We start from the raw sequence: 55,917 nt of genomic DNA, 5'->3' as shown, positions 1-55,917 counted from the left end.
GCAGCCGTCGCGGTCCTGTACGGCGACGGCGGCACCTTCTGCTCCGGCGCCGACCTGAAGGCGATCGGGACGCCCGCGCAGAACCGCGTCGCCCCGGACGGCGACGGCCCGATGGGCGTCACCCGGCTGGAGCTCTCGAAGCCGGTGATCGCCGCGATCGAGGGGTACGCCGTCGCCGGCGGCCTCGAGCTCGCGATCTGGTGCGACCTGCGGGTGGCCGCCGCGGACGCCGTGCTCGGTGTCTTCTGCCGACGCTGGGGCGTCCCGCTGATCGACGGCGGCACGGTGCGGTTGCCGCGGCTGATCGGCCGCAGCCGCGCCCTCGACCTGATCCTCACGGGTCGCGCCGTCGACGCGGCCGAGGCGCTCTCCTTCGGGCTGGTCAACCGCGTGGTCGAGCCCGGCACGGCCCGCGCCGCCGCGGAGGAGCTCGCCGCGCAGCTCGCCGCACTGCCGCAGACGTGCCTGCGCAACGATCGCCTCTCGCTGCTGCACGGCGAGGCGCTGCCGCTCGAGGACGCGATGGCCTACGAGCTGCAGGTCGGCCTCGACTCGCTGGCCGCGGACGGGATCGGCGGCGCCGGGCGCTTCGCTCAGGGTGCCGGCAGGCACGGCTCGTAGCGCTCCGGGACCCCGCGGTTCGAATCGGCTTGCGATCGCTTGCGAGAATGGTGGGATGCCGAAGGAACAGGGGCGCAAGCTCGTCGCGCAGAACAAGAAGGCGCGGCACGACTACCACATCGAGGACACCTACGAGGCCGGCCTGGTCCTCACGGGCACCGAGGTGAAGTCGCTGCGTCAGGGTCGGGCGTCCCTGGTCGACGGGTTCGTCGACATCGAGAACGGCGAGGCGTGGCTGCACGCGGTGCACATCCCGGAGTACACCCAGGGCACCTGGACCAACCACTCCGCGCGCCGCAAGCGCAAGCTCCTGCTGCACAAGGAGGAGATCGAGAAGATCGACCGCCGCGTGTCGGAGAAGGGCCTCACCGTCATCCCGCTGTCGCTGTACTTCAGCGACGGCCGCGCGAAGGTCGAGATCGCACTCGCCCGAGGCAAGAAGGCGTGGGACAAGCGCCAGTCGATCGCCGAGCGCACGGCTGACCGGGAGAAGGAGCAGGCCGTCGGTCGCTACCTCAAGGGCATCCGCGACTGATACCGACGTGTGGAATGCCGGGCACCCCGGTAGTGTTGACCCGTCGGCCGCTTCGGCGGCCGTTGACAAGTCAAGAGGGGCTGATCGGTTTCGACTTGGGACATTAGTTCCAGGGGAAGCGGGTCGAGAAGCCAGCGCCATCTCGTAAACGTTCGCTGGAAACCTATAACTGCCAACGCTAAGCGCAGTTCCTTCGCTCTCGCCGCCTGAGCGGTGATCGAAGCGTCAGACAGGGCGACCGTCTCCGGCCCTGATCCTGGCGTCATCAAGGAGACTTACCTGCCTGCTCTCGTGAGTGGGGCTCGCAGGGACATCTAGCTCACTGGGCCTGTCGGTGACGTGTCTGCGTCGAGCGCCGGGGCCGAGAAAACGACACCCACAGACTGCACCCGGAGAAGACCTGGATCGATGCTCGAGGACCGGGGTTCGATTCCCCGCAGCTCCACTCTGTGATCTCTCAGGAGATACCGGACAACCCGGACCCCAGTTGGGGTCCGGGTTGTCTGCTTCTGGGCACGGCCCGTCGTCGTGACGACGCGCATGCGCACGGTCCTGTGTCGGTGGCGCCCTCACCGAGCCGGGTTCCGCTCACCGGACGGCGATCGGATTGACAGGCGCGCCGACGGCACCCGTGACGCGGATCGGAGACGCGGTGAGGAAGAAGTCGTAGCGGCCGTCCTCAGCGCACGCTGCGGCAAGCGTGTCGGCGTCCCAGAGTTCGCCGATGAAGAGGCCGAGGTGGGGGATGGCGACCTGGTGGAGGGGCTGGAACGCATGGTCGAACTCGTTCGGCCTGACCTCGAAGCCCCAGGTGTCCGTTGCGATCGCGGCGATCTCGACACGATGCAGCCAGTCGACGGTGCTGAACGAGAGCCCGGGCGCGGAGCCGCCTGCGTACGCACCCCACCCGTCGCCCGCGGTCAGGCCGCGTCGTGCGCGGCTGAGCTGGCCGGTGCGGACCACGACGATGTCGCCGGTCCCGACCGTCGAGGTCGGGCCCTGGGCTTCGATGGTCCGCTCGAGGTGCTCCTCGGTGATCGCGAAGCCGTCGGGCAGCTCGCCGTCGGTCCCGAGAGCGCGACCGACGTCGAGGAGGACGCCGCGCCCGCAGACGATGTCGGCGACGGTCTCGATGCCGGTCGTGTTGTCGCCGAGGCAGGTGACGACCTGGTCGGCGGGGCGTCCGTTCCACGTCTTGCCGTGGTCGAAGATGTGGCCGAGACCGTCCCACTGGGTCGAGCACTGCAGCGGCATGGCGATGACGTCGTCGGCGCCACCGAGACCATGGGGGAAGCCCTGGACGCCGGCGACCGCGTCCGTGCCGGTGTCGAGCATGGTGTGGACCGGGTTGGTGCGGCGTCGCCACCCGTTCTGCGGACCGTCCATGTCGAAGGGCTGCGACAACGAGATCGACTGTCCTGTGCGGATGAGCACGGCGGCATCGCGGCGCTTCTGATCGGTGAGGAAGTTCATCGTGCCGAGGACGTCGTCGGCGCCCCAACGTCCCCAGTTGGACACCCGCGCGACCGCCGCCGCGATGGTGCCCTCGGGGTCGGTGCGGTCGATCTCCTCCGGCTTCACCGGTCGAGCTCGGCGAAGGTGTCCATCACCCAGTCGGCGATGTAGGTGATCACGTGCGGGAAGTGGTCGAGCCCGATGTGTTCGGTCGCACCTTCCTCCGGGCTGAAGACGCGAAGCTCCCGCTTCGGGCTGTTGACGGCCTGGTCGTAGGAGCGGTGGGCGTACTCGAGCGGGATCTGACGGTCGTTCTGGCCGTGGGCGATGAGGAACGGCACGTCGATCTGCTCGACGACGCCGTCGAGGTGCACGGCCTCCGACGTGGAGATGAATGCGTCGAGATCGGTCTCGCCCCACACCCACAGGACGTGGTCCCAGTAGTGCGGGACGGGGTTCTCGCCCTCCCGCTCCAGGCGCCGCTTCTGGACCGCACCCCAGTTGTGGTTCGCGCCCCAGGCGACGACGAGCGCGAGCCGCTTCTCGAACGCGGCGGCCCTGGGCGCGTAGTAGCCGCCCAAGGACCATCCGACCAGACCGATCCGGTCTGCTCGTACGTCCGCGCGCGTCTCGAGGTGGTCGACACAGGCGGCCGCCCATGCCTCCGTGTCGACGCGGGCGGTGAGGCCGCGCAGCCGCAGCGCCTCGCCGCTGCCAGGGCAGTCCACCATCAAGGTCGAGACGCCACGGGCTGCGAGCTCGTGGTGGATGCCGGCGCCGACCATCATCTCCTTCGTCGAGTCCAGACCGTTCCACACGATCATCACCGGGGTCGGCTCTCCGTCGGTCGACGCGTCGTGGAAGTACGCCGGGAGGCTGGTGGTCACACCGTGCTCCGAGTACGGCACCTCGACCCTGGTGGTGCGCGGATCGATGAGCTCGAACGACCGCGTCAGGAGGTCGACGCTGCGCTGGTACTCCACGTTGCGGCCGGTGTCGCGGGCACTCTGCATCCGCTCGGCCTGCGAGACGTAGACGGAGGCGCGGAAGAACTTCTGGCCTGCCGTCCGGAGGTGGCCGGCCTTCTCGGCCTCAGCGGCCTGCTCCTCGAGCTGGTCGGCGACGTTCCTCCAGGCGGCCATGAACTGTGCTGTGCCGACGTCGGACCCCTGCGCGGCCAGCTCACGCAGCGGGCGGCAGGCGCGATCGACCTCGTCGATCAGCCCGCCGCTGTTCAGTGTCGCCACGACCCCCAGGTTCCAGACGTAGTTGCCGGGGAAGTACTCGAACATCGGTTTCCTTCGCTTGATGGGTGGTGGCTCAGGCCGGGAACATCGCAGTGCGGTCGCGATCTCGGCTGGGTGCGCGGAACGCAGGAAGTGCCGGCGGCTCCGGGGCGGTGCCGACGCGGTTGGTCAGCGCCCCGATGCCCTCGACGGTGACGGTGACGACGTCACCGTCGACGAGTGGCGGAGGCGTCCGCTCGCCTCGCAGACCCCACAGCTCGGCCAGGCACCCGCCGTTGCCGGTGGTGCCCGAGCCGAGGACGTCCCCGGGAAGCACCCGGCTGTCGCGCGAGGCGTACGCGATCATCGTCTCGAAGCTCCATCCCATGTTGGACAGCAGGTCATGGCCGACGAGCTCGCCGTTGACCTCGACGCTGCACCGCAGCTGCAGGAATCCGTCGCCGTCCTTGTACGCGTCCATCTCGTCCGCGGTGACGATCCACGGCCCGAGGGTGTTCGCGAAGTCCTTCCCCTTGGCCGGCCCCAGACCCACCTGCATCTCCCGCGACTGCAGGTCGCGGGCCGACCAGTCGTTGAGCACGACGTAGCCGAAGATCGCTGCGCTCGCCTGCTCGGCGTCCAGGGAGCGTCCCTCGCGGCCGACGACCACGGCCACTTCCAGCTCGAAGTCGCGTGCCCTCGAGGCTGACGGGAACTCGACCACGTCGCCGTCGCCGAGGACCGAGTGCGGGTTGGTGAAGTAGAAGGTCGGGGCGTCGTACCAGGCTTCGGGGACGCCCGAGGCACCGTCGACGCTGCGCCGTACCCCTTCGACGTGCTCCTCGAAAGTGACGAAGTCGCGGATGCTCGGGGGCCTGAGCGGCGCGAGGAGCTGCACCGCGGACACGGGTACGCCGTCCGCCTGCCTGGCCTTGGCCGCCAGCTCGCGGGCGTAGTCGAGGCCGCCCCCGACGACGTCGAGCATCGTCAGCCAGGTCGGGAACGGGTGGAGCTGATCACCCTCGACGACGCCGACCGTGTCGACGCCGCCGAGGGTGCGAAAGGTGGCGAGTCTCATGGCCGGTCCTCACGTCCCTCAGACCGGCGGCGCGACGAAGACGCCGCGGTCCGGGTCGTTGAAGGACTGCTTGGCCACGAGCTCGTTCATCGGGTTGGCGGTGCCCCACTGGTCGGTGACCTCTGGGTCGGAGAAGTCGTAGAGGTGCGGGTGCCAGGTGTCCTCGTCGAGCTCCTCGAGCTCGGTCGTGTACTCGATGGTGTTGCCGTGCGGGTCGAGGAAGTAGCTGAAGGTGTTGTTGCCGGCCATGTGCCTGCCAGGTCCCCAGATCTTCTCGACGCCGGCGCGCAGCATCCGACCGGTGCCGCGCATGTACTCGTCGATGCCGCGCATCTCGAACGACGCGTGGTGCAGCGCGACGTGCGGGCCGCGCGCGATCGCCAGGCTGTGGTGTGCCGGGTTGGTCCGCATGAACCACATGACGTCGCCCATGTGCGGCGAGGTCAGCGTGTCCGAGAGTGCGAACTTCATGTGCCTCTCGTAGAAGGCGACGGTGGCCTCGGGGTTCGGCGAGTTGATGACGACGTGGGAGAGCTTGACCGGGATGGACTCGCCCTCCTCGATCTTGCGGTGCTGCCGTACGGCGACGTCGGCCGAGATCTCGATCGTGCGGCCGTCGTTGTCGAAGAAGCGGAACCCGTACCCGCCGCCAGGAGTGTTGAGCTTGTCCGGGTCAGCGATCAGCTGGACGCCGTCAGAGGCGAGGCGCTGCGCCATCGTGTCGACGTCCGCCGCAGTGGCGGCACCGAAGGAGATGAGGTCGAGCCGCTTCTCGTCGGCCTTGCGCAGCCGGACGGAGTACTGCTCCGGGGAGCCCTCAGCCGCGAGGAACGCGATGCCGTCATCGGTGGTCTCGGGCGAGAGCCCCCACATCTCGGTGTAGAAGCGGAACTGCTTGTCGTAGTCCGGCACGGCGAGATCCACGTGGCGGAGGTGGGTGATGAGTCGTTCGCCCCGATCGTTGACGGGTGCGTTGATGGCCTGGTCGGTCACGGGATGTCCTTCGCTTGAGATCTCGTCAGGGACGTTCGCTGAGCAGGTGGGCGATGCGAGCCATCAGCGCGGGGACGTCACCCTGCTCGTGGTCGAGCAGCCACTGGCCGAGCTGGACCGATGCGGCAACGACCTCGCTCGCGCGGGTCTGGCGTCGGTCGGTGAACTCCGACCACAGCCCTTCGGACACCTCATCGTGGGCGAGGAGGAGCTCCGCCAGGACCGTGGCGTCCTCGAGTGCCTGGGCGGCGCCCTGAGCCAGGGTGGGCGGGCACGTGTGCGCGGCGTCGCCGATGACCACCACGCGGCCGCGGTTCCAGGGTCCCTCGAGGACATGGGTCTCGAACCAGGTGTAGTTGACCCGTGCCGGGTCGGTCATCGACTCCCGGATCTCGTCCCATGGCCCGTGGTAAGCCTCCGCCAGGTCGCGCATGACGGCGAGGGACTCGTCCGGTGTCAGCGCGGATCGGTCCTGTGCGTCCTCGACCAGGTAGGCGTAGAGGGTGTCCTCGCCGGTCGGGCAGTAGCCGGCGATGTAGCAGGGGCCGCCGTAGACGAGGTCGGTGCGGGTCACCGACTCTGGGCGCGGGGCGAAGATCCGCCAGATGCCCATGCCGGTGCTGTGGGTCTCCAGGTCGATCCCGACCTCGGTGCGGGTCCAGGACCGGACACCGTCGGCGCCGACGACGACGTCGTACCGACCCGACGATCCGTCCGCGAAGGTGACGTCGACGCCCGTCTCGTCCTGGACGAGCGCGGTGCAGCTGGTGCCGAAGCGGACCTTCGCGCCCGCCTCGACGGCGCGGTCGACCAGGATGCGGGCCAGGTCGGGCCGGTACATGCCCATGGTGGCCGGCAGGTCCTGGCCACCCGTGCGGACATCGGTGAGCTCGACCAGGAGGGTGCCGTTCGGATCCGGTGCGCGTAGCCCGAGGGTGTCGAAGGCGTACCCGCGGCTGGAGGCGGCGTCCCACACCCCCAGGTCCCGCAGCCCGCGCAGTGCGTTGCCCTGCAGCGTGATGCCCGAGCCGAGCGCACTCACGTCCGGCTTGATGTCGATGAGGTCGACCGAGACTCCCTGCTCTGCGAGGAGGATCGCGGTGGCGGTGCCGGCGGCCCCCGCTCCGACGACCAGGACTGATTGAACGGCGGTCATGTGTTGCTCCTTGGAGGAAGGTGCGGCGTCACGCCAGCACGAGCGTCTTGGTGTCGCGGCCACCGCCGGGCACGGGCATGTACGAGATCCGCAGGCGAACGGAGGCCGTGACCTCGTGCGGCCCGGACGTCAGGGGGCGATCCAGCGTGAAGCCGATCTCGGCGGGTTCACCCATCTCCCAGCGGTCGTCGAGCACGCCCGGCAGATCGGTCATGTCGTACGTCCTGCCGTGGACCGTGAAGGTGGTCGCGGTCGGGGGGACGGGAGTGCCGTCGACGACCAGATCCACGCCCTCCACCATCGAGAGCCCGAGGCCGCGGTAGTACGGCATCCGGACGTCGACAGCGAGGTTCCGGTGCTCGGGGTCTGAGGCCCGCAGGCTGTCCTCGACCACGATGTACTTGTCGAACATGGGAGCTCCTCAAGCCGTCCGGGTGTGGTCGTCGGTCTCGCCGAGCAGTGCGGAGAACATCGCGTGCTGGCGTCGCACCTGCTCGCGGCTGTCGACAGGGAAGGCATCCTGGATGTGCCGGTTCCCCTCGTACTCGCTGGAGAGGAAGCCGTTGAAGCCGCCCTTCTCCAGGACGGGGACGATGCGGTCGTACGGGATGCTGTACTCGCTGGAGTCGTCGACCATCTCGTAGAACTTGGCCTGGATGTGCCCGATCAGCGGCATGTGCGGCAACAGCTCCTCGGGGTCGCGGTAGATGAAGTGGGTGGCCTGCCGCGCCAGTCCCATCTCGACGGGCCCGCCGCCGCGGTAGTGGACGATGTCCATCAGCGCGTGGGTGTCGCCGTGGTCGTCGTAGAGCTTGACGATGTAGTCCACGAGGTCCTTGCGGGCGCCGTCACGGATCGCCCGGTCGGAGACGACCCGCGGGAACCGCTCGACGAAGGTGCCCATGTCGGGCATCAGACCGAGCGCGACGCCACCCTCGGCGTGCATCACCTCGAGGTGCTCGAGGATCCAGGGGTGCTCGTAGTGGAACGGCGCGTGCACCTCGAGCAGCAGCCGTACGCCGGCGTCGCGGGCGTACGGCGCCGCGTCACGCATGACCTCGGGCGGCGTGTTGATGATCGCGCGGATGACCGGCGCGCCGAGCCGGACGGCGAGGTCGATGTCGGCACGGAAGGAGGCGACCTGCTCGTCGTGGGTCAGCCACCGGCCGGCGACACGCTTGGTGTCCAGGAACAGGTCCGTGGCACTGGTCGTGGTGCCGTAGCGCGACATCCATCCGTGCCACTGCTCGACCTGCGCGTCGGTGATGTCGGGGTAGCCCACCAGTGACTGCTCGGGGATCACCTCGACCCCGGTAGCGCCGATCGAGGAGACGTGCGCGATGCAGTCCTCCAACGACATCGTGCGCAGGAAGAACTCCTCCTGGTACGAGTAGAGGCTGACGCCTCGCCGGATCGCGCCGAGCACTTCCGACTGTGCCGAGCTCATGCTGACCGTTCCTCTTCCGCCAGTGGCGCAGCGCCGGACGACGCTGCGAGATGCCTCAGGATGTGGCGCTCGACACAGGCCGGGGAACCCCGAACTGGCGATGTGCCGCATCGGCTACTTCGATGCCGATGTGGCGCTGCATGCCCGCGATCGCCGGTAAAGTCGTGAGCGACGTCGGGGTCGGTCGCCGCTGCGCCACCCGTCGGGCCTGGCAACGCCAGGCTTCGCGCACATCGCCGCGTCATCACCGGAAGGTGAGGAACGGTCGTGCTCGATCGCTCTCTCGCGCCCGCACGAACAACGGCGCACTCGGGCCTCCTGCCCGCGCTGCTCGTCGTCACCCTGCTGACGGCGATGGATCAGACGATCGTGGCGACGGCGTTGCCGGCGATCGTCGGGGACGTCGGCGGCCGAGCGTCGGTCGGCTGGGTGTTCGCCGGCTACACGCTCGCCATGACCGTCGCGATGCCGCTGTTCGGGCGGTTGGGGGATCTGCGGGGGCGCCGCACGATCTACTTGTCCAGCATCGCGGCGTTCGTGTTGGCCTCGGGCGCCTGTGGTGTGGCGTCCGACATGCACATGCTCATCGCCCTGCGGATCCTGCAGGGCGTAGCAGGCGGCGGCGTCCTGGTCATGTCGCAGGCGGTGGTCGCCGACGCGGTGCCCGCCCGGGAGCGCGCCAGGTTCATGGCGCCGGTCGGGCTGGTCTTCGCGGTCTCCAGCGTGATCTCGCCCCTGCTCGGCGGGACGCTGACCGACACGGTCGGCTGGCGCTGGATCTTCTGGGTCAACCTCCCGCTCGGAACTCTCGCCTGGGTGCTGTCCTACCGCGCCGTTCCCCGCGCGCGCTCGGCCGGTCGCGGCGGGGGTCTCGACGTGCCCGGCTTCGTCCTCTACGCCGTGGCGATCACCGGGTTGGTCGTCCTTGCGACCGGACAGGTGGCGGACGCCGGCTGGTTGTCGGCGCGCTTCCTGGGATGGGTGGGTGTGACCGCGGTCTGTGGTGCCGGGTTCGCCGTCCGGATGCTGACGCACGCCGATCCGCTGATTCCGATCGGAGTCCTGCGCAACAGGACGGTGGCCGTAGCCAGCTGCCTGGGTTTCGTCAACGGCGCCGCCGTGTTCGGGCTCGTCGGGTATCTGCCGACCGTCGTCCAGTCCGTCCTCGGACTGCGACCGACGATGTCAGGCGCGATCCTGCTCGCCCTCGTGCTCGGCATGATGGTCTCCACCGTGACGACAGGACGATGGACGTCGAGAACGGGCCACTACCGACGCCTGCCTCTGATCGGGTGCCTGCTCGGCGCCGGCGCGATGAGCTGGCTGGCGACTCTCGACCAGTCCTGGGGCATCGGCCGTGCGGCTGCGGCGATCGCTCTCCTCGGCCTCGGAGCCGGCTTCTTCATGCAGGTGATCACGATCGCAGCACAGGACGCCGCACCTCCCGAGCACGTCGGGTCCTCCACGTCCACCGTCTCGCTGGTGCGCGAGCTGGGGGTGACGATCGGCGCGGCGAGTCTGGGCGCGGCATTCGCGGCCCACGGAACGGCGAACGACCTCGGCGCCGGAGTGGAGACCGCGGTCCCCGCGGTCTTCACGGCGTTGATGCTGGTGCTGCTCGGTGGCGCCGCCGTGTCGCTTGCCCTGCCCGACCGGCGTCTGTCCGCGCACGTTGGCTGACGGCATGCGGGCACCGCACGGGAACGCGCTCCTAGACCCGCCCGGACGTCATACGAGCGGGCTGCCAGGGCAACCAGCTCGTATGACGTTGCGCTCGGTCGGGGAGAGCTGTCACTACCGGGGGTTGGTTGGAGCCGGCTCGAGTGCCGTCGGGGGTAGCAGGTCCGCATCTCGCGCAGCGAGGACGGCAGTGACCCGGTCGCGGGCTCCGAGCTTGCGGTAGACGTGCTCCAGGTGCCGGTGGACTGTGCGCTCGGAGATCGCGAGTCGGGCTGCGATTCCGGCGGCTGTCCGGCCCTCGGCGAGTAGTCGGAGCACGGCCAGTTCGCGTCCGGTCAGGTCCGTCGAGGCGTTTGGCGCCCAGGCGCGGTATGCCGAGATCTGCCGATCGAGGAGAACCAGCAGGGGCTGCACCATCGTGGCCGTCTTGAGGTCGCTGTCGGTGAAGTCCTGACGGCCGCGGGACAAGATGAAGGCCCGCACCGTCGCGCCTGACATCTCATACAGGATGACCACCTGGTGCTCGACCCCCAGCGGGACGAAGAACTCCTGCCGGGTGTCACGGGCGACCTGGTCGACCATGGCGGCCGGGACGCGACCGATCGACATCGGAGCGTGATCGCCGGTGACGTTGAACCAGCGCAGCACGGGATGGTGAGGGACGGCCGCGTTGATGACCTTGCGTACCTCCGGGGTGGGGAACCCCGGGATCGGCGTGTGGAGCTCGAAGCCGCAACGGTCAGGCGAGTCGAACCAGCTCCACCCGACCTGACTCCCGAACGTGTCGTGGAGGCGCGCGGTCAGCAGCGCGTGGGGGAAGGCCGCAACCGGCCGTGCGAGAAGGTCGCCGATGAGGTCGACCCACTCGCTCGTCCGACGCTCCGTTGCTGCCACGCCGCGCCCTCCCGAGCCGCTTGCCTCAGGTTAGCGAGCAGTGGAACGCGTGGGTAGTTCCTGCCATCTTGGTAGCGCGACGACGACGCCGCGGCCGCGTGCCGTCAGCATCGGGATCGGGTGTCCGCAGGAGGGAGCGATCATGGCGAGCACATCCATCATCGCTGCGCCGGCGAACCCGGTGCGAGCCTTGGCTCGCTGGGCGGCGCAACACTGTCCCGACGAGGGGCTGGTCCTCGACGTGGGTGCGGGAGAGCACGCGTCGGGCGACCTCCGGCCCCTGCTGCGTTGCCATCCGTTCATCGTCGGGACCGACCCGGACCACGCCATCGAGCGCAACGCTGGGATCGCCGAGAGGCACCGGCTGACGGCAGAAGAGCTCGCCCTCGAGCATCCCGGCCGATACGACGTGATCCTGTCGGTCTACGTGCTCGAACACGTCGAAGACCCTCGCGCCTTCGCCTCAGCCTGCGCAGCGATGCTCCGCCCGGGCGGATCCTGGTTCGCCTTGACCCTCAACGTTCGGCACTACTTCGGCGCGACGGCGTGGGCGACCAACAGGCTCGGGATTCAGCCTGCGGTCCTGCACCGTCTCAAAGGACCCTCAGCCGGGCACGACCACAGGTTTCCGACCCACTACCGCTTCAACTCGAGGCGAACCGTCACCCGTGTGTGCCGCAACACCGGGTTCGACACGATCGAGCTGCGCATGTACGACGCGCCTGACCGGTACGCGTGGTACCTACCGCAGGCGCTGGCGCACGCGCCGTCCGCCTACTCCGCCGTGGCCTACCGCATCGGCCTGCCCGACCTCATGGGACACCTGAGCTTCAGGGCGCAGCGCCCATGAGCACGCGATCCGCCGGACCCACTCCCGTCCGGCTCGCCGTCAGTCGGCACAGCCCCTCCGGCGCGTCCGGCCGCACGAGCGTTGCGAAGATCGTCGTGCGAAGGGTGGGAACCATGGCGGGTCGGTGCCGGGACGTCGGGAGAGGTTGAGCAACGAGATGTTCCCCGCGAACTGGTTGGCCGCACTGGTGGTTTGCGCAGGCGTCGCTGCGCTCAGCCCGAACAGCCAGCACATGGATGCGCCCGACCACGCCAGGAACCACGCCACCGACCTCCAGCGCCAGCCCGTGACGCCGGTGCTCACGCCAGAGGCGACGCCTGCATGGCCTGTCACGTCGATCCGCCTCGATCTCTCGGCAACGGGTCGCAACAGCTCAGGTGCGCCAGTCCCGGTCGAACGGTCGGAACGTGCGGCATCTCCTGGGCGGGATGCGGATGCAGTGATCGCGGGAGCTCGGACGCCGTACACCTGGGTGCGAGGACATGGCCGTGCCCTGCTGGTCTACAGCAAGATGCCGCGGAGGTGGTGGCCGAGCGTCGACCTCGGCCCCTTTGCGGTCTCCCTGGTCGACCGCGACGGAAGTGTGCTCCGGCGCTGGACCCAACCGCTCGACTGGGGCGAGCTTGATTGGGCGCCCGTTGGTCGGGGCTTCATCGGGCTCGAGCCGTACGCCGCCCGGGGGGATGCCGTCTACGTCAGCGCGCGGGGCATCACCGTTCTGACCCGGGTGCGCGCGCGGCGGGCGTACCGAGTTGGCGATGTCGCATTCGGACGCGGGCTCCTGCTCGATCGGACCAGTAGGACTGTGAGCACCGAGCGCCTCCCGAAGCTGTGTCGTGGCTCAGCGACGGTGGACCTGCGTGGGCGCCTGTGGTGCCTGGACGGCCCCAGGCGAGTGTTGTCGTGGACCGACGACCACGTCTCCTGGACCCGGCACAGGCTCTCGACCGGCTACCGATGGGAGTGCGACGGCGGTTCTCTCGGCAGCGAGCCGGCGATTCTCGCCGACAACGTCGTGATCGGGCTGTGGCGCGCTGACTTCACCACAGACGGCGGCCGCAGCTGGCACGACGTCGCTCTGCCCTTCGACATGGTCGGCGCCACCGACGGGATCGGCACCCCGTACGACGCCAACTGCACCCAGGTCGACGTGTTGCGTGACGGGCGCCTGCATCTGTCGTACTTCACCCACGCCGTCGCCACCAGCGTGGAGAACACCGCGTTCGCGCCGGTCACCGGCCCCCGAGGAGCAGCGGATCAGATCGAATGGAACGCCCCGGAGGGGATCCTGGCCGCTCCGCTGCGCCATCGATACGGACACCGGGTCGTCTCCTACGACGGCGGAGTGCACTGGCGCCCGCTGCGCGTGCGTCGCCTGGTCCGCGCCATGTTCGACCGCTGACGAGGCGGCGAACAGCCGCACCCCTTGTCCGCAGGTCCTGTACCTACGGGGTGCGGAGCAGACACCTGTTTCGAACAGGAGCATCGATGGCACACGCCTCGACTCAGCCCTTCAGGCCGCCGCTGAAGCCTTGGATGAAGCGCCGCTGCGCGACGATGTAGAAGGCGAGGATCGGCAGCATCGAGAGCAGGACGATCGCGAACACGAGGTTCCACTGCGAGACCAGGGAGCCGACGTAGTTGTACATCACCACCGGCAGGGTCTGGACGTCGGAGCCGTTGAGGAAGATCAACGAGGTGAAGAAGTCGTTCCACACGATGAGTCCGGCCAGGATGGCGACGGTTCCGGTGGCTGGCCCCATGAGCGGGAAGACCACCCGGAGGAAGGTCTGGAACTTCGAGGCTCCGTCGATCCGCGCCGCCTCCTCGTACTCGGGGTCGAGTGTCTTGAAGAAGCCGGCGTAGAGGAACACGGCCAGCGGCAGGAGCACGCCCGTGTAGACCACGATCATGCCGATGCGGGATCCGACCAGTCCGAGGTTGCGGGCCTCGACGTACAGCGGAAGCACGCCCAGCTGAGTGGGCAGGATGATGGCGATGAGGAACAGGAAGTAGGACCGGTTCGTCCAGCGGCTCTTGGTGCGCACGAGGGCGTACGCCGTGATGGATCCGAAGGCGATGAGCCCGATGACGCTGCCCGCCGTGATGATGAGGCTGTTCTCGAGGCCCTTCAGGATGGTGCTGGAGGCGCCGTTGCTGGACTCCAGGAGCGACTTGAAGTTGTCGAGTGTCGGGTGCTTCGGCGGCTGGAAGGCCGGAGTCTGCAAGACGTCCTCGCCGGGCTTGAACGACGTCATGATGAGCAGCCAGAACGGCGACAGCATCGCGAGGGTCACCAGGATCATGACGATCTCGAGCACCAGGGTGCGGCTTCGGTAGCGGAACATGTCATGCCCCCGTGGCGGAACGCTCACGCATGATGAGCTGCTGGAAGATGGAGAAGACGAGGATCAGGGCGCTCAGGAGCAGGGCGAGGGCGGCGCCGAAGCCGAACTTCCCGAAGACCAGCGTCTGCTGGTAGATCTCGGTCGCCAAGGTCTGGGTGGCGCCGGAAGGGCCGCCGCCGGTGAGAGCCATGATCTGGTCGAAGACTCGGAGACCCTGGACGAGCATCAGCGTGGTGGCGATCGCGACGGCCGGTCGGATGGACGGCAGGACGACGTGCCAGAACCTGCTCCAGCGGCCGGCGCCGTCGATCGCGGCCGCCTCCTCGATCTCGATGGGCACGGTGGCCAGTCCGGCCAGGTAGATGACCATCACCAGACCGACGTTCTGCCACACCATGACCGTCAGCACACAGAGCTTCGCCAGCGTCGGGTCGGCCAGCCAGTCCTTCTGCCAGGAGTCCAGGCCGAGGCCGCGCAGCGCCTGGTTGAGCGGCCCGTCGAACGCGAAGATGAAGCTCCAGATGTAGGAGACGGCGATCGGTGCCAGCACGACGGGCATGAAGAGAAGGGTGCGCAGGAGGTAGCGGGTCTTGAGACCCCGGTTGAGCGCGAGAGCGAACAGGAGACCGCCGAGGTTGGTCAGCACGACGAACGCGACCGCCAGCACGATGGTGTTCTTGAGCGCACCGACCAGCTCGTCGGTCTGGAAGATCTTGACGAAGTTGTCGAGGCCGACGAAGCTCCAGCCCCCGATCCCGCTCCAGTCGGTGAAGGCGTAGAACCCGCCGAGCACCGTGGGGATGTAGATGAGCGCAAGGACCAGCAGGATCCCGGGGAACGCCCACCAGGCGGGGACCGCCGCGGACATGCGCCGAGTACGCCGGCGGGATCGTGCCTCGCGACCGGACGGAGCCGATCCGGTTCCGTCGGGCGGCTTCGGCTGGTCGGCGAGCGTCGCGGATGTCGTCGCGCTCATGTTCTGTACCTCTCTTTGGTAGTGCACAAGATGTCCGGCGGTGAGGGCCGCCCGTTGTCAGCCCTCACCGCCGGAGTGGGTCAGTTGCCCCAGGCGTCGTCCATCGACTTCAGCACGTCGTCGACGCTCTTCTGGCCGGTCAGCAGGCCGGTGACGCCCGTGCCCAGGGCGTTGTAGACCTCGCCGTTGGGCCAGCTGAGGTAGCCGTAGGCGGCGGTCTTGTCCTGCGCGAGGAGGTCGGCCACGCCGGCGTACTGGGGGAGCAGGGCGGAGGTGTCGACCTTGCCGACCGGGACCTCACCGGACGCGTCCGCCGCCGCCTTGGACTGCGCGGGCTGGGTCATCCAGTTGAGGAAGTCCTCGACGAGCTTCGGGCTCTTGGTCTTGGCGTTGCCGGCGACGGCGTCGGGGGTGCCCGCCATCAGGTAGGTCTGGTAGCCGGAGGGCGCCGGCATCGGCAGGACGGTCAGCGTGACGGCACCGTGCGTGGAGTCCATGATGTCCTTCGCTCCACCGCCAGGGGCGCTGAAGGAGACCATCTTGCCCTGGCCCATCCCGTTGGTCAGGGCGTCGAAGCCCGCACCGGCGGCACCGTCCTGGAAGCACTTGCTGTCGTAGAGGTCCTTCATCGCCTGCAGCGCGGCCTTCCAGCCGTCGCTGGTGGCGAACTTGACCTCACCCTTGGCGCGCTTCTGGTTCCAGTCGGGCTCAGGGCCGTAGACGGTGTCGGCGGCCAGGGCCGAGGTGAAGATGGCCGTGTTGGGCGACATGGCGCCGGCGAGGCCGAAGATCGCCTTGCCCTTGTCCTGAGCGGCCTTGCACTGCGCGATCACGTCGTCGAGCGTCGAGGTCGCGTCAACCGTGACGCCCGCGTCCTTGGCGGCGGCGGGGCTGTAGATGAGGCCCGTCGGTGCCAGGTAGGGCGGGATCGCGACGAGCTTGTCCTTGGAGTAGAAGAGGTCCTTCGCGTTGTCGGGAACGACGTCGGCGTTGACCTTGCCGGTCAGGTCGAGCAGCTTGCCGGCCTGGGCGAGCTCGGTCACCGACCCGGCCTGACCGCTGCCGGCGTTCACGAAGAACACGTCCGGACCGTTGCCGGCCTGAAGCTGGGTGGTCAGCGTGCTCCCGTAGGTGTTGAGCGCGATCGGGTTGGTCTTGATGGTGACGCCCGGGTGCGCCTTCTCGTACTGCTGGGACAGCGTCGCGAAGACGCTCTTCGCGTTCGGGTTGGCGATCTGGTACGAGAAGGTGATCGTCTGCGGCTCGGAGCCGCTCTTGTTGGAGCTGTCGCTGGAGCCACAGCCGGCGAGCAGGCCGGCACCCAGGACGGGCAGGACGGCCATCGCCGACAGGCGGAGCCTCGTGCTTCTGGTCATAGCGATTCTTTCTGGCTCGTCGTCACCGCCCCGAAGCGGACTGACTGTGGTGTGAACTCCGCCACTGTCGCAAAGGGCCAGAGACCGGGGAATCGGCGTCTTTCTATCCGCGTCATCACCGCTGTCGATGTGTGTGAGCGCCGCCACGTCGGCTCGACCCGGCAAATGGCAGCAGCGGCTCCCGCACCGTGCGAACAGTGCGGAAACCGCTGCAGCGAGCCCAGATCGAGGGCGTCGTCAGACCCTGGCGACGCCACCTTCGCCGAGGAATCGGCTGCACATCGCGTGGTGCTTGGCCACCATGTCGAATGCGCTCTCCTCGTCGGCGTCCAGGTAGGCGTGACCCTCCCATTCGCTCGACATGGAGACCGTCCGGTCGAGCTCGGAGAACACCTTCATGATCGACTCGTAGTCGATCGAGGGCGAGGTGAGGTCATCGTCGACGTCGTAGAACTTGCCGTGGATGTGCACCACCTGGGGCAGCACGTCGCGCCAGTCCTCGAGGTTCTCGCGGCCGAACATCGTGAACACCAGTCGCGCGAACCCGACCGGGAGCTCGGGCTCGCCGAGCTCGCCGCACTCGGCGGCGAACCGTCCGTACCGCTGGAACGGTGCGCCGGGTGCTTCCCAGGCTCGCTTGAGCGACTCGATGCCGGCCTCGGACAGCCCGTCACGGCGCAGCTTGTCGAGCATCCCGACGGGGATCGCCCGCATGCAGCTGCTGAAGTCCGGCACGAAGCCGAGGTACTCCGACCCGATCCGGTCGTACGCCTCGCGGGTGGCGATCACCTTCGGCGTGTTCGGGCCTTCCGGTGCGTGCACCTCCATGCCGAGCTTGACGCCGGCCTTGGCCGCGATCGGCTCGACCTTCTCCAGGACCTCGGGGGTGAGCCCGATCTGGGTGCGGACGACCGGGAAGCCCAGCCGCTCGGCGAGCTCGATCTGCGGGCGCATGTACTCGACACTGCGGTCGGCGTCCATCCACTGGTCCGCACGCAACGCGATGTCTGCGTTCGATGCGAGCGACGTCGGCACGAGACCGTTGCGATCGATCGCGTCCCGCAGCGTCTTGATCTCCTCGTCGGAGACTCGGTTCGGGAAGCCGCGCAGGCTCTGGAACCCGATGATCTCGATGCCGGGGCCGAGTCCGCGCTTGCCGACCTCGTCGATCAGGCTGCCGAGGTCGTACTGGCCGGCGAGCCACTCGTTGGTCATCGAGTAGAGCGTGTTGCCCAACATGATGCTCACTGCACGACCACCTTCTTGACCACGTGGGTCCGCTGCACCAGCGCCGTCTCCGGGCCGATGATGATGTACGGGATGCGGGTGGCGAGGGTGACGTCGACGTCGACCTCGGCGCCCTGGGGCCGAGGCTCCTCAGCCGCGACACGGACGGTCAGAGCGTCCTGGACGAACCACCACTCGTCGTCCAGGTCGGGCAGGTCGTCGAGGCTGAGATCCTTCCCGTCGACGTTGACACTGAGAGCAGAGCGGGAGATCGAGACGTCGTCGATCGAGAGGTCGATGCCCTCGAGGCAGGACAAGGGCAGGGAGCGGTACCAGGCGAGGTGGAGGTCCACCTCGTACCCGCCGTCCGCCGCCCGGACGGCCTTGTCGCCGAGCACCTGTGCTTCGAGTGTCACGCTGTCTTTCCTTCCGTGATGTTGAGTGGGTCGAGCTCGGAGTCAGGGTCGACCTCAGCCCAGGTCGCTGACTGGACGGACTCGCGGATCGCTGCCGCGAGTCGGGCGGCGCGGACGAGATCTGCGAGGGTGGGCAAGCCGTCGGGCGCCCTGCCATCGGCCGCGGAGTGTGCGTCGGCGACGAACGACGTCCAGCAGTCCCGGTAGCCCTGCGGGTATCCGGCGGGCTGCGTCGAGTAGCGCGAGACATCGGCACCGACGCCGCGCTGGAACCGCTGGGTGGCGCGCAGTCCCATGACGTCGAGCACCTCCGGCCGCCCTTCGTGGAAGACGATCGACTCCTCGACGCCGTCGAGGGCGAGAAGGAGCGTGCCCCCTTCGACCGGTCGGGTCTGGCTGACGGCGAGGGTGCCGGCGGCGCCTCGGTCGGTCTCGAACAGCATGCCGAGAGCGCCCGGGGTGTCGGCGCGGCCGTCAGCGGAGTGCACGGAGGTCGCCGCCACCGTGGTGGTCACGAGGCGCTGCACCCGGTGGCTCGTGATGAACTCGAGCAGGTCGCACCACGCGGACACGGCGTCCGGCGTCGCCCAACCGTGGAGCATGTGGAGCGGTCCGGGTGTGGCGCTGCGGACACGGCGGCGCGCGAGACGCACCATCGGGTAGTAGCGGTGGACGAAGGGGACGGCGACCACGGTGCCCGCTGCCTCGGCCTGGGCCGCGAGGTCGTCGAGGTCGGCGACCTCGAGGCTGGTCGGCAGCTGGTGCATGACCACGACGCGCGCCGTCCCGAGGGCGTCCGCGAGGGCATCGGCGGTCTCGGACTCGTGGACGGTGAGGTGGACGATCTCCGCCTCACGGAAGTCGTGCGCGATCGTCTCGCCGGACTCCTGGACGAGCGCAAGCACGTTCGGATGTTGCGGACCGAGGATGGCGACCCTGCGCTGGGCGACCCCCTTGCGGGCAGGTGTCTCGTGTCGTGACAACTTGCTTCCTCCGCGCCTCTCCGACGACACTTCGTGTGCCTTGCATCACTTTCTCCGACCCGCCACGATTGGGGGAAGCCGAGAGCACCGATGCCCCGCATCGGTAGGGCCGATGTGCACATGAAGGGAAGTAGCGCCGGTGGTTCGCGAGGTCGACCTCAATCTGCTGCGCGCCCTCGACGCCATCCTCGAAGAGCAGAGCGTCACCAAGGCAGCGGCCCGACTCGGGCTGAGTCAGCCGGCGATGAGCGCCTCGCTGGCCAAGCTGCGACGGCACTTCGGCGACGAGCTGCTGACGCGCGTGGGCAACTCGTACGAGGCGACGCCACTGGCCAAGGAGCTTCTCGAGCCGACCCGCACCGCGCTCCGTGCGACCGAGCGCGTCTTCGTGCGCGAGGGCGAGTTCGACCCGATGACGAGTGTTCGGGACTTCTCGATCGTCATGTCCGACTACTGCACGGCCGCCCTGGGTCCCGCGATCGCTCGTCGCGTGCGCGAACGGTCGCCGAAGTCGAAGCTCTACGTCTACGGTCTGACCCCGACCCTGGTCGATGCCGCGCCTGAGTCCATGCGCACGCACGACCTGATCGTCATGCCGCACGGCTTCCTCACCGACCTCAAGCATCGCGACATCTACGAGGACGACTGGGCCTGCGTCGTCAGCGCGGACAACACCAAGGTGACGGATCGTCTCACCGTCGAGGACCTCGCCGAGATGCCCTGGGTGCTCACCTTCAACCAGCGGACCGCCTTCACGACCGCGGTCCAGCAGCTGCGGATGCAGGGCCTGGAGCCTCACACCGAGGTCGTCACGGAGAACTTCCTGACCCTGGGTGCGTTGATCTCCGGCACCGACCGCGTGGCGTTGGTGCAGAAGCGGCTCGGGGAGCTGCTCGCCCGGTCGGGCGGCGTACGCGTGCTGCCCGTGCCGTTCGACGCCGATCCGCTGGTCGAGACCATGTGGTGGCACCCGATGTACGAGGTCGACCCTGCCCACCGGTGGCTGCGCGACATCGTCGTCGAGGCGGGGATCGAGATCACCTGATCAGACGCGGAGGGCGGGGGCCGCTGGTGCGACCCCCGCCCTCCGACGACACCCCTCAGGCGCTGGCAGCGACCTCGCGGATGTGCTTGACGGACTCCGCCGACGAGATCGTCGGGAAGTACTCGAGTCCGAGCGGGCCGGTGTAGCCGGACGCGCGCAGTACGGCGAGCTGTGCCGCCCAGTCGAGGGAGCCGCTGCCCGGCTCGCCGCGCCCGGGGACGTCGGCGATCTGCACGTAGTCGACCAGGCCTGCAGCGTTCGCGAGCTCGACAGCGGGGTCCTCGCCCATCGTGATCGAGTGGTACATGTCGTAGAGGATCCCGAAGGAGTCGGAGTCGACGGCTCGGGCGACGGCGACAGCGTCGATGGTCCGGTCGGTGAGCGCGCCGGGGTGGTCGACCCGGGTGTTGACCGGCTCGAGGATGAGCTTCACGCCCGAGCCCTCGGTCCTCCTGACGGCCTCCGAGAAGATCTCGGCGAGGCGGTCGAGGTTCTGGCTCCGCTTCTGACCCGGGAACCCCACGCCGGAGCCCAGCACGATGCGCGGGCAGCCGAGGCGCTGAGCGTTCGCGACGCCGGAGTCCAGACCCTCGTGGAACGCGTCCATGGTCTCCCAGGGCAACGCGAAGTTGGTCCGCGGCTCCGCCAGCACCGACGTGAGGGAAACGCCTGTCTCCTCCAGAGCCGCCGCGAGTGCGCCGACGTCGACGGCGGAGGTGCCCCACATCTCGACGGCGTCGAACCCGGCGGCTGCAGCGGCTCGCACCCGCTCAGGGTGCTCTCCCGCCTCGGTGAACAGGATGTCGATGTTCGGAGAGAGCTGGTACACGGTCGTGCCTTTCAGTTCGAGTGGGGTTCAGCGAGTCGGTTCACGCGCCGGCCGTAGCCGCGCTGCCGGTGGCGATGGGGTCGAGCTCGCGCTGGACGAGGTAGCCGGCGAGGAGCGCACTCTCGGCGGGGTGGGGGCTCGGATCGCTCTCGACGACGACCCAACCGGCGTAGTCGATGTCGACCAGGGCGCGTACGACGCCTGTCGCGTCCACGAGCCCGCCCTCGGCGCCGGGCTCCGCGAACCAGCGGGGCACCTCCTGGGCACCGCCCTGGACGCGGACCGTCCAGTGCGCGTGGGGCTGGAGGTACTCCTCGGCCACGTCGACCGCGAGCGCGTCCTTGAGCTGGACGTGCTGGACACGGGCGGCGTGGGTCCTGATGAGTCCCACGGGGTCGATGCCCGCCACGGCAAGCTCACCGGTGTCGACCGCGAGACCGACGAGGTCCGGGTCGGTTCGGTCGAGAAGCCTGTCGAGGGCGTCCCCGCGGCGCAGACCGGAGAGGAAGTCGACGTGGAGCGCCGTACGGATGCCGTGCTCCGCCGTCCTTCGCCCGACCGCCTGCCAGCAGGTGGCGAGACGGCCGATCGCGTCGTCGTCGAGCGGGGGCACGTCGCCCGCGTCCGGCGTTGGCCGCACCACGAGCACGGAGCCACCCAGCTCGGCGAGCGCCTCCGCGTACCAGCCCGCCCGCTCGACCATGACGGGGAGGTCGGTCTCCTGCAGTGGGGAGAGCGGGCCGGTCAGGTGCTCCATGGACCGCTCCTGGGAGTTCCAGAACCAGCTGCTGACGCGGTCGATCGCGCAGTCGTCCAGGAAGCTCCGGAAGCCGGCCAGCGAGCCGAAGTTCGCGACGAGCTGCTCCGGGTTGCCCAGGGGCTCCCAGCGGCCGGTCCCGGTGGTGAGCTCGACGCCGCGGAAGCCCGCGATCGACATCGTCTTGAGAGCGCGTTCGTGCTGCTCGCGACGGACGAAGTCGTCGAACTGAGGCTTCCACTGGTTGATGGCGTAGGCCCAGGTGATGCCGCTCATGAGTAGATCCGTTCCAGGACGTTGGCGGCGTACCACCGTGAGATCGCAGTGCTCTCGGAGTAGTCGCCGCCCTCCTTGTTGGCCTTGTCGTGCTCGACGGAGATCCAGCCTTCGTAGGCGTTGTCCCGGACGGCCGTCATCATCGCCTCGAAGTCGACCAGGCCGTGCGACGTCCCCATCTCGTAGAACCACTTGCCCGTGGTGGGCGCCATGATCTCGGAGTCGGGTCGGTGCCGGTGATCGTCCCCGGTCGCGACGTTGCGGGTGTCCTTGAAGTGGAAGCCGCTGACGCGGTGTGCGTGCCGGTTGTACAGCGCCACGGGGTCGAGCCCGGCGATGCAGTGCTGCGCGGTGTCGACGAACAGCGAGACGTACTCCGGATCTGTGAACGAGTAGAACGCGTCGATGTCCTGCTCGCTCTGGATGCCGCAGAAGAACTCGTGGTGGCAGGTCAGTCGCACGCCGTACCCGGCGGTGATCTCTCCGACCTTGTTCCACAGGTCGGCGGTGTGCTTGAGCTTGTCCTCGGTGACCGGCTCCATGTCGTAGTAGAGCGTCGCCGGCATCACGATGATGTTGTCGAGCTCGATCTCCGACCAGCGCCCCATCGTCACCCGGAAGTCCTCGAGGATGTTCTCGTGGGTCTCCGGGAGGTGCGGCGCGTAGGTGCGGGTGTCGTAGTCGGCCGCGTGGAACGTGTTGACGATCCGCTCCAGGCCGTGGTCCTGGACCATCTCCTGGTACTTGGCGGGGCCGCCGTACGTGCCGTACATCTGCCAGATCCGGAAGTCGAAGGTGTCGATCGCGTCGAAGCCGGTCGCCTTGATCTGCTTGAGGAAGGCGGACATCGTCTTGACCGTGTGCCACTGGTCGACCGGTCCCGCCGGTCCGTTGCTGCGCCAGTGGTCCATGTAGCTCCATTTGATCCGCCTCTCGGCGGACTGCAGCTGCGTCATGAGGCGGCCACCTCCGTGCCCGTTGCCACCCGCTGCACGTAGCCGAGCGCGTCGGCGGTCGAGGGGACCGTCGGGTAGCACTCGATGCCGACGGCGCCGGTGTAGCCGACCTGGTCGAGCAGCGCGAAGGAAGCCGGCCAGTCGATGTCGCCGCTGCCGGGTTCGCCGCGCCCGGGGGCGTCGGCGATCTGGACGTGGGCGACCAGGTCGACGACCTGGGGCAGCACGATCTCGGGGTCCTCGCCCTCGACGACCGAGTGGTAGAGGTCGTAGAGCACCCGGACGCGCGGGGAGTCGACGCCGCGGACGACGGCGACCGAGTCCTGGGTCTGACTGGTCAGCACCCCGGGGTGGTCCATCCGCGTGTTGACGGCCTCGATGAGCAGGGTGACGTCCGCGTCGTCGGCGATCTCCGCCGCGCGGGCGACCGCCTCGGTCATGATCCCGATCTGGACCGGTCGCTTCAGGTAGGGCACCGCGGGTCCCGACCCGATGACGACGTGCGGACAGCCGAGCCGTACGGCGTCGTCGACGGTCCGTCGTACGTCCTCCAGGAACCCGTCGTGGGTCTCCTTCAGCACGAGCCGGGTCGTGCGCGGGTCCACGAGCACGGTCCAGAGCCGGACGCCGGTCTCGTCGAGCGCGCCGGCGAGGGCGTCCAGGTCCTTGTCGTGGGTCCAGAAGATCTCTGCCTTGTCGAAGCCGGCTGCGGCAGCCGCCCGCACGCGGGAGGCGAGGTCGTCCCCGGCGTCGGTGAACATGTACTCGAGGTTGACCGACAGGGATCGCGGCGCGCTCATCGGAACGTGTCCTCGAACGTGCCGTACGGCGCCGGCGGCTCGGGGTCGAGCGCCTGGGCCGTGTCGTTGGCGTACGGCATGTACTTCTTCGTGACGATCGGTCCGTCGACGGGCGGAAGGAAGACCGGCTTGCCGTCGTCGCCGAACCAGGCGAGCTGCGAGTCGTGGCTGTGCTGGTTGTCGGCTGCGAAGCTGATCCAGTCCCGGTTGAACGGGGCGCGCGCGACCTCGTAGCAGCGGAAGTGCCAGATCCGCCACTCGCCGCCCTGCTTGATGAAGTCGACGCCGTACTTGCACCAGACCCAGTGGGCCCACACGGGCTTGCCGTCGACCTCGCCGCCGGAGAAGACGTAGTCGGGGGCCTCCTTCGCGATCTCGGGGTCCATCAGACCGGACTCGAGGCCGGCCATGATCCAGATGCCCTTGGCGGTCGTGCCGTCGGCGGACACCTCGACGACGGGCGTCGTCGTGTAGTGGAACAGCAGCTTCCCGATGGGCCGGGGCCGGCCCCGGTGGTACGCCGTCACCGACTCGTACGTCGAGTACTCGCCGACGTTGTTGTAGCGCGACCGGATCCCCTCCGTGCCGGGCTTGGCCCAGAGCTCGGAGATGATCCGCTCGTCCTCGTAGGCGTTGTGGTAGTGCATGTAGCGGTTGAACACGTTCTCGACTGCGCCGCGGTCGCCTGCGCGCGTGGCCGCCAGCTCGGCCGCGCTGACGCGCTCCTCGAGCTCGGCCAGGCGCTGGATCAGGCTGGTGTCGTCGACGGTGGTCATCGGGTGCCTCTTTCTCGTGGGCGGTGTCAGGTCTACGGGTTCGGGCCGGTCTCGGACCGTCAGCCGGAGAGTCGTTCGGCCAGCGCGTCGGCGCCTCGGACGGCGAGAGCCACGCTGGTCAGGGTGGGATTGCAGGAGTTCGCGGTCGGGATCAGCCCGTTGCCGGCGAGCACGAGTCCGGGGACGTCCCAGACCCTCGAGTAGGAGTCGCAGACGCTGGTCCCGTCGTTCTCTGGCCCCATCCGGACCGTGCCCATGTAGTGCAGGGAGCTTCCGGGCGGCATCACGACGGGCATGCCGTCGATGAAGCTCCCGAGCGCGGCCGCGGCCCGGGCCTGGAACGCCCGCGCCTGCTCGAGCTGGGCCTCCTCCCGGTCGGTCACCTCGTAGGCGATGCGGATGCCCGGCAGACCGTTCTCGTCGCGCTCGGCGTCGTCGAAGTGCAGCCGGTCCTCGGGGCGTGGCCACTTCCGGACGCCCCAGCCCATCCCGACGTAGCCGGCCGCGTTGCCGGCGTACGGGCTGTCGGGCGGGAGCGGGATCGGGCACACGGGGCTGTAGAGCATCTGCGCGTGGAACGGGTGACGATCCTCATCGAAGCGGACGCCGACCACGACGCGGACCGGGTCCACCGGGGCGTCGCCGGGGTCGAGAGGCGGGAGGAGACCGTCCTTGACGGCCACCACGCCGAAGATCAGCGGGTGCTCGGTCAGGTAGCGACCGAGGGCGTCGGGGCGGATGCCGGAGGCCCACAGCAGCTGCGGAGTCCGCAGGGCGTCGGCGGCGACGACGACCTCGTCGGCGCGCTCCTCGGTCTCCGTGCCGCTGGCCAGGTCGCGGAGCACGACACCGACGACGCCTCCGTCCTCGACGAGCAACCGTACGGCGAGCGTCTCGGTGCGCAGCTCGAACCGGTCGCTGTGCGCGCCCGGCGACGCCAGGTCCGCGAGCACGACGTCGGTCCCTGACCAGCGCATCGAGCCGTCGACCTGCGGGTCTCCTGCGACCGGCAGCGGTTGGACCAGCAGCCCGTCGTCGGCGAACTCGTCGCGCACGAGGCCGAGCAGGGTGGTCGCCTGCGGGGCGCCGCTGAACGCCTCGTGCGTGGTGTGCAGGAGCCGCTCGGCCTCGTCGAGGAGACCGTCGAGGTCGTCCTCGAGGAAGGGGATCCGCTCACTGCCGACCGGCCGTGGCGTCGCACACGTCCAGTGCGCACCCTGCCCGCCGACGCAGGTCGCCGCGGCGGCGGCCGGCATGCCCCTGCTCCCTTCGGCAGCGCGTCCGACAAGGTGCGTGCCCTGCCGAGCGGTGACCGTCCCGTCCATGACGGCCCCGGTCGGGATGCCACGGACTCCGGCGCGGCCGGACGCGGGGCCCTGCGACGCCTGCTTGGCGGCGGCCTGCTCCGCGGGGTCGGCGATGTTGCGGACGTTCATGCCGAGCGGGTCGGTCAGCGCCGGGCCTGCCTCGACCATGAGCACCGAGACGCCGGTGGTGCGCTCGAGGAGTCGCCGGGCGTACGTCGCACCGGTCGGTCCCGACCCGACGACTACGACCCTGGGCTGCCGGCTGCTCATGCGATCTCCGTCGTGGGCTGCGAGAGCCAGGACCGCATCTCCCGGCGATCACGCAGGAGCACCTGGACGATCTGGCCCAGGAGGTGGCCGAGTGCGGCGAGTCCTGCCTGCGGGCACGCGCCCATGGCCAGCACCGCCATCTGGCGCTCGTCGATCTGGGCCGTCGCGGCCGCGTTGCGGATGGTCAGGAACATCGTCACTCCTGGGTCGAGAAGGCGGCGTCGAACGCGGCCGAGGGGGCATCGAAGGCGAGCCGGCGGACGAACTCCAACGCCTCGGGGGCGCCGACGAGGCGGTCCATCCCGGCGTCCTCCCACTCGACGGAGATCGGGCCGGAGTAGCCGATCGTGTTGAGCATCCGGAAGCACTGCTCCCACGGCACGTCGCCGTGACCGGTGGAGACGAAGTCCCAGCCGCGGCGCGGGTCGGCCCAGGGCAGGTGCGACCCCAGCCGGCCGTTGCGGCCGTTGCCGACCTGGCGCTTCGCGTCCTTGCAGTCGACGTGGTAGATCCGGTCCTTGAAGTCCCACAGGAAGCCGACCGGGTCGAGGTCCTGCCAGACGAAGTGCGAGGGGTCCCAGTTGAGACCGAACGCCGGCCGGTGCCCGATCGCCTCCATCGTCGCGACGGTGGTCCAGTAGTCGTAGGCGATCTCGGAGGGGTGGACCTCGTGCGCGAACCGCACGCCGCACTCGTCGAACACGTCCAGGATCGGGTTCCAGCGGTCGGCGAAGTCGCGGTAGCCGGCCGCGACCATCTCCTCGGTGGCCGGCGGGAACATCGCGACGTACTTCCAGATCGAGGAGCCGGTGAAGCCGATCACGGTGTCGACGCCGAGCCGCTGAGCGGCGCGCGCGGTCATCTTCATCTCCTCGGCGGCCCGCTGCCGTACGCCCTCCGCGTCACCGTCGCCCCAGATCCGTGAGGGCAGGATCGCCTGGTGCCGGCCGTCGATCGGGTCGTCGCAGACGGCCTGGCCCTTGAGGTGGTTGGAGATCGCGTAGACCTTCAGGCCGTACTTCTCGAGGAGGTCGAGCTTGGCCTTCACGTAGGAGTCGTCCTCGGCGGCCTGCCAGGGGTCGAGGTGGTCGCCCCAGCAGGCGATCTCGAGGCCGTCGTACCCCCACTCGGAGGCGAGCCGTGCGACCTCCTCGAACGGGAGGTCGGCCCACTGGCCGGTGAAGAGGGTGATCGGTCGGGTCATGACGTTCCTTTCCACGGGTGTGGCGTGTGCGGTGGATGACTGGAGCGGCGGTCAGTCCGGGACGGACTGCCAGCTGCGGGTCTGGGAGCTGTGCTCGACCGCGTCGAGCACGCGCTGGACCTGGAGGCCGTCCGCGAAGGAAGGTCGTGGCTGCTCACCGGCGCCGATCGCCGTGACCAGGTCGACGACCTGATGGGTGAAGCCGTGCTCGTAGCCGAGGCCGTGGCCGGCGGGCCACCAGGCACCGACATAGGGGTGCTCGGGCTCGGTCACGAGGATCCGCCGGAACCCTGCGGTCTGGGACGGCTCGCCGGCGTCGTAGAACTCCAGGACGTTCATGTCCTCGAAGTCGAAGGCGATGCTGCCGTCGGAGCCGTTGACCTCGATGCGGATGGCGTTCTTGCGGCCGGTCGCGAAGCGGGTCGCCTCGAAGACGCCCATCGCGCCCCCGGCGAAGCCGGCCAGGAAGGAGGCAGCGTCGTCGACGGTGACATGGCGACGCTCACTTCCGGCGGCGCCGCCACCGAGGCCGCCGGAGCCGTCGGCCGCGGCGACAGGGCGCTCCTTGACGAACGTCTCCAGTCGTCCGGAGACCTCCTCGATCCTGCTACCCGTGATGTGCTGGGTGAGGTCGATGATGTGGGCGCCGATGTCGCCCAGCGCGCCGCTGCCCGCCCTGGCCTTGTCGAGCCGCCAGCTGAACGGGGCGTCGGGGTCGGCGATCCAGTCCTGGAGGTACTGCGCTCGTACGTGACGGATCTGCCCGATCCGGCCCTCGTCGACCAGCTTCCGCGCCAGCGCCACGGCAGGCACCCGGCGGTACGTGAACCCGACCATGGCCCGGGCTCCCTGGCCGTAGGCGCTCTCAGCCGCCGCGGTCATCTGCTCGGCCTCGGCGACCGAGTTGGCGAGCGGCTTCTCGCACAGGACGTGCTTGCCCGCCGCGAGGGCGGCGATCGCGATCTCGGCGTGGCTGTCGCCCGGGGTGCAGATGTCGACGATGTCGATGTCGTCGCGGTGGAGGACTGTGCGCCAGTCGTCGGTGCTCTCGCGCCACCCGAGCCGGGCGGCCGCCTCTGCGGCACGCGCAGCGTCACGTCCGGCGACGACCTGCATGACGGGCTCGGCGGGAAGGTCGAAGAAGCGTGCCGCACTGCGCCATGCCTGGGAGTGCGCGGCGCCCATGAAGGCGTGGCCGATCATGGCGATGCCGAGGGTGGGTCGGTCGGTGGTCATGCGAGTGCCTCCTGGATCGCGGTGGTCGACACCGTCTCGGCGATGTGGCGCGCGCCGGCGACCGCGAGGGCGACCGAGGTGAGGGTCGGGTTGCAGGCGGTCGACGTCGGGATCACGCCGTTGCCGGCGACCCGCAGCCCGTCGACACCCCAGACGCGGCTGTACTGGTCGCAGACGCTGGTGCCGTCGTCGGCGGCGCCCATGCGCACGGTTCCTTGGTAGTGCAGGGACGCCCCGCCCGGGAGCGTTCGCGGCTCCGGGTCGAGCGGCTCACCCAGAGCGCGTGCGGCCCGCTGGACCGCCTGGCGCGCGGCTGCGAGCGAGGCTCGGTCAGTGTCCGTCAGCCGGTAGTGCAAGCGCATGGCCGGCAGTCCGTAGCCGTCGGTGGCGGTGTCGTCGAACTCCACGCGGTCGTCGGCCTGGAGGTCCTTGGCGCAGAACCAGCCGAGGCCGACGATGGTGCCCGGCTGCGGCACGTCGCCGGGGGCGAGCGGCACGGGCGACGCGTCGAGCTGCATGACCTGTCCGTGGAAGGGCTCCTCGTCGGTGAACGGGACCCAGCTCACACCGCTCTGGCCCACGATCACCGACCTCCCGCGGGGGTCCACGTCCGCGACGGCGGCGTCGGCCACGTCGCGCAGGCGCACGGCGTGGATGACCTGCGGCTGGTCGTTGAGGTAGCGACCGAGAGCGTGCGGGCGGACGCCGGAGGCCCACAGCAGCTGCGGTGTACGCAGGCTGTCGGCGGCGACGACCACCTCGCCGGCGGTGACCACGTGGACCGAGCGGTCCGTGAGGTCGACGACCTCGATGCCGGTCGCGCGGCCGTCCTCGATGATCAGACGTCGCACGAGCGCCTCGGGGACCAGCTGGTGTCGCGGGTTGGCGCGGGTCTCGTCCCCGAAGACGACGTCCGACCCGGACCACGTCACGCGACCCTCGCCGTCGACCTGGACGGCCAGCGGCATGGGCTGGACCTCTCGGCCGGGGGAGCGGATCGGGTCGAACTCACCCCCGAGCCGGCGGCGTACCTCGTCGGCGAAGGGAGCGCCGTCGAAGGCGTGCCGGGAGACGCACAGCAGGCGCTCGGCCTCGGTGAGCAGGTCGTCGAGCTCGTCGATGAAGTCGATCCGCTCGCTGTCGCCGGGACGGGGGCACGCGCAGGTCCAGTGAGCCGCCATCCCGCCCACGTTGCTCGACATGGCCGCCGACGGGATGCCGTCCTCGCCGTCCTGCTGGAAGCCTTCGGGCAGGAGGAAGGTGCCCGGCCGGCGCAGGCGACCGTCCGAGATGTCCCCGGCTGACGGACCCTCGGAGGCGTGCTGGGCGGCGCTGCGCTCGTCGGCGTCGACGATGTTCTTCACGTGAGAGCCCGGCGGGTCGCTGACGACGGGTCCGACCTCGAAGGTCGCGAGCTCGAGGTCGGGACGCAGCTCGGTCAGGACCCGGGCGTACGTGGCTCCGCTCGGGCCGCTGCCGACGATCGCGACGTCGACGTGGGTGGGGATCTTCCGGGTCATGGTGTTCGGTGTGCTCCTGCGATCGGGTGGTCTCGGCCGACGGTCGTGGGCTATTGCTGCTTGCGGAAGTCGACCCAGCCGGGCAGCTCCCAGGGGCGGACCAGGGCGGCCCGCATGCGCTTCTCGAGCTCCTCGATCGAGGGGAGCGGGCTGAAGCGGCCGTCTTCCAGGCGGTAGGTGCGGCAGGTCAACGCCGTGGGTGCGCCCCTGTCGGCGAAGAGATCGGCGCCGCCGATGACGAACGAGGGCGAGCCGACGAAGTCGAGAGCGGCGGCCTGGGCGGGGCTGGTGACCTCGACGGGCTGGACACGCACGTCGTGGCGACCCATCCGGTCCAGGACCTCGAGCACCATCTCCCGGGCGCGGTCGTGGCTCGGGCATCCGGCCCACCACTGCAGGTCGAGGCGCCACTTGACCGAGCAACCTGCGGGCGAGGTGGACGGTCGCGTGACGTCCTTGTCGGCGAGCAGATCCTCGATCGCGTCGCGCAACCAGATCGCGCGCTGGGCGGGATCGTCGTAGTCGGCGTCGGGGGCGCCGTGGTAGCGCACGACGCCGTGGCGGTCGATGACGTAGACGTCAGGGGTGGCGGTCGCCCCGAAGGCACGGGCGACCGTCTGGTCGTCGTCGCGCAGGAAGGTCCCGGCCACCTCTCCACGCTCGACGCGCGCGGCCATGGCAGCGGGGGAGTCGAGGGGCTGGAGCTCGGCGTCGTTCGGCACGATCTGCACGACCTGGACGCCGCGGTCCGCGTAGTCGCGAGCGACGTCCTGGATGCGGTCGTGCCAGGCGAGGGCGTACGGACAGCCGTTGGAGGTGAAGACGACGGCGGTCGCGGCGGAGTCGGCCGGCACGATCTCGACGACGTTCCCGGACGCATCGGGCAGTGCGATGACCGGTGCGCGGTCGCCGACCTGCAGGCGGTGGTCGACCAGCTCTTGCGTCATGACGTGCTCCTCTTCGGACGTGGCGCTCGTCACGTAGTCTGCGGCTCCAGAAATCAGAACGGCAGTTCTGATTGGTGATGCGGCCCATCGACGAACGCGATGCGCGTCACGTCGGTTCGGAGCCTTGGACCAGGTACGCCGCGAGCATCGCGGTGAGCCGGGTGACGACCTCGTCCAGCTCGTAGTCAGCCGCCGCCTCACGGTCGTTGCCGAGGCCGAGCTGGCGCGCGAGGACGCTCCACACGACGGTGCACGCCCAGCGCAACGCGCCTTCGGACTGAGCCCGGCCGTGTGCGTCGGTGCGACCTTGGAGCGACCCGATGAAGGCTTCCTGCATGCGCAGGTGCGCCGTGCCACCGCGCTCGGAGATCACCGGGTCGTCGCGCCCGAGCAGCATGAACGGAGCCAGGACCTGGGCGTTGCGCTGGAGCAGCTCGGCGAGGGCCTGCACCGCCAGGCGTACGGCATCCTCGAACCCGGCCACGCCCTGGGGCACGCGGGCGAAGGCGGCCGTGGTCTCCAGATCGATCCGCCGCATCTCGCGAGCGTGCGCGACGCGGATCAGGTCGTCCTTGCCAGCGACCCGACCGTAGATGGAACCGGTCGAGACGCCGGCAAGTCGTGCCACGTCCTTGAGCGTGAAGACGCCGGATCCTCGTTCGATGAGGAGGGTCAGCGTCGCGTCGAGCGCACGGTCGAGCGACTGCTGGCTCCGCGCCTGTTTGGGAGCGCGGACGAGGTCGTCGCTCGGTGGCACACGCAGAACCATAGGGACGGCCGGGCCGGTCAGCCCCGAGTCGCCGTGACTCGACCGAGGTGGCTCGCGAGCTGTGCCCGCGCGGCTGCGGCGTCGATGACCATCGCTGATCCCGCCGCTTCGGCCGCCGAGCGCTGGAGGGCCTGTTCGCCGGCGACGATGTCGAAGGCGTCGTCCCAGTAGTTCCAGTGCCAGCCTTCGTACTCGCTGCTGATGGCGCCCTGGTAGCCCTCGTCGACGAGCAGTGCGACCAGGTCTCGCACCGGCACGGAGGGCTCCTCGCCGGCCGCGTCGATCCCGAAGAACTTGCCGTGGACGTGTCGCACCCAGGGCATGATCTCGCGCCACGACTCGACGCGAGCAGGTCCGAAGAGGCCGGTGGCGTTGATGGCGAGGTCGATGCCGAGCTCCGGCGACCCGTGCCGCCCGGCCAGCTCGATGAAGGAGCCGAAGCGGCCTCCGTGCTCAGCGTCGGAAACGGGTGGCCCCGCCTGGTGGTAGTCACGCCACAGCTGGTCGGCGGCCGTCAGGAACTCGCCGGTTGCGCCGCGGCGGCGGTACGCCTCGACCATGGACGGGGCCAGACCCGAGGTCGTCGTGCCCCAGTCGGCGACGAACCCCAGCAGCGGGGACGCGAGCTTCTCGTAGCGCTCGACCAGGGCCTGGACGAGCTCGTGCCGTGCGTGGTGATGAGCGTGGATCTCGATCGCCAACGTCACGCCGAGTCGCTCGGCGATCGGCAGCATCCGCTCCATCGCGTCGGGTGTGAGCGAGATCTGGACTCGCGCGAGCGGGAACCCGAGACGAGCGGCGGCGGCGATCTGCAGCTCCATGTAGTCGATCAGCTCGTCGTCCGTCATCAGCCGGTCCCGCCGGATGCCGACGTCGGTGTTGACCGCGCAGGACGTCAGGACGAGCCCGGTCTCCTCGACCAGGTCGCGGAACCAGCCCACGAAGTGGTCGTCGAGGTGCGGGAAGCCGCGGAAGCTGGAGAAGCCGATGATCTCCAGCCCGGGGCCCATGCCGTCGGCGGCGACCTTGCGGATCAGCTGCTCGAGGTCGTACCGGCGCCCGTGGAACGCGCGGGTGAAGCTGTAGAGCGTCACGCCCTGGATGGGCCGTCCGAGCGTGCTCATCGAACGGCCTCCGTCGGGCGCACCGAGTTGGCGGTCATCCGCATCTCCTTGCGTTCGTCGATCATCAGGACCCCGTGCGCGGTGACGATGTAGGGGATGAAGAGCTTGAGCTCCACGCTGACCAGGTGCTCCGTGCCGGACTCCACCTCGAGGTCACCCGAGACCGTCAGCGCATCGGTCGGGAACCACTGCTCCTCGACGAGCGCCGCGAACTCGTCAAGCCTGCGCTCGGTCCCGTTGAGCTCGACTCGCACTGACCCCGCCGGTGGGGTGCGGCCGTCGACGGTGAAGGAGACGTCCGCGATGCAGGAGGCCGGAACGGCCCGGTACCACGGGATTCGGACGTCGACCGACGTCCTCCCGCCGTCCACCACGAGGCTGTTCTCCTCGATCAATCGATCAGAGATCACTGCTTTCCCTTCCAACGGCGCGCGGATGCGCTTCGGGTGCGCGGGCTTCGTGATGCGCGTCACGCGAGCGTAGGTACGGCGATCGAGCGCTGCCCATACGGGATTGCCGATGCTCGTCATCACGGCCCTCGATGCGCACGGACGGGCCGATCAGAGGTCCGGTCAGTGGCCCCGCCGGGTCCCAGCGACGATCAGGAGCGCGCCGGCGGCGATCAGCCCCAAGGCCGCAGGCAGGGTGGCCCCGGCGATGGGGTTGCCCGTGTCCGCCAGCGTGCCCGAGGTGGCGGCGACGCCCTGCGCGCTCGCAGGTGCCTCATCGGCCGAGAGGTCGGGGCCGGTGCTCGGGGCTGGTGCGGGTCCGGAGCCCGGGCTGGAACCGGAGCCCGGGCTGGAACCGGGACCTGGGCTGGGCCGGGGACCAGGCTTGCGGCAGTTGACGTGGATGGTCCGTGTGCCCAGGAGGGTGCGGTTCGCCCGGACCTCGATGGTGACGGTCTGATCCTCGTACTTCCGCAGGTCGGCGACGATCGTGGTGCTGTCGCCGCCGTGGATCGGGGCGCTCACCTGCACGATCCGGCCGTCGACCCGGATGACGAACACGACGCGTGAGTCCGGGTCGCCGTCGTTCGCCAGCGTGATCGTCGACGTGGGCGGGGGACACTCTCGCCCGGCGACGTGCACTCGCGGCTCGGCCTGCGGGGCGACACAGTCGGGGGTGACCGTGTAGGAGGCGACCTCGACACCGTCGACGCGGACTCCGACGGTGACCGTCTGGTCCTCGAAGGCGGCGAGGCTCGGATTGATCGTCTGGGACGAGTCGGGGGCCACGACGACGGGCTGGCCGACAGGTGTGCCGTTGACGGTCGCCGAGACGACGATGGGGAGGGCTTCGTTGTTGACCGCGGTGAGGCTGCCCCGCGCCGAGCCGGTCTCGCACACCACGTGCGCGTCGAGCGCGAACGCTGGTGGCCCGGGCGCGCAGTCCACCGTCACCACGCGGCTGGTGAGGACCTCGCCGCCGGAGACCACCTCGATCGTGAAGGTCTGGTTCTCGAGGGCGGCCAGTGGAGCGGACAGGACGACGGTCCGGCTGCCGCCCGGCGGGACCGGTCCGACGGTCTCCGCGACGGTCCCGTTGACCAGGATCGAGAAGCTCGCCGGCGCGGTGGCGTCGGCGCGGTTCGTGACGGTCACCGTCACGCTGGGGTCGGTGCCGGTGCAGGCGAGGCCGCCGATCGTGGCGCCGGGGAGCGGGCCGACGTCCGGCGGGACCTCGCAGCCGTTGGCGAGGATCGCTCGGCCCGCGGGCCAGTTGCGGCCCCGGGGGAGTCCCGGGCGGATCGGGGCGATGATGTCGCCCCAGTCGTCGACGCCGGGGGCGAAGATCGGACCGGTGTGCGAGGCGTGTCCGCTGATGGCCGAGGACGTGGACACGACGATCTGGTTGTAAGGGTTGGTCCGTGAGTTCGTCCGGTGGCAGATGGTCACCTTCGCCTGCTTGACCGCGGCGACGCGCGGGTCGCCCGTCGTGCCTGGCTCAGCGTCCTGGGTGGTCACGGACGGTCCGGTTGCGGACGCGTCGACGACCGCGGGCTCGGTCGTCGGAAGCGGCTCGGCGACGGGTGTCGGACCGTCCGTCAGGGTCGCTCCTGCGCTCGGGGTCGGGCTCTCCGTCGCGGTCGGGCTCTCGGTCGTCGTCGGACTCTCCGTCGTCGCCGCGCTCTGCGTCGGGGCCGGACCGTCCGACGGGCCGGGATCAGGCTCGGCCGTGGCCTCGGGGGTCGGGGTGGGTGCGTCGGTCGGGCCCGACTCGTCGGCCGGGTTGAGTTCGGCCGTGCCCCCGGCCCCGGGAACCGGAACGGCGGTAGCACCGTGCACGGACGGAACGGCGGTGCGAACGGCGCCGACGGCCAGGGCCGGTGCCAGAACGGCAGCGACGACTGCGATCACGGAGAGCAGCACGGCCCAACGTGCGCGTCCGGCCCGCGCTGTGGGCGCCTCGTCGGTGTCGTGGCCGTCCGAGGCCGAGTCCAGGGATCGCATCATCCGACGCTAGGAAGACCTCGCCCTGGTCCAGATCACCCGCACCGGGTGAGGTAAAGCCTCCGGGGCGCTTCACTCGACGAGCGGGTTGGACCGGGAGATGCGCACTTCCTCGACGTCGAGCCCCGCCTGGACCCGTCGCAGCACGATGTCGTCGATCCGTTGCTCGTCGCGCAGCTCGAGCAGCGCCTCGCGCCGGCGCGCGATGAGGGCGAGGACGAGGCTCGTGTACTGGTCGTCGTGCTGCACGACCGGGTCGCCCTCGGACCCTGCGGCCGCGAGCAGCCGGCGTTGCTTGCCCAGCTCGTGCCGGACCCGCTCGACGACCATCTCTCCGCTGCCGAGCTCGGCGGCCGTCTCGTCGATGGCGTCGATGGCTTCGTCGAGTGTGAACACCTCGGCGAGGTGGATCTCCTCGGCGACCGAGTTGTCGACAGGCAGCCGCGCGAACCGCACCACCGCCGGCAGCAGCAGCGCCTGCAGCAGGGTCAGCACGATCACGCCGCAGGTGATCAGCACGATCAGGTCCCGGTCCGGGAAGGGCGCGCCCGAGTCCAATGTGTGCGGCACCGCCAGCACGGCGGCGAGCGAGACGGCGCCCCGGAAGCCTGTCACCGCACTCACCATCCGCTGGCGGGCACCGATGCGGCGCAGCCGCTGCGCGGGGCGGCGGTCGACGAGCCGGATCAGGTACGGCGTCGTGTAGGTCCACGCCCACCGCACCCCGATCACCACGGCAGTCACCACCAGCGTGTCGGCCAGCGCCCGCAGCAGCGAGGTGCTGGTCAGGTCACGGAGTGCGGACTGCGCGGAGAGGCCGACCAGCACGAAGAGCGCACTGCTGAGCACCGTCGTCGAGAGCGCCCAGAACGGGATGACGACCTGCCGCGTGGCCGCGGCCGTGATGCGCGGCGTGACCTGGCTCATGAACAGCCCGCAGGAGACGACCGCCAGCACTCCGGACGCGTGGATGGTGTCGGCGAGCAGGAACGCCGCGAAAGGGGTCACCAGCATCGCGATCGACTCGAGCATCGGGTCGTCCATGCGGCGGCGTACCTGCCAGCTGACCAGGCCGATCAGCCCGCCGGCCAGCACGCCGCCGCCGTACGCCAGCACCAGCAGCCAGGTCACGTGCCAGCCCGTCAGGTGCTGCTCGCCGACGGTCACGCCGACGGCCAGCCCGTATAGCACGAGCGCGGTGCCGTCGTTGACCAGGCTCTCGGCGCGCAGCACGGTCACCGTGCGCCGTGGCAGGTCGCGGGCCAGGACGCCGACCGCGGTCGCGTCGGTCGGGGCGAGAGCCGCGCCGAGCACCCAGGCAGGCCCCCACTCCAGTCCGAACGCGTGCGCCGCCGCCGCGACCGCGGCCGCCGTGGCGACGACCAGGACGGTGCTGGTGAGGACGACGACCCGCAGGTTGTTGCGGATCTCGCGCAACGAGGTCGTCAGGCTCTCCCAGTAGAGCAGCGCAGGCAGGAACAGCAGCAGCACGACCTCCGGCGGCAGCTGCGCGTGCTGCAGGCGGGGCACGAGCCCGATCAGCGCGCCGGCGATCACCAGCAGGATCGCGGGCGCGATCGGGTAGCGGCGCGCGAGCGAGCCGCACAGGACCAGGGCGACGCCCAGCAGGACCACCATCTCGAGTCCGAGCACGGGCCCATCTTGACCGACGGCGCACGACATCCTCCATGGACCGGACGACTCGATCCGTTTGAGAATGAGGCATGAGCCAAGACGACGATCTCCATCAGCGAATCAGCAACCTGGTCGACGAGGAGCACGAGCTTCGCGAGACCGGCGCATCACCGGCGCACGCCGAACGTCTCGCGGAGCTCGAGCGACAGCTCGACCAGGCATGGGACCTGCTCCGCCGGCGCCAGGCGGCTCGCGAGTTCGGCAGGGACGCCTCACAGGTGAGGGAGCAGCCGGAGGCCCAGGTCGAGGGCTACATGCAGTAGGCGCCCGACGAACGGCCGACGACGCCCGCGCGCGTCCGCGGTTAGCGGCTCGGCCCGAAGCCCTGGTCCGCCGCGCGGACGAATGGGGCGACTCGATGGTTGACGTGTCGGCGGCCGGCGGTCAATAGTTAGGCACATGCCTAAGTATCACGACGAGCTCGACGCCGTGCTCCGCGCACTCGCGGACCCGACGCGCCGGGCCGTCGTGGAGCGGCTGGCGAAGTCGCCAGCCGTCGTGTCCGAGCTCGCCGCGCCGTTCTCGATGGCGTTGCCCTCGCTCATGCAGCACCTGCGCGTGCTCGAGGACGCGGGCGTCGTCACGTCACAGAAACACGGACGCGTCCGCACCGTGAGCCTGCACCCCGGCGCCCTCGACGTCCTGCACCTGTGGCTCGGCGAGCAGCGCACGCCGGCCGAACGCCAGGCCGACCGGCTCGGCATCCACCTGATCCGCACGACGAAGGAACACTGACATGACCCGCGTTCGCATCGCCATGTTCGCCTCGCTGGACGGCTACGTCTCGGCCGACCAGTCCCCGGAGAATCCGATGGGGGAGGACTGGGAGCGCCTCACGGCGGGGTACGTCGCGACCCGCACGTTCCGGCAGCGAGTCTTCCGCGACACCAGCGGCGACGGCACCACCGGCGTCGACGACTCCTACGCCGCGGCCTACTTCGAGGGCGTCGGCGCCGAGATCATGGGGGCGGCGATGTTCGGCTTCCACTCCCACCCCGACGACCTGGACTGGAAGGGATGGTGGGGCGAGGAGCCGCCGTTCGGCACTCCCGTCTACGTCCTCACCCACACGGCGCCGCGTCCGTCGATACCGATGGAGGGTGGGACGACGTTCCACTTCCGCAACACCGCGATCGAGGACGTGCTCGCCGAGGCCACGGAGGCGTCCGGTGGCCTGGACGTGCGGGTCGGCGGGGGCGTCAGCACCGCGCGCGACTTCCTGCGCGCCGGCCTGGTCGACGACCTGCACGTCGCCATCGCCCCGATCCTGCTCGGCCGCGGCAACCGCGTGTGGGACGACCTGCGCGGCCTCGAGCTCACCCACAAGGTGACCTCGGAAGTCGCCGAGAGCGGCACGATCCACGTCACCTTCGCGCGGTAGGGGCGACACGTGACGATCGAACGCCGACTCGCCCGCGCGGGATTCACCCTGACCCGCGACTACCCGGTCCCGGTCGAGCGCGTCTGGGACGCGTTCGCCGACGAGCAGCAGAAGCTGGCCTGGTGGGGCGCCGGCGACGCCATCGAGCCCGGGGAGTGGGTCTTCGACTTCCGCGCCGGCGGACGCGACGTGGCCGAGGGCAAGTTCCACGACGGTCCGGTCACGCGGTACGAGGCGACGTACACCGACATCGTCGAGCACGTCCGCATCGTCACGACGTACGACATGTGGCTCGACGGCGTGCACATGTCGACGTCGGTGGCGTCGTTCGAGTTCGAGCCGATCGATGAGGGGACCCGGTTCACCCACGTCGAGGACGGCGTCTTCTTCGACCGGTTCTGGGCCGACGGGCCGAACCGCGAGGTGGGCAGCCGGGGCCTGCTCGAGGCCCTGGGCGACTACCTCGTGTGACGGCAGCCCGACGGCTCAGGGAGCCGCCGGGGTGAAGTCGAACCCGCTGATGACGACCTCGGTCGCCGGGGTCTGGTTCCAGCCGCTCTCGCAGCCGCAGACCCACAGGTTCATCCCGATGCTCTCGTCCAACGGCACGGGTACGTCGGCCCCGGTCGCGGTCGCGGAGGCGAACACGCTCCCGCTCGCGTCGTACGTCGTCCAGGTGATGCGGCCGGGGGCCCAGTCGATCTCCTGCGTGGTCGGGCCGGCCGGGGCCGGCGTACGGGCGACGGCGTCGTGGCCGTCGGCCCACGTGGTGTAGTCCCAGGTGATCGGGGTCGTGCCCCAGCCGGACGCCTCGATGTCGATCTCGCGGTGGCCGTAGGCGGCGTCGCGGCCGTAGGTGAACAGCCCGAGCACGACCTCCGGCGCGAACCCGGACGCGTCGGTGTCGACCTGCCACCGGTAGGTGCCGTAGCCCCACCCGTTGCGCGCCGAGTCGAGCTCGGCCTGCGTGTAGCGGCCCTTCTTGTCGCGCGTCACGGCCAGGTGGAGCCGACCCGCGTCGTCGATCGAGACGTTGCCCGCCGACCACTGCTGGGGGGCACCGGGGTTGCCGGGTGCCGTGCGCGGCACCCACTGGTAGCCCTGCCAGGAGAGCGTGGTCGTGCGCGCCGAGGCGGGGGAGAGCAGGCCGCCCGAGGCGACCAGGAGCGCGGCGGCGGCGAGGACGAGCAGCTTCTTCACGGGGAGATTCACGGGGGATCCTCTGGTGGCGAGAGGGATGGCGCGGCTCCGAGTGGCCGGCGTCACGCTGATTATTCGTCACCGACGGCACCGGCATGAGGCCGTTCGCCGAACTCGCCCCGCCCCGGGACCCCAGCCTCAGCGGCGGGCGATGACGTGGATCTGGGAGGCGAGCCTGCGGTACGGGTCGCGTCGGCCAGCCTCCAGCTCGGCGGCGAGGCAGTCCGCGAGCGTCTCGGGGTCCGGCGGCTCGTCGGCGGGACGGCCGTCGGTGAGGACGCGGACGCCGTACCACCTCTCGATCCGGAGATCGAGCCGCGCGCACCATCCCAGCACGTCGTCGAGCCGGTGGGCGTGGGCCTGCGCGCCGAGCTCGTTGACGTACCGACTCGCATCGAACGCGGCGAGGGCCGCCTGCCACTGCCCTCTCAGCCCCGGTCGGTATGCCAGTGCGTCGCCGTTGCGAAAGGTGAACGACAGCAGGCCGCCGGGCCGCGTCCGGGCGACCAGCGCCGCCAGCGCGACGGGGGCGTCCGGGAGGTACATCAGGAGGCCGTGGGCGCAGACCAGGTCGAAGGTGCGGTCGTCGACGACCGCGTCGAGATCTTCGAGCCTTCCCTGCAGCGCCTCCACGGTGCAGCCCTCGACACGGGCCTGTTCGCCCATCTGCGCCAGGAGGTCCGTCGAGGGGTCCACCCCGGTCACCCGGTGACCGCGGCGGGCGAGCGCGATCGCCTGGGTGCCCTGCCCGCAGCCGACGTCGAGGACGGTCCCGACCTCGGCCGCGTGCTCGCGCAGCTGCTCGCGGATCACGTGCTGTCGTACGACGTTGCGGAGCGTGCCCAGGCGTTCGAACCACACGCTCTCGACGGCATCGAAACTCGTCACCTGAGCAGACTGTCAGCCCGCGGAGAGCTCCGCGGCGAAGAACTCCAGCGCGGTCTTCGTCTTCGTCTGCTGCTCGCCGCTCAGCGGGATCCCGGACGACGCCAGGTAGGAGCGGGCGGCGAGGGCGACCTTCAAAGCGTCGGCCGGTGTGGACTTCGTGGAGAGCTCCGCCACCCGCGAGCCGTCCGGATAGGTCCACACCTCGGCGACGAGGCGCTGCCCGAGGTCCTTCGGAGTCACCTTGAGCTTGAGGACCAGGATCGGGCCGAGCACCGACAGGTCGTCCAGCGACAGCCCCTCCGGGGCATGGGCGGCGTAGAAGGCCCGTTGCTCCTTCGAGAACAGCTTGCGCAGCGGCCGGTCCCCGCCGACGGAGGCGAGCACGGCGGTCGGAGGCAGCGTGTTCTTCATCGACCCCGAGCACACGTACCCGCCGGGCATCGCGTCGACCTCGACGTTGAACTGGGGGGAGGAGCGGAACGCCGGGTCCACGTCGGAGGGCGTCAACGGCCGGAGCTTGACCGTCGAGTCGCTGTCACGGCCCTGGATGCGCCGCGCACGCACCACGACGCCGGCCCGGTTGAGCGCGAGGTCGGGCGTGTCGAAGAAGAACACCTGGCGGATCTGGGCCTCCAACGGGTCGATCGCCAGCGCCTTCGTCGCGGCTCGGTAGGAGCCGGAGGGCACGGTGAGCTTCAGCTCGACGCTGTCGGACTGGCCGACGAGCTCCATCATGCTCACCAGCTGATCAGGCAGCAGCTGGGCGGGTGCGGTGGTCATGGGCGTTTCCTCTCTCGGGCGACGTCAGCCGGGAACCGCTCGGCGAGCACGCCGTAGCGCAGGCCGCGGTCGCTGACGATCAACGAGTCCTTGCCGAGCTTCTCGAGCACGGTCCGGACGATGCAGGCGCCCGCGAGCACGACCTCCGCGCGCGCGGGCTGGAGACCGACGATCGAGCGCCGCTCGTCCGCGGTCCGGGTGCGGAAGAGCTCGATCTGGCGGTCGATCTCCGCACGGTCGAGCACGGTGCCCTGCACCACGTCGGGGTCGTACGCCGCCAGGCCGTGCCTGATCGCGGCGAGGTTGGTCACGGCCCCGCCCATGCCGAGCAGCGTGTCGGGCGGGCGCCGCCCGTCGAGGCGGTCCAGGTCGGCGGCGATCGCGTCGAGCGCGACACCCAGGGTCGCCGGCGTGACCACTGCGTCCAGTCGGAACTGCTCGGTGAAGCGCGCGGCCCCGACCTCGACGCTGAACCGCTCGTCGACCAGGTCCCCGTGGCCGAACGTGAACTGCGAGCTGCCACCCCCGGTGTCGAACACGACCCGGGATCCCTCGGCCGCCAGCCCGGCGGTCGCCGCGAGGTAGGCCAGCCGCGCCTCGTCCTCGCCCGAGATGATCTCCACCGTGACGCCGCACCGCTCCTGCACCCGGCGTACGAGCTCGTCGCCGTTCGGTGCGACCCGCAGCCCCGCGGTGCCCACCGCCACGATGGCGTCCACCTCGTGCTCCCGTGCCTCCTCGACCATGCCCACGATCGCCTCGACGGTCCTCGCCAGGGGCTGCTCGCCGATCCGGCCGGCCTCCCGCAGGCCCTCGCCCAGCCGTGTGACGACCGCGCGGTCGACGAGCCGGCGCCAGCCGTCGTCAGGGTCCCGCTCGGCGAGGTGGAGCTTCACCGAGTTCGTCCCGACGTCGACGATCGCGACACGCTCCGGCCCGATCCCCTCCACCGATTCGAGGCCCCGCCCGTAGTTCACGTTGGGGCGCCCGGCCAGCCCGACCTCGGCGAGCACGGCGAGGACACGTGAGGGGTCCTCGGACTCGATGGCGATCGTGCGTGTCTCGGCCCGGCGGGTGCGTACGCCGGTGACCTCGGCGAGGCAGCCGCCGATCGTGTGCCGCACCCGGTGCTTGTGCACCTCGACCGCCCGCAGCTGCGGCGTCGGTCCGACCACGCGCTCCATGAGCGCCTCGAGGGAGAGGCCGTCCGGGGCCGCCCCCGGCGGAGTCGGCACGCCCCACGCGGCGGTGACGGTGGCCAGGTCGGCCGGCGTGAGCGGGAAGGAGGCCTTCAGCACGGGCGCCCACTGCTCGAGCCCGTCGGGGCCGATCTGCTGGAGGTGCTTCACGTCCATCAGGCCGTCGCGGACCTTCACCAGGTCCGTGCTTGCGCTGGAGAGCAGGTACAGCTCGTCGCTGTCGACCGTCTGCTCGACGGGGAGCTGCGCGAACGCGGACTCGGCGCCATCGAAGTGATCGCCGAAGGTTCGCCACTCCCATCGGGGCACCACGGGCGGCATGCGGACAACCCGACCACGCGCGCGGCGCGCATGGATCACCCTTTTCGTGCGGATCGACCGACGATTGCGGACATCTCGGGTGCTGTCACGCGCGGCGGGCGCCGAGGCGTCGTACCGGTGTGCACACTGGACCCATGCGCCGCGCCATCGTCGGCCTGATCGCCGCCGCTCTCGGGATGACCACCACGCCTGCCCTCGCCGAGGACCCTCCGGCCCTGGAGGGGACCTCGCTGATCGCCGCGCCTCCACCGGCGACGTACGCCGGCCAGGCGGCGACCATCTCCTTCAGCCTGACCACGGGCGAGCCTCCCCAGCCCTTCGCCGACCAGCCCGTGACGGTCGAGCGGCAGCACGGCGGCGTCTGGGAGCCGGTCGGCACCGTGACGACCGACGCGACCGGTGCCGGGAAGGCGGCGGTCACGGCGTCCAGGATCCCGGCCGACAACGCGGTCCGCTTCGCCTACGCCGGCGACGCGACGCACGCGGCCGCCCAGGTCGTCGTCGGGATCCCGCTGCGCCGCCGAGCCAGTCGCGTGACCGTCTCGGGCCCGGGAAGCGTCGTCGACGAGCGAGCCAGCCGTGTGACGGTGACCTGGCGGGCCGACGACGGCGAGGGCGTGGCCGGGAGGGTGACCCTCCAGGTCGCCGAGAGGGCGGTCGTGAAGAAGGGCAAGCGGCGGACGGTGGTGTGGCGCTGGCGCACCGCCACGGTCCTGACGACCGACGCGCGGGGCGTGGCGGCGTACACGACGACGCCGCGCGTCGACACCCGCTGGCGTGCCCTCGCCCCGACCCTGCCGTGGGTGACGGGCGGCACGAGCGGCGTCTACCAGCTCGACAACCGCCCGCCCGGGCTCCCGGTGACGCTGCCGCGACGGGCGCCGTCGCCGAAGCGGGCGCTGCCCGTGCAGCCCCACGCCGTCGGCCCCGGGCCGAACGCCGTTGTCAGCGACATCCCGGACCCGGTGTGGCGCAGCATGGTCGGTCACACCTGGCACACCGGCTGCCCGGTCGGCCGCAGCGGGCTGCGTCTGGTGAGGGTGAACTACTGGGACTACACCGGCTACCGCCGGCGCGGCGAGATCGTCGCCGCCGACGAGGTGGCGGGCCAGGTGGCCGACGCGTTCTCCGACCTCTACCTCCACCAGATCCCGATCCGGTCGATGGTGCGCGAGGACAGGTTCGGCTGGTCCCGTCGGCTGCACGGCGCCGACGACTACAAGTCCATGCAGGCCGGCAACACGTCCGGCTTCAACTGCCGCGGCGTGGTCGGCAACACGCGCGTCCGGTCGCCGCACTCCTACGGGACCGCGTTCGACGTCAACACCTGGGAGAACCCGTACCGGTCGGCGCAGGGCATCGTCCCGGACCGCTGGTGGCAGACCCGTTCGCACCCGCGGGTGGCGTGGCGCAGCCGATCCCACGTCGTGGTGCGGATCATGGCCGCCCACGGCCTGCGCTGGACCTACGGCCTCGGCGACACCCAGCACTTCGACGCGGTCCCGCCGGGCGCGTCGCGTGCGATCGTCGTCGGGTGCGGCCTCAAGGTCTGCGAGTAGCCGGCCGTTCCTGGCGCGCCGCGACCAGCGTGAGGACGGCGATCGCGGCCCATGCGAGCAGCAGCAGCCACGACCTGACACCGGCCACGCCGATGCCCATCAGGTCGTGCTGCAGCAGCCGCAGGGCGGCCTGTTGCGGGGCGAGGCGGTCCACCTCCCACCACGGCGACGGCAGGTACGCCGGGTCCGCGCCGCCCAGCAGCGGCGCGACCGGGCCGAGCAGCAGTCCGGTCGCGAGCCCGAGGCCCGCGAGACCGAGCACCGACTCGGCAGCCAGGACCAGCCAGGCGCTGACCGCGACGGTGACGGCGCAGGTCAGCGCCGTCTCCAGCGGCCGGTCGGCACCGGCCAGGGTCGCGACCAGGGCCCCGACGACGCAGCCGGCGGCCGCCGTACCGGCCAGGCGTGCGGCGCCGCGCCGCGCCGTGGCCGCGACCGGACCCCGCCAGGCCGAGACAGCGGCCGCGAGGACGACACCGACGGTGATGCTGAGGGCGACGAGGAGCGCGGGCAGGCGGCGATGCGTCGGATGGGGCGGTGGCACCCGCTCGGCTCGCAGCGTGCGCCCATAGCTCGCACTCACCGCGCTGGAGTCCGCGACCAGCTGCTCGGCGACGTCGTCGGGCAGCCAGTCGGCGACGAGGATCGTGTCTCCCGCCTCGCGCAGGTCGATGACCACGGCGGCCGCCGCGGCACCGCTCGCGACCTGGTCGCGGGCGGCGTCGGCATCCGGGGAGAGATCGTCGCCCGACGCGATCACGCGCGCATCGACCGGGTGCCTCGACATCGCGTTCGCACGTCTGGCGGCCTCCTGGGCGACGACCGACGGGCCGGCGATCGCCACCACCTCGCCGTGCAGCCGGGGCCCACTGACCCGTGCGTGCACGGCCGCCGCGAGGGGCAGCACGACACCCGCCAGGAGGAAGAGGCCGATCGCCAGCCGGGCCGGCAGCAGCGGGCGGTCGGACACGCCGTCAGACTAGTGCCGTGGCAGGGAGCTCGACGGCGGGGTCACCGCACAGGTGGCGGCTGCGGGTCGCGGCGATCGTGGTGCCGGTCGCGGCCGCGCTGCTCGGGGCGTCGTACCTCGTGCCCGGCCGCTCGACGCCCCCGTCGGCACCCCCGGTGGCGGGCGCGAGCCAGACGCGGTGCCTGCCCACCGGGCGGATCGAGACCGTCGCCCAGCTGAACAGGTTCGTCGACACGGTGCGCGGCGGCCCCGACTTCGCCGGCGGGGATGTCGGAGCGAGTGCCCGCCTCCAGGACGGCCGTGACCTCTACGTCTTCGGCGACACGCTGCGCGCGGCCGCAGGCGGCACGACCCAGTTCGTGCGCAACTCCATGCTCGTCTTCGCGCCGGGCTGTGCCCAGGTCGTGCTGCCCGCCGGTCGTGGGGCGCTCGTGCCGGACCGCTCGGACGGCGTCGGCTACTGGCCCATGTCGGTCGCCCGCGTCGAGCGCCCCGGCTACGACCTGGTCGGCGTGGGCCTGCAGCGGGTGCACCGAGTCGGCTCGGGCGCGTTCGACTTCGAGGCCCTCGGCCCTGCCGCGGCTGTCTTCCTCGTGCCGCGCGGCGGCGTGCCGCAGCTGCTCGGCGTGCGCGACCTCGGGCCGGACAGCCCTGACACGACCCGGCCGATGTGGGGTGCGGCCGCGCTGGTCGAGGGGGAGTGGGTGTATCTCTACGGGACCGCTCGGCCGCAGGAGGCGACCACCGGCGGCTTCTCGCTCCGGGTGGCGCGCGTGCGCGTCGACGACCTGCTCGACACGGGCAGGTGGCGCTACTGGGACGGCACCCGCTGGCGCCGCGACGCCGCGACCGCCAAGGAGCTGCTGCCACCCGGCGAGGGCGTCTCGCAGACGCTGAGCGTCTTCGGGCGTGACGGCCGCTGGTACGCCGTCAGCAAGCGTGGCGAGTTCGTCGGCTCCGACCTCGTCGTCTGGACCGCCACCTCGCCCACGGGCCCCTTCGGCGGCGCGACCGTCGTCGCGCACATCCCGTCGGAGGCGGCCACCGGCACCCTTCGCTACATGCCGCTGGCCCACCCCGACCTGCTGCCCGTGCCGGGCACCGTGGTCGTCGGCTACAGCGAGAACAACACCGACGTCGCACGGGTGATCGACGACCCTCGCCGCTACCGGCCGCGGTTCCTCCGGGTGCCGCTCCCGCGCTGAGCCGGCCGGCCGCGCCCGATCGCTCAGCGATGACGCAGGATGACGCCATGACATGTGCCTTCTGCCAGATCGTGGCGGGCGAGGTCCCCGCGGCCCTCGTCCTCGACGAGCCGGAGGTCGTCGCGTTCCTGGACCGCCGGCCGGTGTTCAAGGGGCACGTGCTGGTCGTGCCGCGCGAGCACGTCGTGACGCTCCCGGAGCTGCCCGCCGACCTGCTGGCCCGCGTGATGGGTGCGGTGCAGCGGGTCGCGGCAGCGATCCCGGCCGCGCTCGGCGCCCAAGGCACCTTCGTGGCCGCCAACAACATCGTGAGCCAGTCGGTCCCGCACCTGCACGTCCACGTGGTCCCGCGCACCAAGGGGGACGGGCTGCGTGGCTTCTTCTGGCCGCGGACCAAGTACGACTCCGACGCAGAGGCCGCCGAGTTCGCAGCGCTGATCCGTGGGTCGCTCTGACGTCGCGCGAGTCGGAGTGTCGTCCTGCTCCGGCGGTTCGGCATGTCACGGGTCGGCTCATCTCGTCATTCCTGCAAGGTGCTGCCGTTCAACAGATCCGCACGATCACTCGGGCTGAAGCAAGATGGCCGTAATCGTTGCCAGCCGCACGTGTCTCATCTTGTGTGAAGCAATCGACAGCGAATCGAAGAATGTGCCGAGCGCTCGTAGGCCTGGCGGCGGGAGCGACAGTTGGTGCCTACGCAGCCGCAGTCGCCCCCACGAGCAGCGCTGCCCCGGCGACCGTGACCGATCCGAACGGCGGCGGCTATTACTGGTCCGACTGTATCTATGCCAAGCCGCTGCCGCCCGGCACAGCGATCGTCAGTTGGTTCATCATCTCGTCGGGCAGGGCGGTCGGGAAATACGCCCTCGATTGCAGTGCGGTTCGCAAGATCAAGGACACGCGTGGTTATAGCGGCAACACCGATGACTGCATCAACATCATTCTCACGAAGGCGATGAGCCATGGCACGTCAAAGTCGAACAACACCACCAACCTGACCACCCGTCCGTGGGCCGATCGCTTGGTCTACTTCAAGGGCTTCGTCGTTACCTCGAAGTCCGGCAATCACCGGATTGTGACTGCCTACACCGACTCGAACATCCCGGGCGTCGACGGCAGCGGCGAGTGGACGGACTGCAAGAAGTACCTGGGCTGAGTAACGTCCGATCCGATGAGACTCACGCTGCAGGTGGAGCCCCACGGCTGGGGTCGGTTGGAGTTCGCCGACACCCACGTTGCGACGATCGTCCGGGTCTCGAACGTGTCGGATGTCTTCGCGGACGTCATCGACGCGATCGCTGCGGCCGCCGCGGGCGCCGAGTCGGTCGAGGCCTACCTGGGGCTCGAGCCCGGGCTGGCGACCGTCCGCATCTCTCGACATGACGAGGCGTGGAGCAGGATCGAGATCGACGTCGGCGACCACTGGGGCGCTCACGGTGCCTTCAGCTTCCCGTTCGAGACACGCTCCTTGGCGAAGCTCGGACTGGAGTTCGCCGCCACCGTCGACCGCGAGACGTATCTGGATGCCTGGGCACCTCAGGTCACCTGGCCGACGGAGTCCCTCGAGGGGCTACGGGATCTGGCGCAGTGAGGCCCACGATGGGCCGAGGGCGCGTCCTTTAGAGTGACCGGCGGTCCGATCACGAGCAGGCGGAGGAAATCATGGGGCGTTTCGACGGGCGGGTCGCCGTCATCACGGGTGCGGCGCGGGGCATCGGCTTCGGTGTCGCGACGCGGTTCGCTGAGGAGGGCGCGTCGGTCGCGATCGTCGACCTCGACGAGGCGTCGGCGGTCGACGCCGCCGGTCGGTTGCCGCAGCCCGGTCAGGCCACGCACATCGGCGTCGGCGCGAACGTGGGCAGCTCGGCCGACGTCAACGCGGCCGTGGCCCGCGTGGTCGAGGAGCTCGGCGGCCTGCACATCCTGATGAACAACGCCGGGATCACCCGCGACAACCTGCTCTTCAAGATGACCGAGGACGACTGGGACCTCGTCATGAACGTCCACCTCAAGGGTGCGTTCCTGATGAGCCAGGCGGCGCAGGCCCACTTCGTCGCCCAGAAGTACGGCAAGATCGTCAACGTCTCCTCGACCTCGGCGCTCGGCAACCGCGGGCAGGCCAACTACTCGGCCGCGAAGATGGGCATCCAGGGCTTCACCCGGACGCTCGCGATCGAGCTCGGCCCGTTCGGCGTCAACGTCAACGCGATCGCACCCGGCTTCATCGTGACCGAGATGACGGATGCGACAGCGGCACGGCTCAAGCTCGACGTCGACGAGTTCCGGCGGCTCAGCGCCGAGCACAACCCGGTCAAGCGGGTCGGCTACCCCGAGGACATCGCGGCCGCGGCCGCGTTCCTCGCCAGCGACGAGGCGTCGTACATCACCGGACAGACGTTGTACGTCGACGGCGGCGTCAGCCTCGGGTAGCGACGTCGCCCGGGCGGAGTCCCCGGTTAACCGGGGACTCCGGAACTTCTCGGGTGTCATGACACCCCGGAAGTTCCGCTCCTCCCTGGGTGGCGTGACCCGGGGGACCGGTGTGACTGACGAGGTGCCCGAAGTCGACCGCCAAGTGTCGCCGTCATTGGGACGTCCGCGCGCCTCCGTGTTCTCATACCCGGGCCGAAGCAGACTGGACAGCGGCCACCGCTGGACTTGCCACACCCCCATGATCGGAGCCCACGTGCGCACTCGCACCCAGAGCCCCTCGAGGCAGCGCCGCCTCGCCCTCGTCCTCACGCCCGTTCTCGCCGCAGGCCTGCTCCTGGCCGGCTGTGGTGGCAAGAGCGACAAGAAGGCCACGGCCGACCAGCCCGCGGCGAGTACGTCGCCGAGCACTCCGCCGGCTCCGCAGTTCTGGCCGCTGACCGGGGTCCAGGCGCCCGCCGGGCAGTCGGTCGCGAAGAACCGGCCGGTCCTCGTCGTGAAGATCGACAACACCGACAACAGCTCTCCGCAGCTCGGCCTCGGCTCGGCGGACATGGTCGTCGAGGAGCTCGTCGAGGGCGCCGCCACCCGGCTCGCCGCGTTCTTCTACTCGACGCTTCCCAAGACGGTCGGCCCGGTCCGATCGATGCGTGCCAGCGACATCGGCGTGGTCTCGCCGGTCCACGCCACCGTCGTGACCAGCGGCATGGCCGGCCAGACGAAGGCACGCGTCAGCGGCGCGGGCGTGAAGTTCATCCAGGAGGGTGCGAAGGGCTTCTTCCGCGACAACACGCGGACGTCGCCGAGCTGGTACCACCTGCTGGACCACCTCGACGAGACGGCGACCCTGGCGAAGACCAAGTCGGCCGCGACCCCGAAGAACTACCTGACCTGGGGCACCGAGGCCGAGCTCCCCGCCGGGACGCCCGCCACCCAGGTCGACGTACCCTTCGGCGGCTTCCACACCACCAAGTGGGTCTTCCAGGGTGGCCACTACGTCAACACGAACTCCTACGCCAAGAAGGGCGACGAGTTCGCGGCCGACAACGTGCTCGTGATCCGCGCCCACATCGGCGACGCGGGCTACCTCGACCCGGCCGGCAACCACGTGCCGGAGATCCAGCTCGACGGCCGCACCGGCAAGGCGCTGCTCTTCCACGGCGGCAAGGTGGTGCGCGGCAGCTGGAGCAAGAAGACCGCCGCCTCCCCGTTCGAGCTGTCGACGGCCGCCGGCGCGCTCAAGGTGCCGGCCGGCCACACCTGGATCGAGCTGGTCCCGGACAACGGGCCCCAGCTGACGATCAAGTGACCTCAGTCCTCTTGTTCGCCGCGTAGCGGGCGCCAGCGAGCGTATCGAGGCCCGGTCCGGTTGCGGATCAGGTCTCGGTACGCCCTCGCTGAGCGGCTCGGGCTACTCGACCGACGGAGAGGTCAGACAGTTGCCGAGGCGGCGCTGCGGACGGCGTCGGCGAACGCGTCGACGTCGTCCTCGGTCAGGTCGAAGCTGCACATCCAGCGCGCGATCGGCCGCTGCTTGTCGGACTCGTCCCACAGGTAGAACGGGAACGTCGGCTGGACCGCGTCGACGACGGCGCGGGGGAGCCGTGCGAAGACCGCGTTGGCGTCCACCGGTGCCACGAGCTCGACCCCGTCGATGTCGGCGACGCCTGCCGCGAGCCGGACGGCCATCGCGTTGGCGTGGGCTGCGCTGCGCAGCCACAGGTCGTCGGCGACGAGCGCCTCGAGCTGGGCGGACACGAACCGCGTCTTCGAGCTGAGCTGCGTCGCCAGCTTGCGCAGGTAGAGAACGCCGCGCACCCGGTCGGGGTTCATGACGACGATCGCCTCGCCGAAGACCATGCCGTTCTTCGTGCCGCCGAAGGACAGGACGTCGACGCCCGCGTCGCGCGTGAACGACCGGACGGGTACGCCGAGCGCGGCCGCGGCGTTCGCGATCCGGGCGCCGTCCATGTGCACGCTCATGCCCAGCCCGTGCGCGTAGTCGGCGAGCGTCTTGACCTCGTCGGGCGTGTAGACCGCGCCGAGCTCGGTGGTCTGGGTGATCGACAGGACGGTCGGCTTCGCACGGTGCTCGTCCTCGAAGCCGAACGCCTGACGGGCGACCAGCTCCGGCGTCAGCTTGCCGTGCTCGGTCGGCACCGTCAGCAGCTTGAGGCCGCCGACCCGCTCCGGCGCCCCGCACTCGTCGGTGTTGATGTGCGCCACGTCGCTGCAGATGACGCCCGACCAGCGGTCGGTGAGCGACATCAGGCCGACGACGTTCGCGCCGGTGCCGTTCCAGACCGGGTAGACCTCGATCCCCTCGCCGAACAGCGGCGCGAACACCTCGGGCAGCGCTGCGGTGTAGGCATCGGCGCCGTACGCGCTCTGGTGCCCGCCGTTGGCGGTGCCCAGCGCGGCCAGCACCTCGGGGTGCGCTCCGGCGTAGTTGTCGCTGGCGAAGCTGATGCGGGAGGGGTCGTGGCGGACGGGAATCGTCATGCGGTCATCTTGCCGGTGACGCCTCGCGTCGACTCGACCACCCCACCCAGCTTCTTCGACAGCGTCTCGTAGAACATGCTCAGCGGGAACTCGTCGGGCAGGACGTCGTCGACGAGCTCGCGCGGCGGCAGGTTGAAGTCGAGCGTCTCGTGCGCGCGGGCCCACTTGGAGCCCGGGTGCGGCGCGAGGTACGTCGACACCAGCTCGTGCCCGACGATCCAGTGCACGACCTTCGGGCGGTCGATGCCGTCGCGGTAGAACCGCTGGATCTCCTCGCCGAGCTGAGCGGTGAGCTCGCGCGCCCGGTCGAAGTCGATGGTCAGCCTGTTGTCGGTCCAGCGCACGGCGTCGTTCTTGTGCAGGTAGGCGAACAGCAGCTGGCCGCCCATGCCGTCGTAGTTGCGCACGCGGTTGCCCGTGACGGGGAAGCGGAAGAGACGGTCGAACAGGACGGCGTACTGCACGTCCTTGGCCTGCCGGGCGTTCTGCGGGGCGCCCTCCTCGGCGAGCTTGACGGCCTCGCGGAAGGCGGTGAGGTCGCACCGCAGCTCCTCCAGGCCGTACATCCAGAAAGGCTGGCGCTGGCGGATCATGAACGGGTCGAACGGCAGGTCGCCGTGGCTGTGCGTCCGGTCGTGGATGAGGTCCCAGAGGACGAAGGCCTCCTCGCTGCGCTTCTGGTCCGAGAGCAGCTCACGCGCCTCGTCGGGCAGCTCGAGGCGGAGGATGTCGGCGGCGGCGCTGCTGACCTGGCGGAAGCGCGCGGCCTCGCGGTCGCAGAAGATCCCGCCCCAGGTGTAGGACGACGGGGTCTGCCGCACGGACACGGTCTCGGGGAAGAGCACGGCCGAGTGGGTGTCGTAGCCGGCCGTGAAGTCGTCGAACAGGATCGGGACGAACATCGGGTTGTCGTAGCGGGTCGCCTCGAGCTCGGCGAGCCAGTCCGGCCACGCCTCGTGGATGAGCACCGCCTCGAGGTTGCGGTCGAGGTTGCCGTTCTGGGTGTACATCGGGAACACCACCAGGTGGCTGCGGCCGTCCGCGCGATCCCGCGAGGGGTGGAACTCGGACAGCGAGTCCAGGAAGTCGGGGACACCCAGGCCCTCGCTCGCCCAGCGGGCCAGGTCGGCGTCGAGCGCCTTGAGGTAGGCCTCGTCGTGGGGGAAGTGCGGCGCGAGCTCGGCAACCGCCGCCCGGATAGTCTCGAGGAGGCCGATCGGGGCATCGGGTGCAGATCCGTCGGCCTGCTGGTGGCCACGCAGCTCACTGACCGCGTCGCGCAGCCGGAGCCAGGCGGGGTGCTGCCGAAGATTTTCCGTCATGTTGCCTCCGATGCCGTAGATCGTCCTGTCAGCCAGGCTAGGCCATGCAAGGTGATCGGACCAAGTGCACGCCGACGGGGCCGGACGTCATACGAGTGGGCGGTCGGGGCTGCCGATACGTATGACGTCCGCGACGCCGTCCTACGTCCTCGCCACGGCCTCCACGGTGGGCCATGATGGGGGCATGCCAGGCGACGAGGGAGGAGTCGCCGGCCTCGCGGCCGGCATGCTGCTCGTCGCCACGCCGGTCCTCCTCGACCCGAACTTCGCCGACACGGTCGTGCTGCTCCTCGACGTCGACGAGGAGGGCGCCCTCGGCGTGGTCCTGAACCGGCCGTCGCCGGTCAGCGTCGCCGAGGTGCTGGGGCAGTGGAGCGCCGCCGTCGCCGAGCCGCACGTGCTCTTCCACGGCGGACCCGTCGGCACCGACGCCGCGCTGGCGGTCGCGCTCCTGCGCGACCCGGCCGACGTGCCGGTCGGCTTCCGCGCCGTACGCGGGTCTCTCGGGCTGCTCGACCTCGACACGCCCACGGAGCTCCTGGCAGGCAGTCTCGCGGGGCTGCGCATCTTCGCCGGGTACGCCGGCTGGTCGCCCGGGCAGCTCGAGGTCGAGGTGGACGAGGGCAGCTGGTACGTCGTCCCGGCCGAGGCGCTCGACGCCTTCCGCGGCGACACGGCGGCCCTGTGGCGCGACGTCCTGCGCCGCCAGCCCGGCGAGCTCGCGTGGCACTCGACGCGACCCGTCGATCCGGAGCTCAACTGACCCGCCGATCCCTTCGCTGACCCCCTCGCCGGGTTAGGGTTGGGGCATGGGTTTCCTCGGCTTCGGCGACAAGGGCGGCACCGCTCTGGACGAGCGGGTGCAGGAGGATCAGCGCACCGTTCCGACCGACGAGGGCGACCACGACCGGTTCTCCCACTACGTCGAGAAGGACAAGCTCACCGAGGCGATGGTCATGGGCACGCCCGTGGTCGCGCTGTGCGGCAAGGTGTGGGTCCCGAGCAGGGATGGCACGAAGTTCCCGGTCTGCCCTGACTGCAAGGAGATCTGGGAGGGGCTCCGCCCCGACGACGGCGACTCGAACAACCCGGGCCCCGACGCGTGACGGGCGGGCGCCCGACCGACGCCGCCACCCCTCACGCACTCCCACCGGCCTGGCCGGAGCGCGCTGCCTGGGGCACCGCCCCGTCACTGCGCGCGTGGCAGCAGGCGGCGATGAGCAGCTACTTCACCGACCTGCCGCGTGACTTCCTCGCGGTCGCGACGCCGGGGGCGGGCAAGACGACGTTCGCCCTCTCGGTCGCCAGCGAGCTGCTCGGCCGCCGGATGATCGACCGCATCATCATCGTCGCGCCGACCGAGCACCTCAAGACCCAGTGGGCCGAGGCGGCCAGTCGTGCCGGCATCCCGATCGACCCGAACTACTCGGCCGGGCAGGGCAAGACGTCGGCCGACTTCCTCGGCATCGCGGTGACCTACGCCGGTGTCGCGGTCAACCCGCTCGCCATGCGGATCCGGACCGAGCGCTTCAAGACGCTCGTCATCCTCGACGAGGTCCACCACGCGGGCGACGCGCTGTCGTGGGGCGAAGGTGTGCGCGAGGCGTTCGAGCCGGCCGCGCGCCGGCTGGCGCTGACCGGCACGCCTTTCCGGTCCGACGTCAACCCGATCCCGTTCGTCACCTACGCGCCCGGCGACGACGGCATCCCGCGGTCGATGGCCGACTACACCTACGGCTACGCCGAGGCGCTGCGCGACCACGTCGTGCGACCCGTGCTCTTCATGGCCTACTCCGGTCAGATGACCTGGCGCACGCGCGCGGGCGACGAGATCGCCGCGCAGCTGGGCGAGCCGCTGACCAAGGACATGGTCCAGCAGGCGCTGCGCACCGCGCTCGACCCGGCCGGCTCGTGGATCCCGGCCGTGCTCGCCGCCGCGGACAAGCGGCTCTCGGAGGTACGCCGGCACGTGCCCGACGCGGGCGGCCTCGTCATCGCGACCGACCAGGACGCGGCGCGGTCCTACGCCAAGACCCTCAAGCAGATCACGGGGGAGTCGCCGACCGTCGTGCTCTCCGACGAGAAGGCGGCGTCGAAGCGGATCGCGGCGTTCAGCGCCGACGAGAGCCGCTGGATGGTCGCCGTCCGGATGGTGTCCGAGGGGGTCGACGTACCTCGTCTCGCTGTCGGGGTCTACGCCACCACCACCTCGACCCCGCTGTTCTTCGCCCAGGCGGTCGGCCGCTTCGTGCGGTCCCGCTCCCGCGGTGAGACGGCGAGCGTGTTCCTCCCGTCGGTGCCCGGCCTGCTCGGGCTCGCCGCCGAGCTCGAGCTCGCACGTGACCACGTGCTCGGCAAGAAGATCACCGACGAGGGCGACATCTTCGCCGCCGAGGACGCGCTGATGGCGCAGGCCAACGCGAGCGAGTCGGCCAGCGCCGAGGAGGAGGGCCTGCCGTTCGAGGCGCTCGGGTCCGAGGCCCGCTTCGACCGGGTGCTCTTCGACGGCGGCGAGTTCGGCCACGCCGGCGAGGTCCAGGTCGGCTCCGACGAGGAGATGGACTTCCTCGGCATCCCGGGCCTGCTGGACCCGGAGTCGATGAAGCAGCTGCTCCGGCAGCGGCAGTCCGACCGCGCCAAGGTGCACAAGGCGCGGGCCGCCGCGTCGGACGACGCGCGCGAGCGTGCCGCCGACTCGCTCGCCGACGTCTCCACCCACGAGCACCTGGCCACGCTCCGGCGCGAGCTGAACGGCCTCGTCGCCGCCTGGAACCACCGCACCGGCCAGCCGCACGGCATCACCCATGCCGCTCTCCGCAAGGAGTGCGGCGGGCCGGCCGCCGCCGTCGCGAACGCAGACCAGCTCCGGACCCGCATCGAGCGGATCCGCGAGTGGGCGGCCCGCAAGACCTCCTGAGACGCCGAGTCGGCGCAC

General features: G+C 70.3%; 57 protein-coding genes and 1 other RNA gene (1 of these 58 cut by a window edge). 21 read left to right on the top strand and 37 right to left on the bottom strand.

Features of this window, described 5'->3' with window-relative positions:
* The 3 genes from ABD205_RS13125 to ssrA form a co-directional block, all read left to right on the top strand.
* Positions 1-621 carry the 3' portion of a crotonase/enoyl-CoA hydratase family protein gene (locus tag ABD205_RS13125; RefSeq protein WP_344045316.1) on the top strand. 138 nt of this gene lie to the left of the window's left edge, so 621 of the gene's 759 nt are visible here — the last part of the coding sequence; the start codon falls outside the window, past its left edge; its stop codon occupies positions 619-621.
* A 55-nt stretch (positions 622-676) separates the two neighbouring features.
* The gene (smpB, locus tag ABD205_RS13120) at positions 677-1,156 is read left to right on the top strand and encodes an SsrA-binding protein SmpB (protein ID WP_344045314.1); all 480 of its coding nucleotides are present in this window, start codon (positions 677-679) and stop codon (positions 1,154-1,156) included.
* A 76-nt stretch (positions 1,157-1,232) separates the two neighbouring features.
* Positions 1,233-1,604, top strand: a transfer-messenger RNA (tmRNA) gene (gene ssrA, locus ABD205_RS13115).
* A 140-nt stretch (positions 1,605-1,744) separates the two neighbouring features.
* Here the strand turns inward: ssrA and ABD205_RS13110 are convergent.
* The 7 genes from ABD205_RS13110 to ABD205_RS13080 are packed head-to-tail and all read right to left on the bottom strand — an operon-like array spanning position 1,745 to position 8,511.
* Positions 1,745-2,737, bottom strand: a complete 993-nt coding sequence (locus tag ABD205_RS13110) for a cyclase family protein (RefSeq protein WP_344045312.1) — start codon at positions 2,735-2,737, stop codon at positions 1,745-1,747.
* On the bottom strand, positions 2,734-3,903 hold the full coding sequence (locus tag ABD205_RS13105) for an alpha/beta hydrolase family protein (protein ID WP_344045310.1): 1,170 nt from the start codon (positions 3,901-3,903) through the stop codon (positions 2,734-2,736). The genes ABD205_RS13110 and ABD205_RS13105 overlap by 4 nt, the downstream gene beginning before the upstream one ends.
* A gap of 28 nt (positions 3,904-3,931) precedes the next feature.
* The gene (locus ABD205_RS13100; RefSeq protein ID WP_344045308.1) at positions 3,932-4,915 is read right to left on the bottom strand and encodes a fumarylacetoacetate hydrolase family protein; all 984 of its coding nucleotides are present in this window, start codon (positions 4,913-4,915) and stop codon (positions 3,932-3,934) included.
* 18 nt (positions 4,916-4,933) lie between these two features.
* Entirely contained in the window at positions 4,934-5,908 is a 975-nt protein-coding gene (locus tag ABD205_RS13095; RefSeq protein WP_344045306.1) for a VOC family protein, read from the bottom strand.
* Between the two features lie 25 nt (positions 5,909-5,933).
* Positions 5,934-7,064, bottom strand: coding sequence for an FAD-dependent monooxygenase (locus tag ABD205_RS13090; RefSeq protein WP_344045304.1), 1,131 nt, complete (start codon positions 7,062-7,064; stop codon positions 5,934-5,936).
* A gap of 28 nt (positions 7,065-7,092) precedes the next feature.
* Positions 7,093-7,476, bottom strand: coding sequence for a C-glycoside deglycosidase beta subunit domain-containing protein (locus tag ABD205_RS13085; RefSeq protein WP_344045302.1), 384 nt, complete (start codon positions 7,474-7,476; stop codon positions 7,093-7,095).
* 9 nt (positions 7,477-7,485) lie between these two features.
* Positions 7,486-8,511 (bottom strand): sugar phosphate isomerase/epimerase family protein, encoded by a 1,026-nt coding sequence (locus ABD205_RS13080; RefSeq protein WP_344045300.1) that lies wholly within the window; start codon positions 8,509-8,511, stop codon positions 7,486-7,488.
* A gap of 267 nt (positions 8,512-8,778) precedes the next feature.
* Here ABD205_RS13080 and ABD205_RS13075 point away from each other — a divergent pair, with 267 nt between their 5' ends.
* The gene (locus ABD205_RS13075; protein WP_344045298.1) at positions 8,779-10,191 is read left to right on the top strand and encodes an MFS transporter; all 1,413 of its coding nucleotides are present in this window, start codon (positions 8,779-8,781) and stop codon (positions 10,189-10,191) included.
* A gap of 114 nt (positions 10,192-10,305) precedes the next feature.
* Here ABD205_RS13075 and ABD205_RS13070 read toward each other — a convergent pair whose 3' ends face one another.
* Entirely contained in the window at positions 10,306-11,085 is a 780-nt protein-coding gene (locus ABD205_RS13070) for a helix-turn-helix transcriptional regulator (protein ID WP_344045296.1), read from the bottom strand.
* Positions 11,086-11,227: 142 nt separating this feature from the next.
* Here ABD205_RS13070 and ABD205_RS13065 point away from each other — a divergent pair, with 142 nt between their 5' ends.
* Entirely contained in the window at positions 11,228-11,935 is a 708-nt protein-coding gene (locus ABD205_RS13065; RefSeq protein WP_344045294.1) for a class I SAM-dependent methyltransferase, read from the top strand.
* Between the two features lie 439 nt (positions 11,936-12,374).
* Positions 12,375-13,337, top strand: coding sequence for a hypothetical protein (locus tag ABD205_RS13060; protein ID WP_344045292.1), 963 nt, complete (start codon positions 12,375-12,377; stop codon positions 13,335-13,337).
* 103 nt (positions 13,338-13,440) lie between these two features.
* Here ABD205_RS13060 and ABD205_RS13055 read toward each other — a convergent pair whose 3' ends face one another.
* The 6 genes from ABD205_RS13055 to ABD205_RS13030 form a co-directional block, all read right to left on the bottom strand.
* Complete coding sequence (locus ABD205_RS13055; RefSeq protein ID WP_344045290.1) at positions 13,441-14,283, bottom strand: carbohydrate ABC transporter permease; 843 nt, start codon at positions 14,281-14,283, stop codon at positions 13,441-13,443.
* Between the two features lies 1 nt (position 14,284).
* A complete protein-coding gene (locus ABD205_RS13050; RefSeq protein ID WP_344045288.1) occupies positions 14,285-15,259 on the bottom strand; it encodes a carbohydrate ABC transporter permease in 975 nt (324 codons plus the stop codon).
* A gap of 80 nt (positions 15,260-15,339) precedes the next feature.
* Entirely contained in the window at positions 15,340-16,635 is a 1,296-nt protein-coding gene (locus ABD205_RS13045) for an ABC transporter substrate-binding protein (RefSeq protein ID WP_344045286.1), read from the bottom strand.
* Between the two features lie 237 nt (positions 16,636-16,872).
* A complete protein-coding gene (locus ABD205_RS13040; protein WP_344045892.1) occupies positions 16,873-17,874 on the bottom strand; it encodes a sugar phosphate isomerase/epimerase family protein in 1,002 nt (333 codons plus the stop codon).
* A gap of 5 nt (positions 17,875-17,879) precedes the next feature.
* On the bottom strand, positions 17,880-18,278 hold the full coding sequence (locus tag ABD205_RS13035; RefSeq protein ID WP_344045284.1) for a C-glycoside deglycosidase beta subunit domain-containing protein: 399 nt from the start codon (positions 18,276-18,278) through the stop codon (positions 17,880-17,882).
* Positions 18,275-19,261: a hypothetical protein gene (locus tag ABD205_RS13030; protein ID WP_344045282.1), complete on the bottom strand. Its 987-nt coding sequence runs from the start codon at positions 19,259-19,261 to the stop codon at positions 18,275-18,277. Before ABD205_RS13030 ends, ABD205_RS13035 begins: the two co-directional genes overlap by 4 nt.
* A 139-nt stretch (positions 19,262-19,400) precedes the next feature.
* Here ABD205_RS13030 and ABD205_RS13025 point away from each other — a divergent pair, with 139 nt between their 5' ends.
* Entirely contained in the window at positions 19,401-20,306 is a 906-nt protein-coding gene (locus ABD205_RS13025; RefSeq protein WP_344045280.1) for a LysR family transcriptional regulator, read from the top strand.
* A gap of 55 nt (positions 20,307-20,361) precedes the next feature.
* Here the strand turns inward: ABD205_RS13025 and ABD205_RS13020 are convergent, their stop codons facing one another.
* The 16 genes from ABD205_RS13020 to ABD205_RS12945 form a co-directional block, all read right to left on the bottom strand.
* Positions 20,362-21,135 carry a TIM barrel protein gene (locus ABD205_RS13020; RefSeq protein WP_344045278.1) on the bottom strand — a complete coding sequence of 258 codons (774 nt, stop codon included), beginning with the start codon at positions 21,133-21,135 and terminating at the stop codon, positions 20,362-20,364.
* 40 nt (positions 21,136-21,175) lie between these two features.
* On the bottom strand, positions 21,176-22,168 hold the full coding sequence (locus ABD205_RS13015) for a sugar phosphate isomerase/epimerase family protein (RefSeq protein WP_344045276.1): 993 nt from the start codon (positions 22,166-22,168) through the stop codon (positions 21,176-21,178).
* Positions 22,165-23,124, bottom strand: coding sequence for a sugar phosphate isomerase/epimerase family protein (locus ABD205_RS13010; protein WP_344045274.1), 960 nt, complete (start codon positions 23,122-23,124; stop codon positions 22,165-22,167). Before ABD205_RS13010 ends, ABD205_RS13015 begins: the two co-directional genes overlap by 4 nt.
* Positions 23,121-23,924 carry a TIM barrel protein gene (locus ABD205_RS13005; protein ID WP_344045272.1) on the bottom strand — a complete coding sequence of 268 codons (804 nt, stop codon included), beginning with the start codon at positions 23,922-23,924 and terminating at the stop codon, positions 23,121-23,123. The genes ABD205_RS13010 and ABD205_RS13005 overlap by 4 nt, the downstream gene beginning before the upstream one ends.
* On the bottom strand, positions 23,921-24,700 hold the full coding sequence (locus tag ABD205_RS13000) for a nuclear transport factor 2 family protein (protein WP_344045270.1): 780 nt from the start codon (positions 24,698-24,700) through the stop codon (positions 23,921-23,923). The genes ABD205_RS13005 and ABD205_RS13000 overlap by 4 nt, the downstream gene beginning before the upstream one ends.
* A 59-nt stretch (positions 24,701-24,759) precedes the next feature.
* The gene (locus ABD205_RS12995; protein ID WP_344045268.1) at positions 24,760-26,277 is read right to left on the bottom strand and encodes a GMC oxidoreductase; all 1,518 of its coding nucleotides are present in this window, start codon (positions 26,275-26,277) and stop codon (positions 24,760-24,762) included.
* On the bottom strand, positions 26,274-26,471 hold the full coding sequence (locus ABD205_RS12990) for a hypothetical protein (RefSeq protein ID WP_344045266.1): 198 nt from the start codon (positions 26,469-26,471) through the stop codon (positions 26,274-26,276). The genes ABD205_RS12995 and ABD205_RS12990 overlap by 4 nt, the downstream gene beginning before the upstream one ends.
* A 2-nt stretch (positions 26,472-26,473) precedes the next feature.
* The gene (locus ABD205_RS12985) at positions 26,474-27,481 is read right to left on the bottom strand and encodes a sugar phosphate isomerase/epimerase family protein (protein ID WP_344045264.1); all 1,008 of its coding nucleotides are present in this window, start codon (positions 27,479-27,481) and stop codon (positions 26,474-26,476) included.
* A gap of 51 nt (positions 27,482-27,532) precedes the next feature.
* Complete coding sequence (locus tag ABD205_RS12980; protein ID WP_344045262.1) at positions 27,533-28,717, bottom strand: Gfo/Idh/MocA family protein; 1,185 nt, start codon at positions 28,715-28,717, stop codon at positions 27,533-27,535.
* On the bottom strand, positions 28,714-30,237 hold the full coding sequence (locus tag ABD205_RS12975; RefSeq protein ID WP_344045260.1) for a GMC oxidoreductase: 1,524 nt from the start codon (positions 30,235-30,237) through the stop codon (positions 28,714-28,716). The genes ABD205_RS12980 and ABD205_RS12975 overlap by 4 nt, the downstream gene beginning before the upstream one ends.
* 50 nt (positions 30,238-30,287) lie before the next feature.
* On the bottom strand, positions 30,288-31,184 hold the full coding sequence (locus tag ABD205_RS12970; protein WP_344045258.1) for a thioredoxin family protein: 897 nt from the start codon (positions 31,182-31,184) through the stop codon (positions 30,288-30,290).
* A 106-nt stretch (positions 31,185-31,290) separates the two neighbouring features.
* On the bottom strand, positions 31,291-31,941 hold the full coding sequence (locus tag ABD205_RS12965) for a TetR/AcrR family transcriptional regulator (protein ID WP_344045256.1): 651 nt from the start codon (positions 31,939-31,941) through the stop codon (positions 31,291-31,293).
* Between the two features lie 29 nt (positions 31,942-31,970).
* A complete protein-coding gene (locus ABD205_RS12960) occupies positions 31,971-33,077 on the bottom strand; it encodes a sugar phosphate isomerase/epimerase family protein (protein WP_344045254.1) in 1,107 nt (368 codons plus the stop codon).
* Positions 33,074-33,550 carry a C-glycoside deglycosidase beta subunit domain-containing protein gene (locus ABD205_RS12955; protein ID WP_344045252.1) on the bottom strand — a complete coding sequence of 159 codons (477 nt, stop codon included), beginning with the start codon at positions 33,548-33,550 and terminating at the stop codon, positions 33,074-33,076. Before ABD205_RS12955 ends, ABD205_RS12960 begins: the two co-directional genes overlap by 4 nt.
* 99 nt (positions 33,551-33,649) lie before the next feature.
* Positions 33,650-35,530 carry a hypothetical protein gene (locus tag ABD205_RS12950; RefSeq protein ID WP_344045250.1) on the bottom strand — a complete coding sequence of 627 codons (1,881 nt, stop codon included), beginning with the start codon at positions 35,528-35,530 and terminating at the stop codon, positions 33,650-33,652.
* A 72-nt stretch (positions 35,531-35,602) separates the two neighbouring features.
* Complete coding sequence (locus tag ABD205_RS12945; RefSeq protein ID WP_344045249.1) at positions 35,603-37,183, bottom strand: Na+/H+ antiporter; 1,581 nt, start codon at positions 37,181-37,183, stop codon at positions 35,603-35,605.
* A gap of 71 nt (positions 37,184-37,254) precedes the next feature.
* Between ABD205_RS12945 and ABD205_RS12940 the strand changes: the two genes are divergently transcribed.
* From ABD205_RS12940 to ABD205_RS12925, 4 genes are all read left to right on the top strand, one after another.
* The gene (locus tag ABD205_RS12940; RefSeq protein ID WP_344045247.1) at positions 37,255-37,488 is read left to right on the top strand and encodes a DUF2630 family protein; all 234 of its coding nucleotides are present in this window, start codon (positions 37,255-37,257) and stop codon (positions 37,486-37,488) included.
* Between the two features lie 136 nt (positions 37,489-37,624).
* A complete protein-coding gene (locus ABD205_RS12935) occupies positions 37,625-37,960 on the top strand; it encodes an ArsR/SmtB family transcription factor (protein ID WP_344045245.1) in 336 nt (111 codons plus the stop codon).
* A 1-nt stretch (position 37,961) separates the two neighbouring features.
* Positions 37,962-38,606: a dihydrofolate reductase family protein gene (locus ABD205_RS12930; protein ID WP_344045244.1), complete on the top strand. Its 645-nt coding sequence runs from the start codon at positions 37,962-37,964 to the stop codon at positions 38,604-38,606.
* Between the two features lie 9 nt (positions 38,607-38,615).
* Complete coding sequence (locus ABD205_RS12925) at positions 38,616-39,077, top strand: SRPBCC domain-containing protein (RefSeq protein ID WP_344045243.1); 462 nt, start codon at positions 38,616-38,618, stop codon at positions 39,075-39,077.
* 15 nt (positions 39,078-39,092) lie between these two features.
* Here ABD205_RS12925 and ABD205_RS12920 read toward each other — a convergent pair whose 3' ends face one another.
* The 4 genes from ABD205_RS12920 to ABD205_RS12905 all read right to left on the bottom strand — a co-directional run bounded on the left by ABD205_RS12920 (position 39,093) and on the right by ABD205_RS12905 (position 42,994).
* On the bottom strand, positions 39,093-39,818 hold the full coding sequence (locus ABD205_RS12920; RefSeq protein WP_344045242.1) for a glycoside hydrolase family 16 protein: 726 nt from the start codon (positions 39,816-39,818) through the stop codon (positions 39,093-39,095).
* A 126-nt stretch (positions 39,819-39,944) separates the two neighbouring features.
* On the bottom strand, positions 39,945-40,694 hold the full coding sequence (locus tag ABD205_RS12915; RefSeq protein WP_344045241.1) for a class I SAM-dependent methyltransferase: 750 nt from the start codon (positions 40,692-40,694) through the stop codon (positions 39,945-39,947).
* 12 nt (positions 40,695-40,706) lie between these two features.
* Complete coding sequence (locus ABD205_RS12910; protein WP_344045240.1) at positions 40,707-41,474, bottom strand: CYTH domain-containing protein; 768 nt, start codon at positions 41,472-41,474, stop codon at positions 40,707-40,709.
* The gene (locus ABD205_RS12905) at positions 41,471-42,994 is read right to left on the bottom strand and encodes a Ppx/GppA phosphatase family protein (RefSeq protein WP_344045239.1); all 1,524 of its coding nucleotides are present in this window, start codon (positions 42,992-42,994) and stop codon (positions 41,471-41,473) included. The genes ABD205_RS12910 and ABD205_RS12905 overlap by 4 nt, the downstream gene beginning before the upstream one ends.
* 134 nt (positions 42,995-43,128) lie before the next feature.
* Between ABD205_RS12905 and ABD205_RS12900 the strand changes: the two genes are divergently transcribed.
* Positions 43,129-44,553 carry a M15 family metallopeptidase gene (locus ABD205_RS12900; RefSeq protein WP_344045238.1) on the top strand — a complete coding sequence of 475 codons (1,425 nt, stop codon included), beginning with the start codon at positions 43,129-43,131 and terminating at the stop codon, positions 44,551-44,553.
* Here the strand turns inward: ABD205_RS12900 and ABD205_RS12895 are convergent.
* Positions 44,537-45,523, bottom strand: coding sequence for a hypothetical protein (locus ABD205_RS12895; RefSeq protein WP_344045237.1), 987 nt, complete (start codon positions 45,521-45,523; stop codon positions 44,537-44,539). The genes ABD205_RS12900 and ABD205_RS12895 overlap by 17 nt on opposite strands.
* A 17-nt stretch (positions 45,524-45,540) precedes the next feature.
* On the opposite strand from ABD205_RS12895, the gene ABD205_RS12890 reads away from it, so the two are divergent.
* The 6 genes from ABD205_RS12890 to ABD205_RS12865 all read left to right on the top strand — a co-directional run bounded on the left by ABD205_RS12890 (position 45,541) and on the right by ABD205_RS12865 (position 50,467).
* Complete coding sequence (locus tag ABD205_RS12890; RefSeq protein ID WP_344045236.1) at positions 45,541-46,728, top strand: DUF4185 domain-containing protein; 1,188 nt, start codon at positions 45,541-45,543, stop codon at positions 46,726-46,728.
* Between the two features lie 47 nt (positions 46,729-46,775).
* Positions 46,776-47,183 (top strand): HIT family protein, encoded by a 408-nt coding sequence (locus tag ABD205_RS12885; RefSeq protein ID WP_344045235.1) that lies wholly within the window; start codon positions 46,776-46,778, stop codon positions 47,181-47,183.
* Positions 47,184-47,467: 284 nt separating this feature from the next.
* Complete coding sequence (locus ABD205_RS12880) at positions 47,468-47,884, top strand: hypothetical protein (protein WP_344045234.1); 417 nt, start codon at positions 47,468-47,470, stop codon at positions 47,882-47,884.
* A gap of 15 nt (positions 47,885-47,899) precedes the next feature.
* Positions 47,900-48,319 carry a hypothetical protein gene (locus ABD205_RS12875; protein WP_344045233.1) on the top strand — a complete coding sequence of 140 codons (420 nt, stop codon included), beginning with the start codon at positions 47,900-47,902 and terminating at the stop codon, positions 48,317-48,319.
* 71 nt (positions 48,320-48,390) lie between these two features.
* Positions 48,391-49,158, top strand: a complete 768-nt coding sequence (locus tag ABD205_RS12870) for an SDR family NAD(P)-dependent oxidoreductase (protein ID WP_344045232.1) — start codon at positions 48,391-48,393, stop codon at positions 49,156-49,158.
* 256 nt (positions 49,159-49,414) lie between these two features.
* Positions 49,415-50,467, top strand: coding sequence for a DUF3048 domain-containing protein (locus tag ABD205_RS12865; RefSeq protein WP_344045231.1), 1,053 nt, complete (start codon positions 49,415-49,417; stop codon positions 50,465-50,467).
* A gap of 122 nt (positions 50,468-50,589) precedes the next feature.
* Here the strand turns inward: ABD205_RS12865 and ABD205_RS12860 are convergent, their stop codons facing one another.
* On the bottom strand, positions 50,590-51,660 hold the full coding sequence (locus ABD205_RS12860) for a threonine aldolase family protein (RefSeq protein WP_344045230.1): 1,071 nt from the start codon (positions 51,658-51,660) through the stop codon (positions 50,590-50,592).
* Positions 51,657-52,982, bottom strand: a complete 1,326-nt coding sequence (locus ABD205_RS12855) for a DUF6421 family protein (protein ID WP_344045229.1) — start codon at positions 52,980-52,982, stop codon at positions 51,657-51,659. The genes ABD205_RS12860 and ABD205_RS12855 overlap by 4 nt, the downstream gene beginning before the upstream one ends.
* Before the next feature lie 184 nt (positions 52,983-53,166).
* Between ABD205_RS12855 and ABD205_RS12850 the strand changes: the two genes are divergently transcribed.
* The 3 genes from ABD205_RS12850 to ABD205_RS12840 all read left to right on the top strand — a co-directional run bounded on the left by ABD205_RS12850 (position 53,167) and on the right by ABD205_RS12840 (position 55,899).
* Complete coding sequence (locus tag ABD205_RS12850) at positions 53,167-53,745, top strand: YqgE/AlgH family protein (RefSeq protein WP_344045228.1); 579 nt, start codon at positions 53,167-53,169, stop codon at positions 53,743-53,745.
* Positions 53,746-53,791: 46 nt separating this feature from the next.
* Positions 53,792-54,088, top strand: coding sequence for a DUF3039 domain-containing protein (locus ABD205_RS12845; RefSeq protein ID WP_344045227.1), 297 nt, complete (start codon positions 53,792-53,794; stop codon positions 54,086-54,088).
* Between the two features lie 110 nt (positions 54,089-54,198).
* The gene (locus tag ABD205_RS12840) at positions 54,199-55,899 is read left to right on the top strand and encodes a DEAD/DEAH box helicase (RefSeq protein ID WP_425572955.1); all 1,701 of its coding nucleotides are present in this window, start codon (positions 54,199-54,201) and stop codon (positions 55,897-55,899) included.
* The last annotated feature ends 18 nt before the right edge of the window (positions 55,900-55,917 follow it).

The organism is Nocardioides panacihumi (genome assembly GCF_039530925.1).
GTDB lineage: Bacteria > Actinomycetota > Actinomycetes > Propionibacteriales > Nocardioidaceae > Nocardioides > Nocardioides panacihumi.
This window is presented reverse-complemented; position numbering and strand designations above follow the sequence as displayed.

Excerpts from the sequence above, each read along its gene's own strand:
- smpB (WP_344045314.1), top strand. The coding sequence starts at position 677 with ATGCCGAAGGAACAGGGGCGCAAGCTCGTCGCGCAGAACAAGAAGGCG.
- ABD205_RS13105 (WP_344045310.1), bottom strand. The coding sequence starts at position 3,903 with ATGTTCGAGTACTTCCCCGGCAACTACGTCTGGAACCTGGGGGTCGTG.
- ABD205_RS13100 (WP_344045308.1), bottom strand. The coding sequence starts at position 4,915 with ATGAGACTCGCCACCTTTCGCACCCTCGGCGGCGTCGACACGGTCGGC.
- ABD205_RS13090 (WP_344045304.1), bottom strand. The coding sequence starts at position 7,064 with ATGACCGCCGTTCAATCAGTCCTGGTCGTCGGAGCGGGGGCCGCCGGC.
- ABD205_RS13085 (WP_344045302.1), bottom strand. The coding sequence starts at position 7,476 with ATGTTCGACAAGTACATCGTGGTCGAGGACAGCCTGCGGGCCTCAGAC.
- ABD205_RS13080 (WP_344045300.1), bottom strand. The coding sequence starts at position 8,511 with ATGAGCTCGGCACAGTCGGAAGTGCTCGGCGCGATCCGGCGAGGCGTC.
- ABD205_RS13065 (WP_344045294.1), top strand. The coding sequence starts at position 11,228 with ATGGCGAGCACATCCATCATCGCTGCGCCGGCGAACCCGGTGCGAGCC.
- ABD205_RS13055 (WP_344045290.1), bottom strand. The coding sequence starts at position 14,283 with ATGTTCCGCTACCGAAGCCGCACCCTGGTGCTCGAGATCGTCATGATC.
- ABD205_RS13050 (WP_344045288.1), bottom strand. The coding sequence starts at position 15,259 with ATGAGCGCGACGACATCCGCGACGCTCGCCGACCAGCCGAAGCCGCCC.
- ABD205_RS13045 (WP_344045286.1), bottom strand. The coding sequence starts at position 16,635 with ATGACCAGAAGCACGAGGCTCCGCCTGTCGGCGATGGCCGTCCTGCCC.
- ABD205_RS13040 (WP_344045892.1), bottom strand. The coding sequence starts at position 17,874 with ATGTTGGGCAACACGCTCTACTCGATGACCAACGAGTGGCTCGCCGGC.
- ABD205_RS13015 (WP_344045276.1), bottom strand. The coding sequence starts at position 22,168 with ATGAGCGGCATCACCTGGGCCTACGCCATCAACCAGTGGAAGCCTCAG.
- ABD205_RS13010 (WP_344045274.1), bottom strand. The coding sequence starts at position 23,124 with ATGACGCAGCTGCAGTCCGCCGAGAGGCGGATCAAATGGAGCTACATG.
- ABD205_RS13005 (WP_344045272.1), bottom strand. The coding sequence starts at position 23,924 with ATGAGCGCGCCGCGATCCCTGTCGGTCAACCTCGAGTACATGTTCACC.
- ABD205_RS13000 (WP_344045270.1), bottom strand. The coding sequence starts at position 24,700 with ATGACCACCGTCGACGACACCAGCCTGATCCAGCGCCTGGCCGAGCTC.
- ABD205_RS12995 (WP_344045268.1), bottom strand. The coding sequence starts at position 26,277 with ATGAGCAGCCGGCAGCCCAGGGTCGTAGTCGTCGGGTCGGGACCGACC.
- ABD205_RS12990 (WP_344045266.1), bottom strand. The coding sequence starts at position 26,471 with ATGTTCCTGACCATCCGCAACGCGGCCGCGACGGCCCAGATCGACGAG.
- ABD205_RS12985 (WP_344045264.1), bottom strand. The coding sequence starts at position 27,481 with ATGACCCGACCGATCACCCTCTTCACCGGCCAGTGGGCCGACCTCCCG.
- ABD205_RS12980 (WP_344045262.1), bottom strand. The coding sequence starts at position 28,717 with ATGACCACCGACCGACCCACCCTCGGCATCGCCATGATCGGCCACGCC.
- ABD205_RS12975 (WP_344045260.1), bottom strand. The coding sequence starts at position 30,237 with ATGACCCGGAAGATCCCCACCCACGTCGACGTCGCGATCGTCGGCAGC.
- ABD205_RS12970 (WP_344045258.1), bottom strand. The coding sequence starts at position 31,184 with ATGACGCAAGAGCTGGTCGACCACCGCCTGCAGGTCGGCGACCGCGCA.
- ABD205_RS12960 (WP_344045254.1), bottom strand. The coding sequence starts at position 33,077 with ATGAGCACGCTCGGACGGCCCATCCAGGGCGTGACGCTCTACAGCTTC.
- ABD205_RS12950 (WP_344045250.1), bottom strand. The coding sequence starts at position 35,530 with ATGCGATCCCTGGACTCGGCCTCGGACGGCCACGACACCGACGAGGCG.
- ABD205_RS12940 (WP_344045247.1), top strand. The coding sequence starts at position 37,255 with ATGAGCCAAGACGACGATCTCCATCAGCGAATCAGCAACCTGGTCGAC.
- ABD205_RS12935 (WP_344045245.1), top strand. The coding sequence starts at position 37,625 with ATGCCTAAGTATCACGACGAGCTCGACGCCGTGCTCCGCGCACTCGCG.
- ABD205_RS12930 (WP_344045244.1), top strand. The coding sequence starts at position 37,962 with ATGACCCGCGTTCGCATCGCCATGTTCGCCTCGCTGGACGGCTACGTC.
- ABD205_RS12910 (WP_344045240.1), bottom strand. The coding sequence starts at position 41,474 with ATGACCACCGCACCCGCCCAGCTGCTGCCTGATCAGCTGGTGAGCATG.
- ABD205_RS12905 (WP_344045239.1), bottom strand. The coding sequence starts at position 42,994 with ATGCCGCCCGTGGTGCCCCGATGGGAGTGGCGAACCTTCGGCGATCAC.
- ABD205_RS12900 (WP_344045238.1), top strand. The coding sequence starts at position 43,129 with ATGCGCCGCGCCATCGTCGGCCTGATCGCCGCCGCTCTCGGGATGACC.
- ABD205_RS12885 (WP_344045235.1), top strand. The coding sequence starts at position 46,776 with ATGACATGTGCCTTCTGCCAGATCGTGGCGGGCGAGGTCCCCGCGGCC.
- ABD205_RS12875 (WP_344045233.1), top strand. The coding sequence starts at position 47,900 with ATGAGACTCACGCTGCAGGTGGAGCCCCACGGCTGGGGTCGGTTGGAG.
- ABD205_RS12870 (WP_344045232.1), top strand. The coding sequence starts at position 48,391 with ATGGGGCGTTTCGACGGGCGGGTCGCCGTCATCACGGGTGCGGCGCGG.
- ABD205_RS12860 (WP_344045230.1), bottom strand. The coding sequence starts at position 51,660 with ATGACGATTCCCGTCCGCCACGACCCCTCCCGCATCAGCTTCGCCAGC.
- ABD205_RS12855 (WP_344045229.1), bottom strand. The coding sequence starts at position 52,982 with ATGACGGAAAATCTTCGGCAGCACCCCGCCTGGCTCCGGCTGCGCGAC.
- ABD205_RS12850 (WP_344045228.1), top strand. The coding sequence starts at position 53,167 with ATGCCAGGCGACGAGGGAGGAGTCGCCGGCCTCGCGGCCGGCATGCTG.
- ABD205_RS12845 (WP_344045227.1), top strand. The coding sequence starts at position 53,792 with ATGGGTTTCCTCGGCTTCGGCGACAAGGGCGGCACCGCTCTGGACGAG.
- ABD205_RS12840 (WP_425572955.1), top strand. The coding sequence starts at position 54,199 with ATGAGCAGCTACTTCACCGACCTGCCGCGTGACTTCCTCGCGGTCGCG.